This window comes from Escherichia sp. B1147 (assembly GCF_001660175.1).
GTDB classification, from domain to species: Bacteria; Pseudomonadota; Gammaproteobacteria; order Enterobacterales; family Enterobacteriaceae; genus Escherichia; species Escherichia whittamii.
In genome coordinates, this window is record NZ_LFHY01000002.1 from 57,672 (window position 1) to 115,342 (window position 57,671).

General features: G+C 50.6%; 52 protein-coding genes and 1 pseudogene (2 of these 53 cut by a window edge). 32 read left to right on the forward strand and 21 right to left on the reverse strand.

Features of this window, described 5'->3' with window-relative positions:
* A protein-coding gene (gene mrcB / locus A9180_RS00500) for a bifunctional glycosyl transferase/transpeptidase (RefSeq protein WP_064525054.1) crosses the window boundary here: on the reverse strand, nt 1-107 show its 5' portion. It extends 2,416 nt beyond the left edge of the window; only the first 107 of its 2,523 coding nucleotides appear in the window; its start codon is at nt 105-107; its stop codon lies beyond the left edge, outside the window.
* Between the two features lie 93 nt (nt 108-200).
* Complete coding sequence (gene hrpB, locus A9180_RS00505) at nt 201-2,630, reverse strand: ATP-dependent helicase HrpB (RefSeq protein WP_074399389.1); 2,430 nt, start codon at nt 2,628-2,630, stop codon at nt 201-203.
* A gap of 73 nt (nt 2,631-2,703) precedes the next feature.
* Here hrpB and thpR point away from each other — a divergent pair, with 73 nt between their 5' ends.
* From thpR to panC, 15 genes are all read left to right on the forward strand, one after another.
* Nucleotides 2,704-3,234 (forward strand): RNA 2',3'-cyclic phosphodiesterase, encoded by a 531-nt coding sequence (gene thpR, locus A9180_RS00510; protein ID WP_064525060.1) that lies wholly within the window; start codon nt 2,704-2,706, stop codon nt 3,232-3,234.
* A gap of 14 nt (nt 3,235-3,248) precedes the next feature.
* Entirely contained in the window at nt 3,249-3,953 is a 705-nt protein-coding gene (sfsA, locus tag A9180_RS00515) for a DNA/RNA nuclease SfsA (RefSeq protein WP_064525063.1), read from the forward strand.
* Between the two features lie 177 nt (nt 3,954-4,130).
* Complete coding sequence (gene dksA / locus A9180_RS00520) at nt 4,131-4,586, forward strand: RNA polymerase-binding protein DksA (protein ID WP_001155227.1); 456 nt, start codon at nt 4,131-4,133, stop codon at nt 4,584-4,586.
* A 66-nt stretch (nt 4,587-4,652) separates the two neighbouring features.
* Nucleotides 4,653-5,549 carry a tRNA glutamyl-Q(34) synthetase GluQRS gene (gene gluQRS, locus A9180_RS00525; protein ID WP_064525404.1) on the forward strand — a complete coding sequence of 299 codons (897 nt, stop codon included), beginning with the start codon at nt 4,653-4,655 and terminating at the stop codon, nt 5,547-5,549.
* A gap of 59 nt (nt 5,550-5,608) precedes the next feature.
* The gene (gene pcnB, locus A9180_RS00530; RefSeq protein ID WP_205712856.1) at nt 5,609-7,006 is read left to right on the forward strand and encodes a polynucleotide adenylyltransferase PcnB; all 1,398 of its coding nucleotides are present in this window, start codon (nt 5,609-5,611) and stop codon (nt 7,004-7,006) included.
* Complete coding sequence (gene folK / locus A9180_RS00535; protein ID WP_064525069.1) at nt 7,003-7,482, forward strand: 2-amino-4-hydroxy-6-hydroxymethyldihydropteridine diphosphokinase; 480 nt, start codon at nt 7,003-7,005, stop codon at nt 7,480-7,482. Before pcnB ends, folK begins: the two co-directional genes overlap by 4 nt.
* 606 nt (nt 7,483-8,088) lie before the next feature.
* Nucleotides 8,089-8,667: a fimbrial protein gene (locus A9180_RS00540; protein ID WP_064525072.1), complete on the forward strand. Its 579-nt coding sequence runs from the start codon at nt 8,089-8,091 to the stop codon at nt 8,665-8,667.
* Nucleotides 8,668-8,763: 96 nt separating this feature from the next.
* Complete coding sequence (locus A9180_RS00545; protein ID WP_064525075.1) at nt 8,764-9,492, forward strand: fimbrial chaperone; 729 nt, start codon at nt 8,764-8,766, stop codon at nt 9,490-9,492.
* Nucleotides 9,493-9,534: 42 nt separating this feature from the next.
* A complete protein-coding gene (locus A9180_RS00550) occupies nt 9,535-12,120 on the forward strand; it encodes an outer membrane usher protein (RefSeq protein WP_074399392.1) in 2,586 nt (861 codons plus the stop codon).
* 22 nt (nt 12,121-12,142) lie between these two features.
* Nucleotides 12,143-12,715, forward strand: a complete 573-nt coding sequence (locus A9180_RS00555) for a fimbrial protein (RefSeq protein ID WP_064525078.1) — start codon at nt 12,143-12,145, stop codon at nt 12,713-12,715.
* 12 nt (nt 12,716-12,727) lie between these two features.
* Entirely contained in the window at nt 12,728-13,339 is a 612-nt protein-coding gene (locus A9180_RS00560; protein ID WP_064525081.1) for a hypothetical protein, read from the forward strand.
* A 32-nt stretch (nt 13,340-13,371) separates the two neighbouring features.
* The gene (locus tag A9180_RS00565; protein ID WP_064525084.1) at nt 13,372-13,950 is read left to right on the forward strand and encodes a fimbrial-like protein; all 579 of its coding nucleotides are present in this window, start codon (nt 13,372-13,374) and stop codon (nt 13,948-13,950) included.
* Between the two features lie 41 nt (nt 13,951-13,991).
* Nucleotides 13,992-15,203, forward strand: a complete 1,212-nt coding sequence (locus A9180_RS00570) for a hypothetical protein (RefSeq protein ID WP_149025964.1) — start codon at nt 13,992-13,994, stop codon at nt 15,201-15,203.
* A gap of 167 nt (nt 15,204-15,370) precedes the next feature.
* Nucleotides 15,371-16,165 (forward strand): 3-methyl-2-oxobutanoate hydroxymethyltransferase, encoded by a 795-nt coding sequence (panB, locus tag A9180_RS00575; protein ID WP_064525090.1) that lies wholly within the window; start codon nt 15,371-15,373, stop codon nt 16,163-16,165.
* Between the two features lie 11 nt (nt 16,166-16,176).
* A complete protein-coding gene (panC, locus tag A9180_RS00580) occupies nt 16,177-17,028 on the forward strand; it encodes a pantoate--beta-alanine ligase (protein WP_064525093.1) in 852 nt (283 codons plus the stop codon).
* A gap of 94 nt (nt 17,029-17,122) precedes the next feature.
* Here panC and A9180_RS00585 read toward each other — a convergent pair whose 3' ends face one another.
* Nucleotides 17,123-18,055, reverse strand: coding sequence for an Rpn family recombination-promoting nuclease/putative transposase (locus tag A9180_RS00585; protein WP_064525096.1), 933 nt, complete (start codon nt 18,053-18,055; stop codon nt 17,123-17,125).
* Nucleotides 18,056-18,328: 273 nt separating this feature from the next.
* Between A9180_RS00585 and panD the strand changes: the two genes are divergently transcribed.
* The gene (gene panD, locus A9180_RS00590) at nt 18,329-18,709 is read left to right on the forward strand and encodes an aspartate 1-decarboxylase (RefSeq protein ID WP_000621508.1); all 381 of its coding nucleotides are present in this window, start codon (nt 18,329-18,331) and stop codon (nt 18,707-18,709) included.
* Nucleotides 18,710-18,712: 3 nt separating this feature from the next.
* Here the strand turns inward: panD and A9180_RS00595 are convergent, their stop codons facing one another.
* The 4 genes from A9180_RS00595 to A9180_RS00610 form a co-directional block, all read right to left on the reverse strand.
* Nucleotides 18,713-19,939: a polysaccharide deacetylase family protein gene (locus A9180_RS00595; protein WP_064525099.1), complete on the reverse strand. Its 1,227-nt coding sequence runs from the start codon at nt 19,937-19,939 to the stop codon at nt 18,713-18,715.
* Nucleotides 19,940-19,995: 56 nt separating this feature from the next.
* Complete coding sequence (locus A9180_RS00600) at nt 19,996-20,436, reverse strand: PTS sugar transporter subunit IIA (protein WP_064525101.1); 441 nt, start codon at nt 20,434-20,436, stop codon at nt 19,996-19,998.
* A gap of 104 nt (nt 20,437-20,540) precedes the next feature.
* Nucleotides 20,541-21,311 (reverse strand): ABC transporter permease, encoded by a 771-nt coding sequence (locus tag A9180_RS00605; protein WP_064525104.1) that lies wholly within the window; start codon nt 21,309-21,311, stop codon nt 20,541-20,543.
* Entirely contained in the window at nt 21,308-22,234 is a 927-nt protein-coding gene (locus tag A9180_RS00610) for an ABC transporter ATP-binding protein (protein ID WP_000150637.1), read from the reverse strand. Before A9180_RS00610 ends, A9180_RS00605 begins: the two co-directional genes overlap by 4 nt.
* A gap of 108 nt (nt 22,235-22,342) precedes the next feature.
* Here A9180_RS00610 and can point away from each other — a divergent pair, with 108 nt between their 5' ends.
* The gene (can, locus tag A9180_RS00615; RefSeq protein ID WP_000651596.1) at nt 22,343-23,005 is read left to right on the forward strand and encodes a carbonate dehydratase; all 663 of its coding nucleotides are present in this window, start codon (nt 22,343-22,345) and stop codon (nt 23,003-23,005) included.
* 40 nt (nt 23,006-23,045) lie between these two features.
* On the opposite strand, the gene hpt is transcribed toward can, so the two are convergent.
* Nucleotides 23,046-23,582 carry a hypoxanthine phosphoribosyltransferase gene (hpt, locus tag A9180_RS00620; protein WP_000683336.1) on the reverse strand — a complete coding sequence of 179 codons (537 nt, stop codon included), beginning with the start codon at nt 23,580-23,582 and terminating at the stop codon, nt 23,046-23,048.
* Nucleotides 23,583-23,787: 205 nt separating this feature from the next.
* On the opposite strand from hpt, the gene gcd reads away from it, so the two are divergent.
* Nucleotides 23,788-26,178, forward strand: a complete 2,391-nt coding sequence (gene gcd, locus A9180_RS00625; RefSeq protein WP_064525107.1) for a quinoprotein glucose dehydrogenase — start codon at nt 23,788-23,790, stop codon at nt 26,176-26,178.
* 49 nt (nt 26,179-26,227) lie between these two features.
* On the opposite strand, the pseudogene A9180_RS00630 reads toward gcd, so the two are convergent.
* The 3 genes and pseudogenes from A9180_RS00630 to cueO form a co-directional block, all read right to left on the reverse strand.
* Nucleotides 26,228-26,776 (reverse strand): annotated as a pseudogene (locus A9180_RS00630) (RNA-guided endonuclease InsQ/TnpB family protein); the annotation flags it as partial.
* 253 nt (nt 26,777-27,029) lie between these two features.
* Complete coding sequence (locus A9180_RS00635) at nt 27,030-27,548, reverse strand: hypothetical protein (protein WP_064525110.1); 519 nt, start codon at nt 27,546-27,548, stop codon at nt 27,030-27,032.
* Nucleotides 27,549-27,725: 177 nt separating this feature from the next.
* Complete coding sequence (gene cueO / locus A9180_RS00640) at nt 27,726-29,279, reverse strand: multicopper oxidase CueO (RefSeq protein WP_064525113.1); 1,554 nt, start codon at nt 29,277-29,279, stop codon at nt 27,726-27,728.
* 164 nt (nt 29,280-29,443) lie between these two features.
* On the opposite strand from cueO, the gene A9180_RS00645 reads away from it, so the two are divergent.
* The 3 genes from A9180_RS00645 to speD all read left to right on the forward strand — a co-directional run bounded on the left by A9180_RS00645 (nt 29,444) and on the right by speD (nt 31,572).
* Nucleotides 29,444-29,791, forward strand: coding sequence for a YacC family pilotin-like protein (locus tag A9180_RS00645; RefSeq protein WP_064525116.1), 348 nt, complete (start codon nt 29,444-29,446; stop codon nt 29,789-29,791).
* Between the two features lie 104 nt (nt 29,792-29,895).
* Nucleotides 29,896-30,762: a polyamine aminopropyltransferase gene (gene speE / locus A9180_RS00650; protein WP_064525119.1), complete on the forward strand. Its 867-nt coding sequence runs from the start codon at nt 29,896-29,898 to the stop codon at nt 30,760-30,762.
* A 15-nt stretch (nt 30,763-30,777) separates the two neighbouring features.
* Nucleotides 30,778-31,572 (forward strand): adenosylmethionine decarboxylase, encoded by a 795-nt coding sequence (speD, locus tag A9180_RS00655; protein ID WP_064525121.1) that lies wholly within the window; start codon nt 30,778-30,780, stop codon nt 31,570-31,572.
* Between the two features lie 37 nt (nt 31,573-31,609).
* On the opposite strand, the gene yacL is transcribed toward speD, so the two are convergent.
* Nucleotides 31,610-31,972, reverse strand: a complete 363-nt coding sequence (gene yacL, locus A9180_RS00660) for a protein YacL (protein ID WP_010350025.1) — start codon at nt 31,970-31,972, stop codon at nt 31,610-31,612.
* A 175-nt stretch (nt 31,973-32,147) separates the two neighbouring features.
* Nucleotides 32,148-34,745, reverse strand: a complete 2,598-nt coding sequence (gene acnB, locus A9180_RS00665; protein WP_064525124.1) for a bifunctional aconitate hydratase 2/2-methylisocitrate dehydratase — start codon at nt 34,743-34,745, stop codon at nt 32,148-32,150.
* A gap of 354 nt (nt 34,746-35,099) precedes the next feature.
* Here acnB and A9180_RS00670 point away from each other — a divergent pair, with 354 nt between their 5' ends.
* Nucleotides 35,100-36,950 (forward strand): DUF3300 domain-containing protein, encoded by a 1,851-nt coding sequence (locus A9180_RS00670; protein WP_064525127.1) that lies wholly within the window; start codon nt 35,100-35,102, stop codon nt 36,948-36,950.
* Between the two features lie 242 nt (nt 36,951-37,192).
* Here the strand turns inward: A9180_RS00670 and lpdA are convergent, their stop codons facing one another.
* The 4 genes from lpdA to pdhR form a co-directional block, all read right to left on the reverse strand.
* Complete coding sequence (gene lpdA, locus A9180_RS00675) at nt 37,193-38,617, reverse strand: dihydrolipoyl dehydrogenase (RefSeq protein WP_000102484.1); 1,425 nt, start codon at nt 38,615-38,617, stop codon at nt 37,193-37,195.
* Nucleotides 38,618-38,941: 324 nt separating this feature from the next.
* Nucleotides 38,942-40,834 carry a pyruvate dehydrogenase complex dihydrolipoyllysine-residue acetyltransferase gene (gene aceF, locus A9180_RS00680; protein ID WP_000963518.1) on the reverse strand — a complete coding sequence of 631 codons (1,893 nt, stop codon included), beginning with the start codon at nt 40,832-40,834 and terminating at the stop codon, nt 38,942-38,944.
* Between the two features lie 14 nt (nt 40,835-40,848).
* Nucleotides 40,849-43,512 carry a pyruvate dehydrogenase (acetyl-transferring), homodimeric type gene (gene aceE / locus A9180_RS00685; protein WP_000003834.1) on the reverse strand — a complete coding sequence of 888 codons (2,664 nt, stop codon included), beginning with the start codon at nt 43,510-43,512 and terminating at the stop codon, nt 40,849-40,851.
* Between the two features lie 161 nt (nt 43,513-43,673).
* On the reverse strand, nt 43,674-44,438 hold the full coding sequence (gene pdhR / locus A9180_RS00690; RefSeq protein ID WP_000331776.1) for a pyruvate dehydrogenase complex transcriptional repressor PdhR: 765 nt from the start codon (nt 44,436-44,438) through the stop codon (nt 43,674-43,676).
* Nucleotides 44,439-44,978: 540 nt separating this feature from the next.
* Here pdhR and aroP point away from each other — a divergent pair.
* The 3 genes from aroP (at nt 44,979) to A9180_RS00705 (ending at nt 48,867) form a co-directional block, all read left to right on the forward strand.
* A complete protein-coding gene (aroP, locus tag A9180_RS00695; RefSeq protein WP_074399394.1) occupies nt 44,979-46,352 on the forward strand; it encodes an aromatic amino acid transporter AroP in 1,374 nt (457 codons plus the stop codon).
* Between the two features lie 158 nt (nt 46,353-46,510).
* Nucleotides 46,511-47,917: a glycoside-pentoside-hexuronide (GPH):cation symporter gene (locus A9180_RS00700; RefSeq protein WP_064525135.1), complete on the forward strand. Its 1,407-nt coding sequence runs from the start codon at nt 46,511-46,513 to the stop codon at nt 47,915-47,917.
* Nucleotides 47,917-48,867 (forward strand): family 43 glycosylhydrolase, encoded by a 951-nt coding sequence (locus A9180_RS00705; protein WP_064525138.1) that lies wholly within the window; start codon nt 47,917-47,919, stop codon nt 48,865-48,867. Before A9180_RS00700 ends, A9180_RS00705 begins: the two co-directional genes overlap by 1 nt.
* 29 nt (nt 48,868-48,896) lie before the next feature.
* On the opposite strand, the gene ampE is transcribed toward A9180_RS00705, so the two are convergent.
* Together ampE and ampD are read right to left on the reverse strand one after the other, a co-directional pair.
* The gene (gene ampE, locus A9180_RS00710) at nt 48,897-49,751 is read right to left on the reverse strand and encodes a beta-lactamase regulator AmpE (protein WP_064525141.1); all 855 of its coding nucleotides are present in this window, start codon (nt 49,749-49,751) and stop codon (nt 48,897-48,899) included.
* Nucleotides 49,748-50,299 (reverse strand): 1,6-anhydro-N-acetylmuramyl-L-alanine amidase AmpD, encoded by a 552-nt coding sequence (gene ampD / locus A9180_RS00715; protein ID WP_064525143.1) that lies wholly within the window; start codon nt 50,297-50,299, stop codon nt 49,748-49,750. Before ampD ends, ampE begins: the two co-directional genes overlap by 4 nt.
* Before the next feature lie 87 nt (nt 50,300-50,386).
* Here ampD and nadC point away from each other — a divergent pair, with 87 nt between their 5' ends.
* The 4 genes from nadC to hofC all read left to right on the forward strand — a co-directional run bounded on the left by nadC (nt 50,387) and on the right by hofC (nt 54,510).
* Nucleotides 50,387-51,280 (forward strand): carboxylating nicotinate-nucleotide diphosphorylase, encoded by an 894-nt coding sequence (gene nadC, locus A9180_RS00720; RefSeq protein WP_064525146.1) that lies wholly within the window; start codon nt 50,387-50,389, stop codon nt 51,278-51,280.
* Nucleotides 51,281-51,482: 202 nt separating this feature from the next.
* Entirely contained in the window at nt 51,483-51,923 is a 441-nt protein-coding gene (gene ppdD / locus A9180_RS00730; protein WP_064525149.1) for a prepilin peptidase-dependent pilin, read from the forward strand.
* 9 nt (nt 51,924-51,932) lie between these two features.
* Nucleotides 51,933-53,318 carry a type II secretion system protein GspE gene (gene gspE, locus A9180_RS00735; protein ID WP_064525152.1) on the forward strand — a complete coding sequence of 462 codons (1,386 nt, stop codon included), beginning with the start codon at nt 51,933-51,935 and terminating at the stop codon, nt 53,316-53,318.
* Complete coding sequence (gene hofC / locus A9180_RS00740; RefSeq protein WP_064525155.1) at nt 53,308-54,510, forward strand: protein transport protein HofC; 1,203 nt, start codon at nt 53,308-53,310, stop codon at nt 54,508-54,510. Before gspE ends, hofC begins: the two co-directional genes overlap by 11 nt.
* Before the next feature lie 34 nt (nt 54,511-54,544).
* On the opposite strand, the gene guaC is transcribed toward hofC, so the two are convergent.
* Complete coding sequence (guaC, locus tag A9180_RS00745) at nt 54,545-55,588, reverse strand: GMP reductase (RefSeq protein WP_001217354.1); 1,044 nt, start codon at nt 55,586-55,588, stop codon at nt 54,545-54,547.
* A gap of 224 nt (nt 55,589-55,812) precedes the next feature.
* Between guaC and coaE the strand changes: the two genes are divergently transcribed.
* The 3 genes from coaE to yacG are packed head-to-tail and all read left to right on the forward strand — an operon-like array spanning nt 55,813 to nt 57,383.
* On the forward strand, nt 55,813-56,433 hold the full coding sequence (coaE, locus tag A9180_RS00750) for a dephospho-CoA kinase (RefSeq protein WP_064525158.1): 621 nt from the start codon (nt 55,813-55,815) through the stop codon (nt 56,431-56,433).
* A complete protein-coding gene (gene zapD / locus A9180_RS00755) occupies nt 56,433-57,176 on the forward strand; it encodes a cell division protein ZapD (protein WP_064525161.1) in 744 nt (247 codons plus the stop codon). Before coaE ends, zapD begins: the two co-directional genes overlap by 1 nt.
* A 9-nt stretch (nt 57,177-57,185) precedes the next feature.
* A complete protein-coding gene (gene yacG, locus A9180_RS00760; protein ID WP_064525164.1) occupies nt 57,186-57,383 on the forward strand; it encodes a DNA gyrase inhibitor YacG in 198 nt (65 codons plus the stop codon).
* Between the two features lie 183 nt (nt 57,384-57,566).
* Here the strand turns inward: yacG and mutT are convergent, their stop codons facing one another.
* On the reverse strand, nt 57,567-57,671 hold the final stretch of the coding sequence (gene mutT / locus A9180_RS00765; protein ID WP_064525167.1) for an 8-oxo-dGTP diphosphatase MutT. It continues 285 nt past the right edge of the window; only the last 105 of its 390 coding nucleotides appear in the window; its start codon lies beyond the right edge, outside the window; the stop codon is at nt 57,567-57,569.

Below are 57,671 nucleotides of genomic sequence, written 5' to 3' on the forward strand. Positions count from 1 at the left end.
TCGTCGTAATCATCGTCGTCTTCGTAACGACGACGGCTTACCTTTTGTTTGACTGGACGCGTCGGTTTCCCTTTGCGTCCAATTGGCTCGCGGTCATTCCCGGCCATGCTTTTTCTCCGCAATATTCAGGCGCAAAAGCCCGATTTTCTGTTCTTCTGTTGCAATACAGAAGAAGATATCTCTCAAATTTGCTTTGGTCTTCACGAATACTTTTTCGTCCGTCGCGTTGGTGCGGTATTCGCCGGATCGTCCGGCCAGACGTGTTTGGGATAACGCCCTTTCATCTCTTTTTGCACCTCACGATACGCCCCTTTCCAGAAGGCCCCCAAATCACGCGTGATTTGCAGCGGCCTTTGGGCGGGTGAAAGTAACTCCAGCACCAATGGCACACGCCCCTGGGCGATTGTCGGATTGGTGGCTTCGCCAAACATCTCCTGCATTCTTACTGCCAGCGCAGGTGGGTTATCTTCATGATAACGAATGGCGATCCGACTTCCCGTCGGCACAGTGTAATGCGCAGGCAATTCACTATCCAGACGTTGCTGCATTCCCCAATCAAGTAATCCGCGTAGCGCCTGATAAACATCAAGAGATTTCAGGCCACGTAGCGAATGTACACCGCTCATATGCGGCAATAGCCACGTTTCCAGCGATGCCAGCAAGCTCGCTTCATCCATTGCTGGCCAGTCATATTCCGGCAACCACTTTGTGGCACACAGCAAACGCAAGCGTAGTTGTTCCGCTTCCGGCGTCCAGTTAAGTACGCTTAGACCTTTATCGCGAATACCATTAAGCATTGCATGATGTAATTCATCTTCCGACGGTTTCGCCAGCGGCTGTACTTTTACTGTGAGCTGACCAATCTGCAACCGACGCCAGGCCTTCAGCGTGCCTTGCGCATCATCCCATTCTACGGTGTCAGACTGCCGTAATAGCTGCGGGCAGCGTTGTACTAACTCATCAATATCGACCGGTAGCGCCAGTAAAATTCTCGCATCCGGCGAGGCGCTGCCCTGCAATAATAACGGTGCTACCAGCCATTCATGGCGGTTTAACGCGTCGTCAACATCCAGCATCGCCCCCATGCCGTTCGCCAGTTGATAGCGACCATCCTGACCACGGCGACGGGCAATACGATCGGCAAATGCCTGAGCAAGCAACGGCGCGATAAGCGAACTGTCAGCCTCACCGCCGCGGACGTTTAAGCGTTTCAACAGTTGCTGACTACGTTGCTGCCAGGCTGGTTGATTGCGCGAAAACGCCACTCCAAGATCGCAATTACCCATCCGTGGCGGTTCTTCGAGAATGGCGGCAATTTTTGCGGCGGTAGCCGCTTCATCGTCACTCTTCGCGTTCACCAGCATTGCAGCTAAACGCGGATCGTTACCCAGCACAGCCATTTTTTGCCCTTGCGCACTAAGCCGTTCACCGTCCAGCGCCCCCAGCATTTGTAACAGACGTTTCGCCGCCTGTAGATTCACCGCTGTCGGGTGATCCAGCCAGTTCATCTGTGCCGGATCGCTACATCCCCATTGCAATAATTCCATCAACAAACCAGAGAGATCGCTTTGTAAGATCTCCGGTTCACTTTGTGCTGCGGCGCGTTCCGCCTGCTCTTTAGCGATTAAATGCAGGCAAATACCTGGCTCCAGACGCCCGGCGCGCCCGGCACGTTGCGTCATCGACGCCTGGCTAACACGCTGAGTGATCAACCGCGTAAGACCGGTACGCGGATCAAAGCGCGCCACCCGTTCCTGGGCGCAATCCACCACCAGACGGATACCTTCGATAGTTAGACTGGTTTCAGCGATGTTGGTCGCCAGCACCACCTTGCGCATTCCTTGCGGCGCAGGGAGGATAGCTTTTCGCTGATCGTTCAGCGACAACGCCCCATACAGTGGGCAGAGCAACACATCACTGCCAATGCGTGACGCCAGTTGTTCCTGCACGCGCTGAATTTCTCCGACGCCTGGTAAAAATAAAAGTAATGATCCGCTTTCCTGGCGCAGCAATTCGGCGGTAGCGGCCGCAACCGCTTCATCAAAGCGTTGATGTGCAGGCAACGACAAATAGCGGCGTTCCACCGGATACGAACGCCCTTCGGAAACAATAACGGGCGCTTCTGGCAGCATTTGTTGCAAACGATCGTTATCCAGCGTGGCCGACATAATCAGCAGCTTTAAGTCATCGCGCAGCCCTTGTTGCACATCGAGTAACAACGCCAGCGCCAAATCCGCCTGCAAACTGCGTTCATGAAACTCATCGAGGATCACCAGCCCCACGTCGTTCAGTTCCGGGTCGCGCTGGATCATGCGCGTCAACACGCCTTCGGTGACCACTTCCAGGCGTGTATTCGGCCCGACGCAGTTTTGCGCACGCATCCGGTAGCCAACGGTGTCGCCAGGCTTTTCATTCAGCAGCTCCGCCAGGCGTTGCGCAACGTTACGCGCCGCCAGTCGACGTGGCTCCAGCAGGATGATTTTCCCGTGAATACCTGAATGCGCCAGCAGTTGCAGCGGTAACCAGGTCGATTTTCCGGCTCCGGTCGGCGCACTTAATAACACCTGCGGCGCATAATCGAGGGCGGCAAGTAATTCAGGTAAGACGGCGGCAACGGGTAACGACGACACAAAACGCTCCAGAGGGTTAACATTCTTCGCGCCACATTGTAGCATCGCGGTAATTCATAACCGAGTGCCTGACATGTCTGAACCGCAACGGCTGTTCTTTGCCATTGACCTACCTGCTGAAATCCGTGAACAGATTATTCACTGGCGCGCCGCACAGTTTCCACCTGAAGCGGGTCGCCCGGTCGCCGCTGAGAATTTGCATCTGACGTTAGCGTTTTTAGGCGAAGTCAGCGCAGACAAAGAGAAGGCGCTCTCACTTCTGGCCGGGCGGATTCGTCAACCAGGTTTTACACTCACGCTTGATGATGCCGGTCAGTGGCTGCGTTCACGCGTAGTATGGCTGGGGATGCGCCAGCCGCCGCGCGGCTTAATCCAACTGGCGAATATGCTCCGTTCGCAGGCAGCACGTAGTGGTTGTTTTCAAAGCAATCGACCGTTTCATCCGCATATCACCTTATTGCGCGACGCCAGCGAGGCGGTAACAATCCCACCGCCTGGTTTTCACTGGTCGTATGAGGTGACGGAGTTCACTCTTTATGCTTCCTCGTTTACCCGTGGGCGCACACGCTACACGCCGCTCAAACGCTGGACGCTGACGCAATAACAAGGGTTGTCACAATGGAATTTTCTCCTCCTCTACAGCGCGCTACGCTGGTTCAGCGTTATAAACGCTTTTTAGCTGATGTAATCACCCCCGATGGTCGCGAATTAACGCTACACTGCCCTAATACAGGTGCGATGACCGGTTGTGCAACGCCTGGCGATACCGTCTGGTATTCGACTTCCGACAACACAAAACGGAGATATCCGCACACCTGGGAACTGACCCAAAGCCAAAGTGGCGCATTTATTTGCGTCAATACACTTTGGGCTAACAGGTTGACGAAAGAGGCTATCCTCAATGGGGATATTTCGGAGCTGTCAGGCTATAGCTCGCTGAAAAGCGAAGTAAAATACGGCGCCGAGCGCAGTCGTATTGACTTCATGTTACAGGCGAGGTTTCGACCTGACTGCTATATTGAAGTGAAATCGGTTACGTTAGCGGAAAATGAACAGGGATACTTTCCCGATGCAGTCACTGAACGAGGTCAGAAACATCTTCGGGAGTTGATGAGCGTAGCAGCTGAGGGCCAACGTGCGGTGATTTTTTTCGCCGTGCTGCATTCAGCCATTACACGGTTTTCACCCGCGCGCCACATCGATGAGAAATACGCGCAACTATTGTCAGAAGCACAACAGAGGGGAGTAGAAATTCTGGCTTATAAAGCGGAACTTTCTGCTGAAGGTATGGCTCTTAAAAAATCACTGCCTGTTACATTGTAGTAGTGTAAGTAACTGGTTAATTTACATTCTGGTCGCGTGCGCAAATACGCTTTTCCTCACACAGTTGTCAAGTGTTACGTTTAGATAATTGCTATCCGGAAAAGCATCTGCTATTTATAGCGGCCTCATTTTTCCCCCGAACATGGGGATCGATAGTGCGTGTTAAGGAGAAGCAACATGCAAGAAGGGCAAAACCGTAAAACATCGTCCCTGAGTATTCTCGCCATCGCTGGGGTGGAGCCATATCAGGAGAAGCCGGGCGAAGAGTATATGAACGAAGCCCAGCTGGCGCACTTCCGTCGTATTCTGGAAGCATGGCGTAATCAACTCAGGGATGAAGTCGATCGCACCGTTACACATATGCAGGATGAAGCAGCCAACTTCCCGGACCCGGTAGACCGTGCAGCCCAGGAAGAAGAGTTCAGCCTCGAACTGCGTAACCGCGATCGCGAGCGTAAGCTGATCAAAAAGATCGAGAAGACGCTGAAAAAAGTGGAAGACGAAGATTTCGGCTACTGCGAATCCTGCGGTGTTGAAATTGGTATTCGTCGCCTGGAAGCGCGCCCGACAGCCGATCTGTGCATCGACTGCAAAACGCTGGCTGAAATTCGCGAAAAACAGATGGCTGGCTAATTACAGCCGTTCCATCACGTTTACCACAGGCGGGAAATGCTCCCGCCTTATTTTTTGTTCAAAGAGATGACAGACACACAGTATATTGGTCGCTTCGCCCCCTCTCCTTCCGGCGAACTTCATTTTGGCTCTCTGATCGCCGCGCTTGGCAGCTACTTGCAGGCTCGCGCCCGGCAAGGTCGCTGGCTGGTACGCATTGAAGATATCGACCCGCCTCGTGAAGTTCCCGGTGCCGCAGAAACTATCCTGCGCCAGCTGGAACATTACGGCCTGCACTGGGACGGCGATGTTCTTTGGCAATCCCAACGTCACGATGCCTATCGCGAAGCACTCGCATGGTTACGTGAGCAAGGGCTAAGTTATTACTGCACCTGCACGCGTGCGCGTATCCAAAGCATTGGCGGTATTTACGACGGTCATTGCCGAACATTGCATCATGGACCAGACAACGCGGCTGTGCGCATTCGGCAGTTGCATCCGGTCACGCAGTTTACTGATCAACTGCGCGGAATTATTCACGCCGACGAAAAACTGGCGCGAGAAGATTTTATTATTCATCGTCGTGATGGTTTGTTTGCCTATAACCTGGCGGTGGTGGTCGATGATCACTTCCAGGGCGTCACAGAAATTGTCCGTGGCGCAGATTTGATCGAACCGACAGTGCGGCAAATCTCGCTGTACCAGCTTTTTGGCTGGCAAGTGCCAGATTACATTCATTTGCCACTGGCGCTTAACGCACAAGGCGCTAAACTTTCCAAGCAGAATCATGCGCCTGCGTTGCCGAAAGGCGATCCGCGCCCGGTGTTAATCGCGGCACTTCAATTTCTGGGTCAGCAGGCAGAAGCGCACTGGCAGGATTACAGCGTAGAGCAAATCCTTCAGTCAGCCGTCAAAAACTGGATGCTGACTGCCGTGCCTGAGTCGGCAATTGTAAATTCAACATTCTCAAACGCGTCATGCTGAGCTATGATTAGCCGCTATTTTTTTGTCCTGAATGATGTTTGACACTACCGAGGTGTATTATTTTTACCCGAGTCGCTAATTTTTGCCGCAAGGTGTTGAGCCGCGAGGAGAGCGAAGCTGAACAGGCAGTCGCCCGTCCACAAGTGACGGTGATCCCGCGTGAGCAGCATGCTATTTCCCGCAAAGATATCAGTGAAAATGCCCTGAAGGTAATGTACAGGCTCAATAAAGCGGGATACGAAGCCTGGCTGGTTGGCGGCGGCGTGCGCGACCTGTTACTTGGCAAAAAGCCGAAAGATTTTGACGTAACCACCAACGCTACGCCTGAGCAGGTGCGCAAACTGTTCCGTAACTGCCGCCTGGTAGGTCGCCGTTTCCGTCTGGCTCACGTAATGTTTGGCCCGGAGATTATCGAAGTCGCCACCTTCCGTGGTCACCACGAAGGCAATGTCAGCGACCGCACGACCTCCCAACGCGGGCAAAACGGCATGTTGCTGCGCGACAACATTTTTGGTTCCATCGAAGAAGACGCCCAGCGCCGCGATTTCACTATCAATAGCCTGTATTACAGCGTCGCGGATTTTACCGTCCGTGATTACGTTGGTGGCATGCAGGATCTGAAAGACGGCGTTATCCGCCTGATTGGTAACCCGGAAACGCGCTACCGTGAAGATCCGGTACGTATGCTGCGCGCAGTACGTTTTGCCGCCAAGTTGGGGATGCGTATCAGCCCGGAAACCGCAGAACCGATCCCACGCCTTGCTACTCTGCTAAACGATATTCCGCCAGCGCGCCTGTTTGAAGAGTCTCTTAAACTGTTGCAAGCGGGCTACGGTTACGAAACCTATAAACTGCTGTGTGAATATAATCTGTTCCAGCCGCTGTTCCCGACCATTACCCGTTACTTCACGGAAAATGGCGACAGCCCGATGGAGCGCATTATTGAGCAGGTACTGAAAAATACTGATACGCGTATTCACAACGATATGCGCGTTAACCCAGCGTTTTTGTTTGCCGCCATGTTCTGGTATCCACTGCTGGAAACAGCACAGAAAATTGCTCAGGAAAGCGGCCTGACCTATCACGACGCTTTCGCGCTGGCGATGAACGATGTGCTGGACGAAGCCTGCCGTTCACTGGCGATCCCGAAACGTCTGACTACGCTAACTCGCGATATCTGGCAGCTGCAGCTGCGTATGTCCCGTCGTCAGGGCAAACGTGCATGGAAACTGCTGGAGCATCCGAAATTCCGCGCCGCCTACGATCTGCTGGCCCTGCGAGCTGAAGTGGAACGTAACGCCGAGCTGCAGCGTCTGGCGAAATGGTGGGGTGAGTTCCAGGTTTCTGCGCCACCAGACCAAAAAGGGATGCTCAACGAGCTGGATGAAGATCCAACACCGCGCCGTCGCACTCGCCGTCCGCGCAAACGCGCCCCGCGTCGCGAGGGTACCGCATGACGGTGGCGTATATTGCCATAGGCAGCAATCTGGCCTCTCCGCTGGAGCAGGTCAATGCTGCCATAAAGGCACTGGCTGATATTCCCGAAAGCAGCATCCTCGCTATCTCCTCGTTTTACCGTACTCCCCCGCTTGGTCCGCAGGATCAACCCGATTATCTCAATGCCGCCGTAGCGCTGGAAACAACGCTCGCGCCTGAAGAATTGCTCAATCACACGCAGCGTATTGAATTGCAGCAAGGTCGCGTCCGTAAAGCTGAACGCTGGGGACCACGCACGTTGGATCTCGATATTATGCTGTTTGGTAATGAAACCATTAATACCGAACGCCTGACCGTTCCACATTATGATATGAAAAATCGTGGATTTATGCTTTGGCCGCTGTTTGAAATTGCGCCGGAGCTGGTATTTCCTGATGGGGAGACATTGCAGATTTTATTGGCGCGCAATGGTTTTGAATCTCTTTCGCACTGGTAACAACTGGCCAAACAGTTAGCCAAAAAACGCATTTAGTCCACACATCATAGAAAACATGCTCTTTGCATAAGATGCTATATCTCGAATAAAAATTATAAACCATGTAGAAAACGCATTATTTGTATAACAAATACAGCAGTAATAAACTTAAATCAAATCTAACATAATTCCATCATTTTAATTTTTCTAACATAATTTTTTAGAATTTCTAATGTCAAAAAACAATACATACTGCAAATGAATTAATTATAGAATTATATACCTTTCTAAACCCATCCCCCCCTATCCAATTCACCCCCAAAAGAAAACAGTAGCAATCTCAATGGTGTTTTCAAGAAACACTTCATAACTCACAACTTTTTTCATATTATTACATCTGCGACAGATAATTACTTTTCGATACAAATATTCACTCAATGAATCCTAATTCATTAGATGTATATATTTACAAACTTTAATTCACCGCATCAATTTTACAACATCCACAGAGATCACTATCCTCTGCCGCAGTTATTTAGCCTCGAATAACAGTCACATCTAAGGTGACTAGCTCACTATTTAACTCATTATTTTATATAGCAATGAAGAATTAATGGAGAATTATTAATGAACAAGAAGTTTTTAGCTGCCGCTCTGGCTACCTCTTTTGTGCTCGCTGGTTCTGCAACTGCAGGTACTGAAGGTGGCCAGATTAATATCGGCGGACTGGTAACCACAGGTACTTGTGCAATGGTTATCAACAACCAGAAAGGCTATGACTATAACGTTATGCTGAAAACGGTTACTGTAGCTGATGTTCAAGCCGTTGAGCGTTCCGCTATTAACGGCGAAAACAAGCAGATCGATATGAAACTGGATTGCTCCGGCACATCAGTTGAAGTGGCCAGTGCCACCATGACCTTTGACTCTATGTTCAATAATACCAGCCAGGGTACATTGAGTAATATTGAAACCGCGCAAGCGGCTAAAAACGTAGATATCGCCCTGCATAATATTGCAGATAACGGCACCGCCGAATTGGTTAAGATCGGTGACAGCTCCAGCGTTTTTGCGGGTAAAACAAGTGCAGATAAAAAATCTGTAACCTGGACGTATAAAGCCTCTTATGTGACCAATGGAACAACTGATGCAGTAACTGCAGGTCATGTTAAAGCGAATACCTCTTACATTATCACCTACCAGTAATACACTTCTCATCCGTTGTTAGCTACATGATGAGTTGTTCATGGGATGCCTTAACGGCATCCCTTTTAGGGACTAAACATTTTCAGGGAATAAACAATGTTAATTGGTCATAAATTTAATATCGCTGCATTAACCGCAATTTTCTCCATATTTAGCCCATTAACACAGGCTGACATTGTTATTAACGGAACACGTATTATCTATGCTGAAAAAGATAAAAACGTGAATACACGCCTGGAAAATAAAGGCACTCGACCTTTATTAGTCCAGACCTGGTTAGATACTGGTAATGATAATGCCGACCCGTCCAGTATTAAGGTGCCTTTTAACGCGACGCCCCCGGTTTCACGTATTGAACCTAAACACGGACAAACAATCACTATCACCTACACGGGTAGCCAGCAGCTTCCTAAAGATCGCGAAAGTGTATTCTGGTTTAACGTGCTGGAAATCCCCCCAAAAGCCAGCGATGCAGAAGTTGCAGATAAAAATCTATTACAACTGGCTTTCCGCACGCGTATTAAATTGTTCTATCGTCCAACAGGGTTAACGGGCGAATCATTTGATGCTCCGGCAGCAATTAAATGGCGTTGGAACGGCAATAAAATTAGTGTTACCAACCCAACTCAATATCACGTTTCTTACGCTTCTGCCACATTGAAGGCAAATGGTAAAGAATATGCAGTAAAAACCACAATGGTTCCACCAAAAGGTGATGCCGTATTTAGTGTAGATGGACTTAATTCTGCAGTTAGCGGCGCAAAAATAACTTATTCCGCCATTAATGATTTTGGCAGTTCAGTGACTGGCCACGCGTCACTTTAATTTTCGTTCCACTTCAGAATGCCATGAGATGAGCCCAAGAGAATGATGACTCGTTGTAAATTGAAATATCTTGCTATTTGTTGTGCCAGTGCATTCAGTAGTTACGCTAGTGCGGTGGAAACAATTGAATACGACGCCAATTTTCTGATGGGTTCCTCTGCTGCAGGCATCGATCTCTCTCGCTATTCTGAAGGTAACCCTGTATCACCTGGAAAATACAACGCACGCGTATTTTTAAACGGTCAGCCTGCCAATAGTATGGAGATCGAGTTTATCGATACAGGGCATAAAATGGCTGTCGCCTGTATTTCCCGTAAGACACTGGCACGCTTGCATATTAAACAGCCAGAGCTGAAAGATGGCGAAGGTGTACTACAAAAACGTGAAAATCGTGAAGATGATTGTCTGGATCTCAATATTGCGATCCCGCAATCCTATGAGTCATTTAATACCGGTGATTTACAGTTTGATCTCACCGTCCCGCAAGTCTGGTTAATGAGTAACTATCAGGGTTATGTCGACCCATCTTTATGGGAAGATGGGGTAAACGCTGCGATTTTCTCCTATCGGTTAAATGGCTGGGAAAACTCATCCCAGGGCGATGAAAACCAGTCTTTTTATGCTGCCATGAACGCAGGGATCAATCTCGGTAGCTGGCGTCTTCGTACCAACGGTAACTATAGCTGGACAAATGATGGTGAGAGTCGTTTTGATTTTCAGAATCGCTATTTACAGCGTGACTTACCATTTATCCGTTCGCAATTAGTTCTTGGCGAAACCTACACAACAGGTGAAACATTCGACTCTGTAGCGATTAAAGGCATCCGCCTGTATAGCGATGATCGGATGTTACCACCTTCGTTGAACGGCTTTTCCCCTGTAATTCGTGGTGTTGCCAATAGTAACGCCAAGATCACCATCACCCAGGGCAATTACAAAATTTATGAGAACACCGTTCCGCCTGGTGCATTTGTGATTGATGACCTGTCTCCTGCGGGTTATGGGAACGATCTGATCGTTACCATTGAAGAAGCTGATGGTTCAAAGCGAACCTTCACGCAACCCTTCTCGTCAGTTGCGCAAATGTTGCGCCCTGGCGTAGGTCGCTGGGATATTAGCGGCGGGCAGGTTGACCTTGATTCGCTCCGTGATGATTACAATGTTATTCAGGGAAGTTTCTATTATGGTCTGAATAACTATTTCACCGGTTACACTGGTGTACAAATAACCGATAGCGATTACCTGGCAATATTGTTAGGCGTAGGTGTGAACACCAATATTGGCGCATTCTCCTTCGATGCCACTCAGTCAAAAACCACCATTGAAAATGATGATACTTATACCGGACAGAGCTATCGCGTATCATGGAATAAGCTATTTACCCCAACAAATACGTCGTTAAACCTGGCTGCATACCGTTATTCGACTAAAGAATATCTGGGACTAAACGATGCGCTTATCCTGCAAGATGGTGCAAAAAACCCCGATGCTGATCACTCCTCTACGGTGTCAAGTTACTCTCGTCTGCGTAACCAGTTCACTATCAGCCTTAACCAGCCATTAAATTTTAATGACAAAGACTACGGCTCTTTCTATATGAACGGAAGCTGGATGGACTACTGGGGCGGAAATGGCAGCCGCAGTAACTATGGAATGGGCTATAGCAAAGGCTTTCGCTGGGGATCGTGGAGCGTCAGCCTGCAACGAACCTGGGATGAAAACAATAAAAAAGACGATAGCGTCTATCTCAGTGTCACTCTACCAATTGAAACCCTTTTTGGCGGTAAACGTCAGGAATCAGGTTTCCGCTATATTGATAGCCGCGTCAGCAGTGATTTCAACGGTAATCACACGATGAACATCAGTAGTAACGGTAGCACTGAAGAATACAGTTACAACATTAATACCGGTTACAACATCAATAAAGAAGGCTCAGATCTGACCAACATAGGCGGCTATCTCAGCTATGAATCACCGTGGGGAACAATATCCACATCGGCCTCAGCCACCAGCGATAATGCACGCCAAATTTCACTGAGCACAGACGGTGGTTTTGTGTTGCACAGTGGTGGGCTGACTTTCTCTAATGACAGCTTCAGCAACAGCGATACGTTAGTGTTAGTTAAAGCCCCCGGAGCGAAAGGTGCCCGTATCAACGGAGGCCAAAACACGATCGACCGTTGGGGCTACGGCGTCACCTCTTCGACATCAGCATATCGCGAAAACGAAGTTTCTCTGGATATCAAAGATCTGGAACACGACGTTGAGCTGAAAAGCACCAGTATGAAAACTGTTCCTCGCAGTGGTGCAGTGATTCTGAGTAGTTTTGAAACTGATCAGGGCCGTTCCGCCATTATACATATGCGACGTAGCGATGGTAATCCATTGCCTTTTGCCGCCGATGTTATTGACGAGAACGGCAATAACATCGGAAGCGTCGGCCAGGGAAACCAGGTTTTTGTTCGCGGTATAGCAGAACAAGGGGAACTCAACATCCGCTGGGCAGATGCCAAAACGCAACAGCCACAATCATGTAAAGCATCTTACCGGGCACCGCTCGTTGAGGATGACAACAAGGGAACGCTCGTACTGGACAACGTACTGTGTACAGTGTCGGTTGTTCATTAATATTGACCAATATGGAAATCCTATGAAACGGACAAACCTGTATTTAGCATTAGCCACGATAGCGTTTTCCACGCCATCCTGGGCTGCAGATTTAGATCTGGAATTTGTTGCCACTATTAACGAACCCACGTGCGATATGGAAATTTCCAGCGCTACCGGGGGAACGCTTTCCGGCAGTGTGGCCGGAGGATATACGTTGGTGATCCCCGATATTGAATTAAATAAAATTCAGACTGCCGATGGCGCTGCAGAAGCGAAGTTTCGCCTTATGCCAAAAAACTGCCAGAGTATAACCGGCATCAGCACCACGATTACGACAACCGAAACGGTTCATGCCGCCTCAAATTTAATTGTACCGTCTGATACCAGTACAGGGAAAACCAAGAATATTGGTATGGGATTCAAACGTACAAGCACAACTGGTGACACTTATATTAAACCCAATGACTCAACCAGCAAGTTGGTGTGGGATACCACTGAAAGGACGGGGGGAATCCCGATGACAGTTGCACTAAGAGCAACAACCGCCACGACAGGTGATCTTCGTGTAGGTGCTTTTAGCGCGAAAGCAACTTTTAACTTTAGCTATGAATAACAGGATGACACCATGAAAATTAAAGCATTACCGCTATGTTTATTCAGCGTGCTGACTTGTGGTGGATTACTGTCAACTTCAGCACAAGCAACAACAAATTTACTGGACTTAACGGTTACCACTAATGTTAAAACCGGAACCTGTAATGCCGCCATGCAAAATACGGGCGGTTCCTCAATAACTCAGGTCGTTTTCACAGGTCCGATATACACTAATGATGTCAAAAACGGCAACAAGTCCGAACTTTTCCAGATAGCACTGACTGGTTGCGCGGGGATCCCCCTACATTCAGCGTACATTTCGGTACAACCCGCAGCGGGTGCCAGCTGTGATAACAACGGGGCAGGCCCCTATTTTGCCAATAAGAATACCGTTGCAAGCGGTGGGGCAAACGCCGTCGCGGTCAAAGTAGGTCTTACTCACACTCCGTCAACAGGACTGATGCTAGGCTGTAACCCTAAAACAGAAGGGTATGCAGACCTCAATCAGAATTGGGTTGAAGCTAAGAAAGGTCGGGTAATTCATCTCTATGCCACATTACTCAGGGATACTGGCAAAGCAGATGCCGATCTCACTGCAGGTACGTTTAGTGCACCAACTGTATTCGATATTCGATACGAATAAATAATCTGGACTGACTGTTCAAAAGGGACGTTATGAATAAATACCGCCTGGCTGCGGCCCTGATACTGGTAGCTCTTACCTCCAGCACCAGCCTTCGCGCCGAGTTGCCGATTGAAATGGTAGCAACAATTAACAGCGCAACCTGTGAGCTGGAAATCAGCAATGGCGGTAACGTCAACTTACGCACGGTAAAGCTGGATTATTTCGCCAGTGGAATCACTCCTGAACACAATATCGATGGTGGAGAAAACTTCACCATCCAGGTAAAAGGGTGTACCACTACCGGCGAAAATGCACTGCCACAGTTGCATCTGCGGTTTCAGCCGAAAGATGGCGCTTTTGCACAAGGTTCGCAGCAGATTTTCCCTAACGAGGAAATCGGCGGCGCACAGAATGTTGGCATCGTGATTTTCTCGGCGGTTGATCGGGGAAATATGTTTAACGTCTGGTCACCTGCGGGAATGTCGCGATCCAATTATGAAGTCACCGCCGCCGCGCTGATAAATAGTACCTGGACATTTTACACTCGCATGCAACAAATTGATGCCCTACAACCTGTATCACCCGGCAAGGTTTCTACCAGTGTTCTGGTTGATGCCAGTTACAACTAAAATTATTCAATGGAATGAGAAATATGATAAGAGCATCAATAATGATTATTGTACGTGCGGCAATGATTCTTCTGTTCCTGGCCAATACGATTGTTACAGCTCCAGCTACGGCAGCAGAATTAACTTATGGTAAGCAAAACAATGAGGGTGACCCGGGTTTTTTTCAGGGATTATTAAGGCCGTTTAACCGTACCGGAGCGGTAATAGCGCCCACCACATCGACTACACCAATATATACGGGTCTTGAACGCAGTGGGGGAACGTACAACTCAGGAGGCGGTGTATATTGTTACTTCGCAAAACCGTCTAACAGGACGAACGTGATTCACAATCTCGTCCCAGCAACTGGGAAAGTGTTTGACGGGGCTCAGTTATTTAAAACTTCACGTCAGGGGTTATATTTCTCTGTAAAAGTCATTAATTTGTCCGTCCCGGAAGCGGTGTATAGCCCTGCTGATTTTTATTTGATTGATGGCATATTAAAGATCAATGCCAATGGCGAGAACTGTCTCCAGGACAGAAACACCAGGAACCTTCAGCTGGATATTAGCGTCAGATATTATATTGACAATACTTTTAGCCCGACCCCTGATAACAATGGCGAATACATGTCCGATTTTGAAGTTTCATGGTTACTCCAGCCGATTGGCTATGATCGAACAAGCAATGGGCCTGCAATTGTATTTGAGTCCAGTACCGGACTGGGGGTCTATCTTGCACTCCAGCTATCGACGACGAGTTTTTATGTATCTGGCCCCACCTGTTACAGTACGGTTCTTGTACAGAATGAATATACGGATTTGAACAACAATGTCTGGCTTGGTACTTATACCACTACCGAAGTGAAGAATAATACGACCCGGCAAGTACCTTTTCAGGTTCAATTAAATAACTGCCTGAGTGTTAAAAACATAAAAGTTAAATTAAAAAGTAGCGATGTTTCACTCAACGACGTTACCTTGCTCGGAAATAGTTACGGTTCGGCAAGTGGTGCTGCTCAAGGTGCCGCTGTTGCTGTCTATGCCAAAAGCCCCAGCAATACTATTATAAAATTGAATGCCAATAGCTCTAATACTTATATAGAGAGTGAAACAGACGTTTGGTCGTCCGATTTTATTAATCTTGATGACATTACCAGCGGTACCTCACAAACGATGAACTTCCTGGCGCAGGTTGTTCGTGATGGTCAAGGGGCAACGGTAACAGGGGGGCAGCTCCTCTCTAAAGGGACACTGGTATTTACCTACGAATAGTACTTCTGTAGATAAGGTTATCATTAGCTCCTGTTTATTCATTCTTCTCAAAAATCTTCACCGACCAAAGGACTGGCGGTGAAGATTTAATACCACTAAAACCATTGCCCCCCCTTCACTGCCTGATAGAATGCCAACAGATCTGACATTAGCCATCAGGACACGTTATGAAACCGACGACCATTTCCCTGCTGCAGAAATACAAACAAGAAAAAAAACGCTTCGCCACCATTACTGCTTACGATTACAGCTTCGCTAAACTGTTTGCCGATGAAGGGCTTAACGTGATGCTGGTGGGTGATTCGCTGGGCATGACCGTTCAGGGGCATGACTCCACACTCCCCGTCACCGTTGAAGATATCGCCTACCACACTGCCGCTGTGCGTCGCGGCGCGCCAAACAGCCTGATTCTGGCTGATCTACCGTTTATGGCATATGCCACCCCGGAACAGGCCTTTGAAAACGCCGCAACGGTTATGCGTGCCGGTGCCAATATGGTCAAAATCGAAGGTGGTGCATGGCTGGTGGAAACCGTACAAATGCTGACTGAACGCGCAGTTCCGGTGTGTGGACATTTGGGCTTAACGCCGCAGTCGGTGAATATTTTCGGCGGTTATAAAGTTCAGGGACGCGGCGATGAAGCGGCCGATCAGCTGCTCAGTGATGCATTAGCGTTAGAAGCCGCAGGCGCACAACTGCTGGTGCTGGAATGCGTGCCGGTTGAACTGGCAAAACGTATTACCGAGGCGTTGGCGATCCCGGTTATCGGTATTGGCGCGGGGAATGTTACTGACGGGCAAATCCTCGTGATGCACGACGCGTTCGGCATTACCGGCGGCCATATCCCTAAATTCGCTAAAAATTTCCTCGCTGAAACGGGCGACATCCGCGCGGCTGTGCGGCAGTATATGGCTGAAGTGGAGTCCGGTGTTTACCCGGGCGAAGAACACAGTTTCCATTAAGGAGTGACGTTGTGTTAATTATCGAAACCCTGCCGCTGCTGCGTCAGCAAATTCGCCGCCTGCGTATGGAAGGCAAGCGCGTGGCGCTGGTGCCTACCATGGGTAACCTGCATGATGGCCATATGAAGCTGGTCGAGGAAGCCAAAGCCCGCGCCGATGTGGTCGTCGTCAGTATTTTCGTTAACCCGATGCAGTTTGACCGCCCGGAAGACCTGGTACGCTATCCACGTACCTTGCAGGAAGACTGCGAGAAGCTAAACAAACGTAAAGTGGATCTGGTTTTCGCTCCATCGGTAAAAGAGATCTACCCGAACGGTACAGAAACCCACACCTATGTTGACGTTCCTGGCCTTTCGACCATGCTGGAAGGTGCCAGCCGTCCGGGACATTTCCGTGGCGTTTCGACCATCGTCAGCAAGCTGTTTAACCTTGTCCAGCCAGACATCGCCTGCTTCGGTGAAAAAGATTTTCAGCAACTGGCGCTGATCCGCAAAATGGTTGCCGATATGGGCTTTGATATTGAGATTGTTGGTGTGCCGATTATGCGCGCGAAAGACGGTCTGGCGCTCAGTTCCCGTAACGGTTATCTGACGGCAGAACAACGCAAAATTGCGCCTGGTCTGTACAAGGTTTTAAGTTCGATTGCCGACAAATTGCAGGCTGGAGAGCGGGATCTCGATGAAATTATTGCCATTGCGGGTCAAGAACTGAATGAAAAAGGCTTCCGCGCCGATGATATTCAGATTCGCGATGCCGACACATTGCTGGAAGTCTCTGAAAACAGCAAACGGGCAGTGATTCTGGTAGCCGCCTGGCTTGGCGATGCTCGCCTGATCGACAACAAAATCGTCGAACTGGCGTAATACTTAACTGGCGCTACGGCTGATGGCGCCAGTTATTAATTTGCCCACGTCATGGCGATGACGTCTGTAAGCGATTATTCATATCGCAGATAACTTAGTTAATCAGCTTATCAACCTCTGTAAGAGGTAAATCTGCTATCTCTGCAACGTCTTCCCGAGACATCCCTTTACTCAGAAGACGCTGGGCGAACTCCTGTCTTACTTCCTGTCTTACTTCCTGTCTTACTTCCTCTCTTACTTCCTGTCTTCCCTGCTGAATCCCCTTTTCAATCCCCTTCTCTTCAAACCATTGCGCCAGCGTCATCATAGACTCCCCTCCCGATTCCCTGTCTCTCACCACACCGTAAAACAAATCCGCTTGTTCAGTATGACCGCGTTGCAGCATATAGTTTTGCATGGCAACTAACTGACTTCCGCTAGTGTACCCTTCGTCAATCAGCGTGACCAGTTGCTCCAGCAATAACATTAAGTCCCGTTGGCGAATATGCTTTTGCAGCAGTTCGAGAATTGCAATCCGCCGATGTTGCATAATTTCGTCATCCGGCGTGATGGTAATATCCACCAACGGAAAAGGGCTGTTATAGACACGTCGCGCCAGTTCCGGTGAGTAAAACATATCAAACCAGCACATAGAGAGCGGATAAGGTGTGGCCTCGCCCTGATAAAACAGAATCGGCACCACCAGCGGCAGTTGGTCGTGATCTGCTTCCAGATGTCGGTGCATGGCGGCAATGGAATATCGCATCATGCGAAAGGCCATTTTCTTATCCGGCTTGCTTTGATGCTCAATCACAACATGCAGATAACCGGGATTGCCCTGCATTTGCACGGAATAGAGCACGTCCGTGCTGTGTCCTTTCAAGCTCTCTTCGATGAAACTCCCCGACTCTAAATGAAGCGTGTCGAGGTCACACAGTTCACGTAATTCCACTGGCAAATGTATCTCCAGGAAGTCGCGAGCCGTCTCCGCATGCATTAAAAATTGTTTAAATACCGCGTCATGCGGCGTAGTACTTGGTGCATCCATCTTCCCTGTCTTCCGTGTGGCCCTGTGTGAAGGCAGTATCAAGTCAATGTACGCCGTAGTCAGCCGCCTCTTTGTTGTTTACCGAGCAGCGTTCAGAGAAATTTCAATTGGTTACAGGCGTTGCATGGCGGGCTTCGGCACGGCACGCAAACTGCTGATGTAAATGCCGTCAGATGAGTAGACACTAAACAAAAATCGGGCAATACTGCGTGAGAATTTTCTCAAAGCAGGCACCGCCTGCTTCGCTAATGACAGGGTAGAAAGGTAGAAGTTATGATTCGCACGATGCTGCAGGGCAAACTCCACCGCGTGAAAGTGACTCATGCGGACCTGCACTATGAAGGTTCTTGCGCCATTGACCAGGATTTTCTTGACGCAGCCGGTATTCTCGAAAACGAAGCCATTGATATCTGGAATGTCACCAACGGCAAGCGTTTCTCCACCTATGCCATCGCGGCAGAACGCGGTTCGAGAATTATTTCTGTCAACGGTGCGGCGGCCCACTGCGCCAGCGTCGGCGATATTGTCATCATCGCCAGCTTCGTCACTATGCCAGATGCAGAAGCCCGCACCTGGCGGCCCAACGTCGCCTATTTTGAAGGCGACAACGAAATGAAACGTACCGCGAAAGCGATTCCGGTACAGGTTGCCTGATTGTTATCCCTGCGGCTGGTTACTCACCAGCCGCGACATCGTCTCCAGCGAATCTGTTCTTAAAATATACAGCCGCTTTAATAAATACGGATTATCCCCCGGTTTTACTTTACCTTTCATGGTCGTCACCGCCAGATGAAATCCGGCATCATTTGCCGCCTTTACCGCTTTGTCATTAAATCCGCCAAATGGATATGAAAGATACAAGACATGAGGATTAAATTGGTTTAGCGCCCGACGAGAGCGTTCGAAATCAAACAGAATATTATGCTCACTGCGGCTGAGTAATATGGGTCGGCGATAACCATCAACCCGATGTAAAAAGTGGGTATGTGACTGGAAATCAAAAACATCGCTGACATCACGCAGTTCAGAAACACTCATAAACTGTAATGACTGCGGATTCCATTTCTGTGGATGACGTTTGATGCGAGAGGTAATAATAAATGCCGTCGCCTTCATACCATATTGTTTCAGAATGGGGTACGCATAGCGACTCACCGACTTCAAACCATCATCAAACGTCAGCACCACCGCGCGAGCCGGAAGATTCATCGAATTACGCAGATACCCTTCCAGTTGATACATGGTTAACGTGGTATATCCCCTGTCGCGCAACCAGGTCATCTGGTTATTGAAAGCACGCACCGACGTCGTGGTCGAAGTATGACGAAAGCGGGTGTTCTCTTCATCACGTAGAATATGATGGTAGGTCAATACAGGAATACCGTTATCCTGCTGCGCATCCAGTGCGCTGATATAGGCCAGACGGTCACCGATACGAATTTGATACCAGGTTTGATTCAGGCGATCTTTTAATTTATTAATTATGGGGTAACGCAAATTATCGGCCAGCACGCCAAATGGCGCACTACCTGCATCAGGCGCGTTGTATATCGGAGTATCTTTCCATGTAATAAGATTTTGGTTACTCAGTGGCTTATTGAGATCCCCCAGTCCATCTTCAACTTTTTGCCGCCCTTGTACAGGTTCCAGATGCCCTTTATCGATATATCCCGTAGCAAAACCAAAATTGAATTTATAATAATCGGCTGCGGTTGGGATGACCGAAATAATCTGCCCGGCACGAATGTTGCCTACGGTTACCGTTTTGTCGCCAATTTTTCCCCAGATAGCCGCGTCCTGAGTGGTTTGCATATAACGCGCGGGAAGCGCTGCGCCGACGCCAGATGAAATCAGCAGCAGTAAAAAAATTATCTTTTTAATCATTAGAAAACGACCAGGCGAGAAACAGCGCCGTTAGTGTAGCAAAATCGGGATGCGATTTAATACTCGAACCAATTATGCTTGAGGACAAAGGGTGGATTTTTTTGTTGCTGGTGCCAGAGGCTACTGACATCAGGCCCACCCAGTTCGACAATTCGCTCGCGAAACTCCGCGCTGGATAACGTTTCACGGTATGCCAGCATCTGTTCAATTAACGGTAACGTGACGCCAGAAATCACTTCGCAACGGGAATGTTTGTGGCTTAATAACGACGCAACGCGATAAGGCGCTGCCCCTGCAATATCGGTTAAAAAGATAACTCCATCACCAGAATCTGTCTCATGCAGAGCATCGCACATCATGCGACTTAGCATATTGGAACTTAATCCTCGCCAGAAATTCACCGCCCGGCACTGAAGAAGCGAACCGTATTTTTTCTCCAGCGCATCAAGCATCTCGAGCGCGCGCTCGTCGTGACAGGTAATTACCCAACCTAACATCGCCTTCCTCCTTAGCCGAAAATTAGTCTACCCTGACCATTGTTGATAAAGGGTGATAGTCATCAAAACTCCTCTCCCCCAAATCCAGAGGAGAGGAAATAGCCTTAGCTGCGCAGACCGCGTCCGCGCTGGATCAGCGACCAACAGATCAGATAAAACGCAATAATAAAAATAACCAGTACGCCAAAAGTAGTGACCAGCGGCACATCATTAATGCCAAGGAAGCCGTAGCGGAAACCACTGATCATATAGACTATTGGGTTGAGGTGCGACAGCCCCTGCCAGAACGGTGGCAGCAAGGTCAGTGAGTAAAATACCCCCCCAAGATAGGTCAGCGGCGTCAGTACAAAGGTTGGCACCAGGCTGATGTCATCAAACGTTTTGGCAAACACACCATTAAGCAATCCGGCAAGAGAGAACAACACCGCCGTGAGCACCAGCGTTAAAGCGACAAATACCCACGAATGCACCTGAAACGGCACAAAGAATAGCGAAATTGCTGTCACCAGCATGCCAACAAGCAGTCCGCGCGCCACGCCACCACCAACATATCCAGCAATAATCACGTGAGTCGGTACGGGTGCTACCAGCAGTTCTTCAATATTACGCTGGAACTTAGCGCCAAAAAATGATGAAGCGACGTTGGCGTAGGCATTGGTGATCACCGACATCATGATCAGCCCCGGAACAATGAATTGCATATAGCTGAAGCCATGCATATCGCCAATGCGCGAACCAATCAGGTTACCGAAGATAATAAAATAAAGGGTCATGGTGATGACCGGAGGCACCAGCGTCTGTATCCAGATACGCATAAAGCGATGGATCTCTTTCGCCCAGATGCTTTTTAACGCCACCCAGTAAAGATGCATCATGCGCGATCTCCTTGTTTTTCATTAACCAGTGACACAAACAGCTCTTCCAGACGGTTAGCTTTGTTGCGCATACTTAACACCTGAATGCCCTGCTCACTTAACTGTGTGAATACGCTGTTGATCCCCTGCTCACGCAGCACTTCAACTTCAAGCGTAGCGGTATCCACTAGCCGATACTGGTAACCATCGAGCTTCGGCAACGGGCTTTTCGGCGCAAGGTCGAGAATAAAGGTTTCTGACTTCAGCTTTGCCAACAGTGCCTTCATCGAGGTATTTTCCACCAGCTCACCGTGTTGAATAATGCCGATATTGCGACACAGCATTTCTGCTTCTTCCAGGTAATGCGTGGTGAGAATGATGGTGGTGCCTTTGTCGTTTAAATCCTTCAAAAAGCCCCACATTGAGCGGCGAAGTTCGATATCCACGCCTGCTGTTGGTTCATCCAGAATAAGCAGTTTAGGTTCGTGCATCAGCGCGCGGGCAATCATTAAACGGCGCTTCATCCCGCCCGATAACATACGCGCACGTTCGTTACGCTTTCCCCATAGATCGAGCTGTTTAAGATACTTTTCGCTGCGGATGTACGCTTCTTTGCGCTCTACACCGTAGTACCCCGCCTGATTCACCACAATTTGCTGTACGGTTTCAAACGGGTTGAAGTTAAATTCCTGCGGCACCAGTCCCAACTGACGTTTAGCGTTAACGACATCTTTCTCAAGATCGTAACCAAATACGCTGACCCGCCCGGAGGTTTTATTTACCAGAGAGCTGATAATACCGATAGTGGTCGATTTCCCGGCCCCGTTCGGCCCGAGAAGCGCATAAAAATCACCCGCTTCGACCTGCAAATCTATTCCACGAAGCGCCTGAACGCCGCCTGGATAGGTTTTTTTAAGCTGTTGAAGTTCCAGTGCAATGGTCATAAATTTTTACTTACCTTACGTTCTTACACTTTATCTGTGGTTTAAATCGTCCCGGAGTTGCCCTATATTAGCCAAACGTAATTATTTGGTTACAGGTCGTTAACCTCCATGAAAGACATAGATACACTCATCAGCAATAATGCACTATGGTCAAAAATGCTGGTGGAAGAGGATCCCGGGTTTTTTGAGAAACTGGCACAAGCGCAAAAACCGCGCTTTCTATGGATTGGATGTTCCGACAGTCGCGTTCCTGCTGAACGTTTAACAGGTCTTGAGCCCGGCGAACTTTTTGTTCACCGTAATGTTGCTAACCTGGTCATTCACACCGATCTGAACTGCCTCTCCGTGGTTCAGTATGCAGTGGATGTTCTCGAAGTTGAACACATTATTATCTGTGGCCACTATGGTTGCGGCGGCGTGCAAGCGGCGGTTGAAAACCCGGAACTGGGGCTAATCAACAACTGGCTGCTGCACATCCGCGATATCTGGTTCAAACATAGCTCATTGCTCGGCGAAATGCCGCCGGAACGTCGTCTGGATACCCTGTGCGAACTGAACGTTATGGAACAGGTATATAACCTGGGTCACTCCACCATTATGCAATCAGCGTGGAAACGCGGGCAGAAAGTCACCATTCACGGCTGGGCCTACGGCATTCACGACGGCTTACTGCGTGACCTGGATGTCACAGCCACCAACCGCGAAACCCTTGAGCAACGTTACCGTCACGGGATTTCCAACCTCAAGCTGAAGCACATCAATCACAAATAAATTCGCCATGCCGGATGCAACACATCCGGCAAATCCGCACTTACTCGTCCAGCAGCACCACTTTGCCGATATACGGCAGATGACGGTAACGCTGTGCGTAATCAATACCGTAACCCACCACAAATTCATCCGGGATCGAGAAACCGATAAATTCTACCGGGACGTTCACTTCACGACGGGACGGTTTATCCAGCAGCGTACAAATCGCCAGCGACTTCGGTTCGCGCAGGCTTAAGATTTCACGCACTTTCGACAGTGTATTACCCGAGTCGATGATATCTTCAACAATCAGCACGTCCTTGCCACGGATATCTTCATCCAGATCTTTGAGGATTTTCACATCACGGGTGGTGGACATGCCGCTACCGTAGCTGGAGGCGGTCATAAAGTCGACTTCATGAGATACCTGAACTTCACGGCACAGGTCCGCCATAAACATAAATGAGCCTCGCAGCAGACCTACCAGCACCATATCGCTGCCGCTGTCTTTGTAACGCTCAGTAATCTGACGACCCAGTTCGGCGATACGCGCTTTAATCTCCGCTTCGGGGATCATTACTTCTACAGTATGTTTCATATCTCTAACCATATGATTTAAAAACAAATCACTTCGCACGGGCGGGATTCAGCACCGCAACAAAGCGCAAGACACGCAGTATACCAGCAAAACGATTCATTGGCGGAATCTGTTAATAAAGCTCAAATTGTGATGACGATCACACATGTTAAAACCTATAATTAATTGCTACTAAAATATTAATGAATTGAAATGGTGTCTCTTTATGGCAATTAACAATACCGGCTCGCGACAATTACTCGTGACGCTAACAGCCCTTTTTGCAGCGCTTTGCGGGCTGTATCTTCTCATTGGCGGAGGCTGGCTGGTCGCGATTGGCGGCTCCTGGTACTACCCTATCGCTGGCCTTGTGATGCTTGGCATCGCCTGGATGCTGTGGCGCAGTAAACGCGCCGCGCTTTGGCTGTATGCGGCTCTGCTGCTCGGCACCATGATTTGGGGTGTCTGGGAGGTCGGTTTTGATTTCTGGGCGTTGACTCCGCGCAGCGATATTCTGGTCTTCTTCGGCATCTGGCTGATCCTGCCGTTTGTCTGGCGTCGCCTGGTCATTCCTGCCAGCGGCGCAGTTGCCGCACTGCTAGTCGCACTGTTGATTAGCGGCGGTATCCTCACTTGGGCAGGATTTAACGATCCGCAAGAAATCAACGGCACCTTAAGCGCCGATGCCACGCCAGCAGAAGCCATCTCCCCCGTTGCCGATCAGGACTGGCCTGCCTATGGCCGCAATCAGGAAGGCCAACGCTTTTCGCCGCTGAAGCAAATTAACGCCGATAACGTCCACAACCTGAAAGAAGCATGGGTGTTCCGCACGGGCGATGTCAAACAGCCGAATGATCCGGGCGAAATCACCAATGAAGTGACGCCAATTAAAGTGGGCGACACGCTTTACCTGTGTACCGCTCACCAGCGTCTGTTTGCACTCGATGCTGCCAGCGGAAAAGAAAAATGGCATTACGATCCTGAGCTGAAAACCAACGAGTCATTCCAGCACGTAACCTGTCGCGGCGTCTCTTATCATGAAGCCAAAGCTGAAACTGCCTCGCCGGAAGTGATGGCGGATTGCCCGCGTCGTATCATTCTTCCGGTCAATGATGGTCGCCTGATTGCGATTAACGCTGAAAACGGCAAGCTGTGCGAAACCTTCGCCAATAAAGGCGTGCTCAATCTGCAAAGCAATATGCCGGACACCAAACCGGGCCTGTATGAGCCGACTTCGCCGCCGATTATCACCGATAAAACCATCGTGATGGCTGGTTCAGTCACCGATAACTTCTCAACCCGCGAAACGTCTGGCGTGATTCGTGGTTTTGATGTCAACACCGGAGAGCTGCTGTGGGCCTTTGATCCGGGCGCGAAAGATCCGAACGCGATCCCGTCTGACGAGCACACCTTTACCTTTAACTCGCCAAACTCCTGGGCTCCAGCGGCCTATGACGCGAAGCTGGATCTGGTTTATCTGCCAATGGGCGTGACCACGCCAGATATCTGGGGCGGTAACCGCACAGCGGAACAAGAACGTTTTGCCAGCTCGATTCTGGCGCTGAATGCCACCACCGGGAAACTGGCGTGGAGTTACCAGACCGTTCACCACGACCTGTGGGATATGGATCTTCCGGCACAACCGACGCTTGCAGATATCACCGTTAACGGTCAGAAGGTGCCGGTCATTTACGCTCCGGCGAAAACTGGCAACATTTTTGTGCTCGATCGTCGTAATGGCGAACTGGTGGTTCCGGCCCCGGAAAAACCAGTTCCACAAGGCGCAGCGAAAGGCGATTACGTCACCCCTACCCAACCGTTCTCTGAACTGAGTTTCCGTCCGACGAAAGATTTAAGCGGTGCGGATATGTGGGGCGCCACCATGTTTGACCAGCTGGTGTGCCGCGTGATGTTCCACCAAATGCGCTATGAAGGTATTTTTACCCCGCCATCTGAACAGGGTACGCTGGTATTCCCGGGTAATCTGGGGATGTTCGAATGGGGCGGGATTTCCGTTGATCCGAATCGTGAAGTGGCAATTGCCAACCCAATGGCGCTGCCGTTTGTTTCAAAACTGATCCCACGCGGTCCTGGCAACCCGATGGAACAGCCAAAAGATGCTAAAGGCACGGGTACGGAATCCGGTATTCAGCCACAGTACGGCGTGCCGTATGGCGTCACGCTTAACCCGTTCCTTTCGCCGTTTGGTCTGCCGTGTAAACAGCCAGCATGGGGCTACATCTCGGCGCTGGATCTGAAAACCAACGAAGTGGTGTGGAAGAAACGCATTGGTACGCCGCAGGACAGCATGCCGTTCCCGATGCCCGTTCCGGTGCCGTTCAATATGGGTATGCCAATGCTTGGCGGGCCAATCTCCACGGCAGGTAACGTGTTGTTTATTGCCGCTACGGCAGATAACTACCTGCGCGCTTACAACATGAGCAACGGTGAAAAACTGTGGCAGGGCCGTTTACCAGCGGGCGGTCAGGCAACGCCAATGACCTATGAAGTGAATGGTAAGCAGTATGTGGTGATCTCCGCAGGCGGTCACGGTTCATTTGGCACGAAGATGGGCGACTATATTGTGGCTTATGCGCTGCCGGATGATGTGAATTGACGTACTCCCCGCCCTAAAGCGCGAGGATTCTTGTTTCGCGGAGCCGAACCTAAGCCGCGTTAAGCGGCTTAGGATTTACAGGCTCTCCACAAGCTAACACGGCGAGTCCCGCCGCTTTTATATTACGGGCCGCATTGATATCACGGTCATGATCTGCGCCGCATTCAGGGCAGTGCCATTTCCGCACATCAAGAGGCATTTTTTGCATGGTGAAGCCACAACAGCTACAGCGTTTTGAGGGCGGGAAACACTGGTCGATTGCGACTACTGTCCGCCCGGCCCATTCGCCTTTGTACTGGAGCTGGCGCACCAGTTAGCGCCAGCTCGCGTCTGCTATCGCTTTGGATAGCGACTGGTTGCGGATCATGTTTTTCACCTTAAGAGATTCGACGCAAACAACTTGGTTTTCGTTAATCAGTTTGCGGGTTGCCTTGTGCAAGGCATCCTGTCGGCAATCGGCAATTTTCGAGTGGTGTCGGGCCACCTTTAAGCGGGCTTTGGCGCGGTTTTTCGAGCCTTTGGCCTTTTTGCTTAACTGGCGCTGTAGCAGCGCCAGGCGTGCCGCGTATTTAGCGGTATGGCGGGGATTGCTTTGTTTCATGGGTTTACAAAATACGCTAAAAAATGTAAGCCATTACGTAGTTACCGCGCTTATATCCCCACCCGATTGGGCGAGGCTTTACGCGCAACATCGGTAAGACCGACTCACATTGCTGTCAAAGCGCGCTTTGTTCATGCCGGATGTGACATGAACACCTTATCCAGCCCACAAAAACGTGCAAATTCAATAGATTGCAGAGCTCGCCCAAGACTGATAAGTGTAGCGCATCAGGCAGTTTTGTGCTTTTCATTTACTCATTCGAAAATTTCAGCGACAGGAGTGCATTTTTCATTACTGTCTGATACTGCGTAACGGCATTTTCAGGCATAGAAACCTCCCCGGTGAGCAGCTTACCGTCCCGTGATGTAATCAACCTTAAATTATTGACTTTCCCTGGTATCAAACTATATGAAAGCAACCATACTTTATGCCCATCCACCACCACTTTTTCGGCCTGGGGGGCATAATTTTTCAGGGAGTTAAGCGTTATTTCCTTGAATCTATCCAGGTGTCCGGCAGGCAAAGACTGGTGCCATTGCGTAATATTAAGATGTACCCGTTTTACTTCATCATAATAATTTGCCTGTGGTTCCTGAGACAGTTGTAGTGTCGCTGTCATATCCTCTGACATAACATGAAGATTTTTGGGGAGCGCGATACTCAATTTAAGGTTCGGGATAGACTGGCTTTCCAGCTTTATATCGGCGTTAGCACTCGCAACCATAAACGAAAGCAGAAACGTCAGAATCAGATTTCGAAATGTAATCATAAATTTCCTTTTTTAATTATTGGGGTTGTGCCTGCAAGGTATTACGACACAAAACACGTAATCAGGTGCTCCTGCACTCCATTGTGTTCGCCCAATTTATACCTTTCTGACTTATAACCACTGACCAGAGACTATTTTTAAGAATTTCGCCCGTATTAAAAATACGTGCAGTATGAATTACGCGGAGGTAAACCCTAACATCATCCCCGTATCTTCATGCTCCAGCAAATGGCAGTGCGCCATATAAGCATGTTCTTTCGGTGCGTCGTGATTAAACTTCACCAGCACTTCGCTGACATTACCTTCTACCTTAACAGTATCTTTCCAGCCTGCGCGATGCGCCGCTGGCGGTTTGCCATTTTCCGACAGGATACGGAACTGGGTGCCGTGAATATGGAACGGATGCAGCATCATGTCGCCAACGCCAGAGATAACCCAACGTTCGTACTGCCCTTTCGTCGCCGCAAACATCGGCTTATTCATATCAAAGGCCTGACCGTTGATTTTATTAGCATGATGGAAATCGAACTTCCCGCCGTGGTTCATATGATTCATATTGCCGTGGCCCATATGGCCCATCATCTGGCCGTGATCCATCCCGGCCATAGCCTGATCGCCATATTTCTCCATTAACATCTGCATCCCCATCATGTCGAGCATCGGGTCCATAGAGAGTTGCAGTTTGCGTGTCGTTAATCCGTCCAGCGAAGGTAACGCAGGCAGGCTACTTAATGTGTCTGGCAAAGCACCGGAGGCACTGATGGCAATCGGCTGAATACGCATTACCGGATGCGGCTTATCAAACGGCGCAATTGCCATTCCCATCTGGCTGACAGGCAGCGTGACCAAATCAAACGGTTTGTTGTCGTTAACCTCCACCAGCACTTCAAAACGCTCACCCATCAGCACCGGAAGCTCACTCACCTTCACCGGTTCAGGCAGCAGACCACCATCGCTGGCAATCACATACAACGGGCGATTGTCGCTGGTGGCGAAATTGAGCGAGCGGGCGTTACAGCCATTGAGCAAACGCAGGCGCAGCCAGCCACGTGGTGCAGCGTGTTGCGGGTAGATAGCGCCATTGGTCAGTAGCGTATCGCCAAACCAGCCAACCGCAGCGGTCATCACATCCAGTTGATAATCAATTTGTCCGTCGGCGCTAAACTTTTTATCCTGAACGATCACCGGAACATCATCGATACCCCACTGTTTTGGCAGCATTAATTTCAGGATATCGTCATCTTCAATCACCACCAGACCAGCCAACCCCATCGCCACCTGACGCCCGGTTTTGCCGTGCTGATGTGGATGGAACCAGCAGGTAGCGGCAGGTTGATCGACGTTCAGCGTCACCGTACGTTGACCGCCAGGCGGAATAATCCCCTGCGGGCCGCCGTCCACTTCTCCCGGCACTTCAAGCCCGTGCCAATGCAACGTCGTCTCTTCCGCCAGTTGGTTATAGATATCAACCGTCACGGCTTTACCGCGCTGTAATTTCACCGCCGGCCCTAACAGATTACCGTTATAGCCCCAGGTAGTCGCCGTTTTTCCGGCAAAGGTGGACTGACCTGGCATGATCGATAATCTTATGCGACCACGAACATCAGAAGTGAGGAGATCGGGGATCGGCAGTGTAGGACGTTCAGCGGCAAAAACAGACCGACTCCACAATGGCAAAGCCGAAGCCACGCCCAGCGCGACGGAATATTTTAAGAAATCACGGCGTTGCATAGTTATTTCCTTATTCTCAAGCAGGCGAAACAAAATCAAACGTTGAGCATAGTCCTTACCCTTACGGGAAGGTCAAGCCGCAGACACAATTTAATCGACAATAATGGTCGTCGCCTCGCTCACAGTGTGCTAACGTTTATCTTCTTTAAGCCCTGGTAGAAGCAATGAAGACGTTTTTCAGAACAGTGTTATTCGGCAGCCTGATGGCCGTTTGCGCAAACAGTTACGCGCTCAGCGAGTCTGAAGCCGAAGATATGGCCGATTTAACGGCAGTTTTTGTTTTTCTGAAGAACGATTGTGGTTACCAGAACTTACCTAACGGGCAAATTCGTCGCGCACTGGTCTTTTTCGCCCAGCAAAACCAGTGGGATCTCAGTAACTACGACACCTTCGACATGAAATCCCTCGGTGAAGACAGCTACCGCGATCTAAGCGGTATCGGCATTCCCGTCGCTAACAAGTGCAAAGCCCTGGCCCGCGATTCCTTAAGCCTGCTTGCCTACGTTAAATAATCACTGCTCCTTTTTGTAGAAATATTGACCGTGCAACTACGGTCAATGTTAGCTATTATGTTGCGCTCTTTTTTTACGAGTGTTAACAAAGGAGGTATCAACCCATGGCCGAAAATAAACTGTGGCATGAAACGCTACACGACCAGTTTGGGCAGTACTTTGCTGTAGATAACGTTCTGTATCATGAAAAGACCGATCACCAGGATCTGATCATTTTTGAGAACGCTGCATTTGGTCGCGTAATGGCGCTGGATGGCGTAGTACAAACTACCGAGCGTGACGAGTTTATCTATCATGAGATGATGACCCACGTTCCGCTGCTGGCCCACGGTCACGCGAAACATGTGCTGATCATCGGCGGCGGCGACGGTGCCATGCTGCGTGAAGTGACCCGACATAAAAACGTTGAGTCAATCACGATGGTGGAAATCGACGCGGGCGTGGTGTCATTCTGTCGTCAGTATTTGCCCAACCATAACGCAGGTAGCTACGACGATCCCCGTTTTAAACTGGTGATCGACGATGGCGTCAATTTCGTGAATCAAACCAGCCAGACCTTTGATGTGATCATCTCCGACTGCACCGATCCCATCGGTCCCGGCGAAAGTCTGTTCACGTCTGCATTTTATGAAGGTTGCAAGCGCTGCCTGAATCCTGGCGGCATTTTCGTTGCGCAGAACGGCGTCTGCTTTTTACAGCAGGAAGAGGCCATCGACAGCCATCGCAAACTCAGCCATTACTTCAGTGATGTTGGCTTTTATCAGGCGGCGATCCCAACCTATTACGGCGGCATCATGACCTTTGCATGGGCGACAGATAACGACGCCTTACGTCATCTCTCTACCGAAATTATTCAGGCGCGTTTTCTCGCCTCTGGCCTGAAATGCCGTTATTACAACCCGGCAGTCCATACGGCAGCTTTTGCCTTACCTCAGTATCTGCAAGACGCACTGGCTTCACAGCCGTCCTAAGGAGAAGATAAGAAATTGAAAAAACTGAAACTGCATGGCTTTAATAATCTGACCAAAAGTCTGAGTTTTTGTATTTACGATATCTGCTATGCCAAAACTGCCGAAGAGCGCGATGGTTATATTGCTTATATCGATGAACTCTATAATGCCAACCGTCTGACCGAAATCCTGTCAGAAACCTGTTCCATTATCGGGGCCAATATTCTTAACATCGCCCGCCAGGATTACGAACCACAGGGTGCCAGCGTCACTATTCTGATGAGCGAAGAACCGGTCGACCCGAAACTTATCGACAAAACAGAACACCCCGGCCCGCTGCCTGAAGCCGTGGTTGCCCATCTCGATAAAAGTCATATTTGCGTACATACCTACCCGGAAAGCCATCCTGAAGGCGGTTTATGTACCTTCCGCGCCGATATTGAAGTCTCTACCTGCGGCGTGATTTCCCCGCTGAAGGCGCTGAATTACCTGATCCACCAACTTGAGTCCGATATCGTGACCATTGATTATCGCGTGCGCGGTTTTACCCGCGACATTAACGGTATGAAACACTTTATCGACCATGAGATTAATTCGATTCAGAACTTTATGTCCGAAGATATAAAGGCGCTGTATGACATGGTGGATGTGAACGTCTATCAGGAAAATATCTTCCATACCAAAATGTTGCTTAAAGAGTTCGACCTTAAGCACTACATGTTCCACACCAAACCGGAAGATCTAACCGACTGCGAGCGCAAAGAAATTACCGCTGCGCTGTGGAAGGAAATGCGCGAGATTTATTACGGGCGCAATATGCCAGCTGTTTAACGGCTCTGGCGGAGCACGTAGGCTCCGCCAGATTTATTTACTTCTGCTGCACGAAATTACGGTAAGCCGCCACCACTTGCAGAAAATCCTCAACGCCGCACAGCGACAGACTTTCTTCGTCGTAGTAGTTCATCCCTTCTTCCATTTCGTCACCCGCAAATTCCAGTTGATTGGCGCGGATCATTACCTCCTCGCCATCCATCCATAGGGTATATTCATGCCCTGCTCGCTGCCAGGAACGTTCGCTACCTTTTAGCGTGCGCGCGGCGTCTTCCACTTCATCAAGCAAGGCCAGGTTTTCTTTCACCTCTTCATTAAACCAGTGCCCGACCACTTCATGCCCCATGGACATGCGCACCTTTACCACTCCGGTAATATCGCGCAGAAATTCGTAATCCATAGTGTGTTCCTCTGCTCCCGGCAATGCGCCGAAATCGCATTGCGCCATTGATGTAATTATCGCAGCCTTACCGGAGAAAAACAGCGGAACGACGATGGTTTAGGAATAAAAAAATGCCCGGGAAGCACATTCACCGGGCATTGTCTCGTTTATGCGCAGCAAGTGCGCTGACTTATTAAACCGCAGTCTGGAAAATCACCCCATCGGCTTTTTCGGTGTACTGAGAAAGCTGGTTGAAGTTCAGGTAACGGTAAGTATCAACGGCAGTTTTATCCACCTGCGCAACGTAGGTCTGGTACTCTTCCGGCGTTGGCAGTTTGCCAAGAAGTGCCGCGACAGCGGCCAGTTCCGCAGAAGCCAGGAAGACATTCGCGCCAGTACCCAGACGGTTCGGGAAGTTACGGGTAGAGGTGGAAACCACCGTCGCACCGTCTGCCACACGCGCCTGGTTGCCCATACACAGGGAACAGCCTGGGATCTCGATACGCGCACCACTCTTACCGAAGACGCTGTAGTAGCCTTCTTCGGTCAGCTGTGCGGCGTCCATACGGGTTGGCGGTGCCACCCACAGGCGGGTCGGCAACTGGCCTTTGTGCGCATCCAGCAGTTTACCTGCGGCACGGAAGTGACCGATGTTGGTCATGCAGGAACCGATAAACACTTCGTCGATCTTCTCGCCCTGTACCGCAGACAGCGGACGTGCGTCATCCGGATCATTCGGCGCACAAAGGATTGGCTCTTTGATATCAGCCAGATCGATGTCGATCACTGCCGCATATTCCGCATCCGCATCGGCTTCCAGCAGCTCAGGATTCGCCAGCCATTTTTCCATGCCCTGAATACGACGTTCCAGAGTACGACGATCGCCGTAACCTTCCGCGATCATCCACTTCAGCAGGACAATGTTGGAGTTCAGGTACTCGATGATCGGCTCTTTATTCAGCTTGATGGTACAACCGGCAGCGGAACGTTCAGCGGACGCATCGGTCAGCTCAAATGCCTGCTCAACTTTCAGATCCGGCAGACCTTCAATTTCCAGGATGCGACCAGAGAAGATGTTTTTCTTGCCTTTCTTCTCAACGGTCAGCAGACCTTGTTTGATCGCATACAGCGGAATGGCATGTACCAGATCGCGCAGGGTGATGCCCGGCTGCATCTTGCCTTTGAAGCGCACCAGAACAGATTCCGGCATATCCAGTGGCATTACACCTGTTGCGGCAGCAAACGCCACCAGACCAGAACCCGCCGGGAAGGAGATACCGATCGGGAAACGGGTATGGGAGTCACCGCCAGTACCGACGGTATCCGGCAGCAGCATACGATTCAGCCAGGAGTGGATCACGCCGTCACCCGGACGCAGCGACACTCCGCCACGGTTCATAATGAAGTCCGGCAGCGTGTGGTGTGTGTTAACGTCAACCGGCTTCGGATAAGCCGCAGTGTGACAGAAAGACTGCATCACCAGGTCAGCCGAGAAGCCCAGGCACGCCAGGTCTTTCAGTTCATCACGGGTCATTGGACCAGTAGTGTCCTGAGAACCGACAGAAGTCATTTTCGGTTCGCAGTAAGCGCCCGGACGAATGCCTTTCACGCCACAGGCACGGCCAACCATTTTCTGCGCCAGCGAGTAGCCACGGTCGCTTTCCGCCACGTCTTTCGCCTGACGGAAAACATCGCTCTGCGGCAGGCCAAGTGCTTCACGCGCTTTGGTGGTCAGGCCACGGCCGATAATCAATGGAATACGACCGCCCGCACGCACTTCATCAATCAGTACGTCGGTTTTCAGTTCAAAGGTCGCCAGCAGCTCGTTGGTTTCGTGATTACGCACTTCGCCTTTGTAAGGGTAAACGTCAATCACGTCACCCATATTCAGGTTAGAAACATCCACTTCAATTGGCAGCGCACCGGCATCTTCCATCGTGTTAAAGAAGATTGGCGCAATTTTGCCGCCGAGGCACAGACCGCCGCCGCGTTTGTTTGGCACATGCGGAATATCATCGCCCATAAACCACAGTACGGAGTTAGTGGCGGATTTACGCGATGAACCAGTACCCACAACATCACCGACGTAAGCCAGCGGGAAACCTTTCTGTTGCAGGGCTTCGATTTGCTTGATCGGGCCAACAACACCCGGCTGATCTGGCTCGATGCCTTCACGGGCGTTCTTCAGCATTGCCAGGGCGTGCAGTGGGATATCCGGACGTGACCACGCATCCGGTGCCGGAGAGAGGTCATCGGTGTTGGTTTCGCCGGTCACTTTGAAGACGGTAACGGTCAGTTTTTCAGCCAGCGCCGGGCGATTCAGGAACCATTCGGCATCCGCCCAGGACTGCATAACCTGCTTCGCGTATTTGTTGCCTGCTTTGGCTTTCTCTTCTACGTCATAGAAGTTATCGAACATCAGCAGCGTATGAGACAGTGCTTTAGCAGCAATCGGTGCCAGTTTGTCATCGTCCAGTGCGTCGATCAGCGGATGAATGTTGTAACCACCCTGCATAGTACCCAGCAGTTCAATGGCTTTTTCTGGAGTCAGCAGTGGGGATTTGGCTTCGCCTTTCGCGACAGCAGCCAGGAAACCAGCTTTTACATAGGCGGCTTCATCGACGCCTGGGGGAACTCGGTTGGTTAACAGATCTAACAGGAATTCTTCTTCGCCCGCGGGCGGGTTTTTCAGCAGCTCTACAAGCGCAGCCATTTGAGTGGCATCCAGGGGTTTGGGCGCAATCCCCTCTGCGGCACGTTCAGCTACGTGCTTACGGTATTCTTCTAGCACGACGGTTCTCCTCGCTCTCATTGTCATAGTGCGGCAGGCGATTCTCTTCACGCTCCTGTGAGACAGCAGTTTGTAGGGTAAATGCCCAGTACCGCAACGGGCAGAATAGCAGGATTTTGACGATGTGTTAATCTGTTTACAAAAAAGCAACATAAAAAAGTGGCTGAATCGTTAAGGATGGTCTAGAGATTGTTTCCCTCCGTAAAAACCTTGTTAATTCGCATGGTGATAATCACCTTTCTCAACGAATCCCAACATTAGTCAAAATTTAAACTACCGCCTCTTTATACTCAGATTCACAGCGCCTGCGGGTGGCAGTTCGCCAACCATTGCGATTTCCTTGAGATCCGAATTATGAAAATGACTTTGCCGTTTAAACCCCATGTGCTGGCGCTGATTTGCAGTGCCGGGCTATGTGCAGCTTCCGGTACGCTGTATGTGAAAAGCCGCACTGTGGAAACGCCCGTACAAACACAACCGGCACAACAGGCTGCGCCTGATATCACCGCAGTTACGCTTCCTGCAACGGTTTCCGCGCCTCCCGTAACGCCTGCCGTCGTCAAATCCGCATTCAGCACTGCACAAATCGATCAATGGGTCGCGCCCGTCGCGCTATATCCCGACGCCCTGCTTTCGCAGGTGCTGATGGCATCGACCTATCCGGCAAATGTCGCCCAGGCCGTGCAGTGGTCGCACGATAACCCACTTAAACAAGGTGATGCCGCTATTGAAGCAGTGTCCGGCCAGCCGTGGGATGCCAGCGTCAAATCGCTGGTGGCTTTTCCGCAATTGATGGCGTTGATGGGTGAAAACCCGCAATGGGTGCAAAATCTTGGCGACGCGTTTCTGGCACAACCGCAGGATGTGATGGACTCGGTACAGCGTTTGCGCCAACTGGCGCAACAAACCGGATCGCTGAAATCATCAACCGAACAGAAAGTTATTACGACAACGAAGAAAACTGTACCGGTAAAACAGGCTGTCACGGCTCCCGTCACACAATCAAATACCGTTTCTACGTCCAGCCCCGTCGTCGCAGAACCTGCACCAACCGTAATAACTATCGAACCAACCAATCCGGATGTGGTTTATATTCCCAACTACAACCCGACCGTGGTTTACGGGAACTGGGCCAATTCCGCGTATCCGCCGGTTTACCTGCCGCCGCCAGCCGGAGAACCATTTGTTGACAGTTTTGTGCGCGGTTTCGGCTACAGCATGGGCGTTGCTACCACGTACGCACTTTTCAGCAGCATCGACTGGGATGACGACGATCATGACCATCATCATGACGATGATGATTATCATCACCACGATGGCGGTCATCGTGACGGTAATGGCTGGCAACACAACGGCGACAACATCAATATCGACGTCAACAATTTCAACCGCATTACTGGTGAACATCTTACTGACAAGAATATGGCATGGCGGCACAATCCAAATTACCGCGATGGTGTGCCTTATCATGATCAGGATATGGCAAAGCGGTTTCATCAAACCAATGTCAGTGGCGGCATGAGCGCCACGCAATTACCTGCGCTATCGCGCGACAGCCAGCGCCAGGCGGCAGCAAGTCAGTTTCAGCAACGAACACACGCCGCACCAGTCACTACGCGCGATCCCCAGCGTCAGGCTGCGGCACAGCGGTTTAATGAAGCTGAACACTATGGAAGCTATGACGACTTCCGCGAATTCAGCCGTCGCCAACCACTGACCCCGCAACAAAAGGACGCCGCTCGTCAGCGTTATCAGTCTGCCTCACCTGAACAGCGCCAGGCGTTCCGCGAGAAAATGCAGACTAACCCGCAAAACCAACAGCAAAGAGAGGCGGCACGTCAGCGTATTCAGTCTGCCTCGCCCGAACAGCGCCAGGCAGCCCGCGAAAAAATGCAGACTAACCCACAGAATCAACAGCAAAGAGAGGCGGCGCGTCAGCGTATTCAATCCGCATCACCAGAGCTGCGTCAGGTATTTAAGGAAAAAGTACAGCAGCGCCCACTGAACCAACAACAACGTGATAATGCCCGCCAGCGTGTTCAATCAGCATCTCCTGAACAACGTCAGGTTTTTCGAGAGAAAGTTCAGGAGAGCCGCCCACAACGTCTAAACGACAGTAACCATACTGCCCGACTGAATAACGAGCAGCGTTCAGCGGTACGCGAACGGTTGTCTGAGCGTGGAGCAAGAAGACTCGAAAGGTAAATTGCAGGCGTAAAAAAAGCGGCGTTGTTAGCCGCTTAAGACTGATGGCAAACATCGAATTGCCTGATGCACAAGCTTATCGGGCCTACACGAGTCATGCAATATATTGAATTTGCATGACTTTGTAGGTCGGATAAGGCGTTTACGCCGCATCCGACATCAACAACGAGCACTTTGTCAACAATCTGAAGCGGCCAGGATAGCCGCTTCTTAATTTACCGGATGTTCCGGCACACAAAGAATTACTTCTTCTTCGCTTTCGGGTTAGGCAGGTCGGTGATGCTACCTTCGAATATTTCTGCCGCCAGGCCCACAGACTCGTGCAGAGTCGGGTGCGCGTGGATGGTCAGTGCGATATCTTCTGCGTCACAACCCATTTCGATTGCCAGACCGATTTCACCCAGCAGCTCGCCGCCGTTAGTACCGACAATCGCACCACCGATCACACGGTGAGATTCTTTGTCGAAAATCAGCTTGGTCATACCGTCTGCGCAGTCAGAAGCGATAGCACGACCAGAAGCAGCCCACGGGAAGGTGGCGGTTTCGTAGCTGATGCCTTTCTCTTTCGCTTCTTTCTCAGTCAGACCCACCCATGCAACTTCTGGTTCGGTATAGGCGATAGACGGGATAACTTTCGGATCGAAGTAGTGTTTCTTACCAGCGATAACTTCAGCGGCAACGTGACCTTCGTGAACACCTTTGTGCGCCAGCATCGGCTGACCGACGATATCGCCGATAGCAAAGATGTGCGGTACGTTGGTCCGCAGCTGTTTGTCAACGCGGATGAAACCACGGTCGTCCACTTCCACGCCCGCTTTGCCTGCGTCGAGGTTTTTACCGTTCGGCACACGACCAATCGCTACCAGAACGGCGTCGTAACGCTGCGGTTCAGCCGGTGCTTTTTTACCTTCCATCGTCACATAAATACCGTCTTCTTTTGCTTCAACGGCGGTGACTTTGGTTTCCAGCATCAGGTTGAATTTCTTACTGATACGCTTGGTGAAGACTTTAACGATGTCTTTGTCAGCTGCCGGGATAACCTGGTCGAACATTTCAACCACGTCAATCTGTGAACCCAGCGCGTGGTATACCGTCCCCATTTCCAGACCGATGATACCGCCACCCATTACCAGCAGGCGTTCTGGTACTTCTTTCAGTTCCAGCGCGTCAGTGGAGTCCCAGATACGCGGATCTTCATGCGGAATAAACGGCAGTTGGATCGGGCGAGAACCCGCTGCGATGATCGCGTTGTCGAAGTTGATCACAGTTTTACCGTTCTCGCCTTCAACTTCCAGGGTGTTAGCCCCGGTGAATTTACCCAGACCGTTGACCACTTTGACTTTGCGGCCTTTCGCCATACCAGCCAGACCGCCGGTCAGCTGATTGATAACTTTCTCTTTCCAGGTACGAATCTTGTCGATATCGGTTTTCGGTTCGCCGAAGACGATACCGTGTTCAGCCAAAGCTTTGGCTTCTTCGATAACTTTTGCTACGTGCAACAGTGCTTTAGAAGGGATACAGCCGACGTTCAGGCAAACACCGCCGAGGGTGTTGTAGCGTTCTACGATTACGGTTTCCAGACCTAAATCAGCGCAACGGAAGGCAGCAGAGTAACCTGCGGGGCCTGCCCCAAGTACCACGACCTGAGTTTTGATTTCAGTACTCATCATGACCTCTATTTATTTATCTCCGGCGGTCATACCCGTCGTCTTTCAGGCCGCAGTGGCGTTAGCTTCACGCCCTCACCCCAGTCACTTACTTATGTAAGCTCCTGAGGATTCTGGCGCTTGCTACCTTGCTGCACCCAGAAATCCATAGGGTATGTGAAGTAATACCCTAACCACCACCGGGTCGTTCTATCCGTCGGTATTTTACAAAATTGTTAACAATTTTTAAACAACAAACGGCAACCGATTTGTCTATTCGCTAATAATCTCAATACATTCATGAGATTACCAGAAAAAAGCCGGCCGTTGGGCCGGCTCTTTTATTTACATCACCAGACGGCGAATGTCAGATAGCGTGTTGTTAATGATGGTAATGAAACGCGCACCATCAGCACCGTCGATCACGCGGTGGTCGAAGGAGAGAGAAATCGGCAGCATCAGACGCGGCACGAACTCTTTACCATTCCACACAGGTTCCATCGCGGACTTGGAAACACCGAGGATAGCCACTTCCGGCGCGTTCACAATCGGCGCGAAGTGGGTAGTACCCAGGCCACCGATGCTGGAGATGGTGAAGCAACCGCCCTGCATTTCGCCCGCAGTCAGCTTACCGTCACGCGCTTTCTTAGAAATAGTCATCAGCTCGCGAGACAGTTCGATGATGCCTTTCTTGTTGACGTCTTTGAATACCGGAACAACCAGACCGTTCGGAGTATCCACCGCCACACCAATGTTGATGTATTTCTTCAGGGTCAGACGCTGACCGTCTTCCGACAGCGAACTGTTGAAGCGAGGCATCTGCTCAAGTGCCGCAGCAACGGCTTTCATGATGAAGACAACTGGGGTTATCTTCACATCCAGCTTACGTTTCGCTGCTTCTTCGTTCTGCTGTTTACGGAACGCTTCCAGCTCGGTGATATCCGTTTTGTCGAAGTGAGTAACATGCGGGATCATCACCCAGTTACGGCTCAGGTTAGCACCAGAGATTTTCTGGATACGGCCCAGTTCCACTTCTTCGATTTCACCAAACTTACTGAAGTCCACCTTCGGCCATGGCAGCATGCCAGGGATACCGCCGCCAGTCGCCGCCGGAGCCGCTTCTGCACGTTTGATAGCTTCTTTCACGTAAGCCTGAACGTCTTCGCGCAGGATACGGCCTTTACGGCCAGTGCCTTTCACTTTCGCCAGGTTAACACCAAACTCACGTGCCAGACGGCGGATCAGCGGAGTCGCGTGAACGTAAGCGTCGTTTTCAGCGAATTCAGATTTGCCTTCGGCTTTCGCAGCCGGTGCTGCTGCCGGGGCTTCAGCTTTTGCTGCCGGAGCCGGAGCTGCCGCTTCCTGTTTCGCTGGAGCTGCCGCAGGCGCTGCACCTTCAACTTCGAAGATCATAATCAGCGAGCCAGTTTTCACTTTATCGCCAACGTTGACTTTCAGTTCCTTCACGACGCCAGCAAAAGGAGCCGGAACTTCCATAGAAGCTTTGTCGCCTTCAACGGTAATCAGTGACTGTTCAGCGGCAACTTTATCGCCCACTTTCACCATCACTTCGGTCACTTCAACTTCGTCACCGCCGATATCCGGAACGTTAACTTCTTTCACACCAGCCGCTGGTGCAGGTGCTGCTGCCGGAGCCGCTTCCTGTTTAGCCGCCGGAGCTGCCGCGCCTGCTTCACCTGCTACTTCGAAGACCATAATCAGCGAGCCGGTAGACACTTTGTCACCCACGTTCACTTTGATCTCTTTCACGGTGCCAGCAAACGGTGCAGGAACTTCCATAGAAGCCTTGTCGCCTTCTACGGTGATCAGCGACTGTTCAGCTTCAACTTTGTCGCCCACTTTCACCAGGATTTCGGTCACTTCGACTTCATCGCTGCCGATATCCGGAACGTTTACGTCTTTTGCCGCCGCAGCCGCTGGTGCTGCTGCCGGAGCTGCTTCTTTCTTCTCTTCTGCCTGAGCAGGTGCAGCGTCAGCTGCACCGTCGGCGGAATCGAAAATCATAATAAGTGCACCGGTCTGGGTTTTATCGCCAACAGAGACTTTGATCTCTTTAACGATACCCGCCTGTGGAGACGGAACTTCCATAGAGGCTTTGTCGCCTTCTACGGTGATCAGCGACTGTTCGGCTTCAACTTTGTCGCCCACTTTGACCAGGATCTCGGTGATTTCAACTTCATCAGCCCCGATGTCCGGTACTTTGATTTCGATAGCCATTATTCTTTTACCTCTTACGCCAGACGCGGGTTAACTTTTTCTGCATCGATGTTGAATTTGGCGATTGCGTCAGCAACCACTTTCTTATCGATTTCGCCACGTTTAGCCAGTTCGCCCAGCGCCGCAACCACGACATAGGAAGCATCAACTTCGAAGTGGTGACGCAGGTTCTCACGGCTGTCGGAACGACCGAAGCCATCAGTACCCAGTACGCGGTAGTCGTCGGCCGGTACGTAAGTACGGACCTGTTCAGCGAACAGTTTCATATAGTCGGTAGATGCTACTGCCGGAGCGTCGTTCATCACCTGAGCGATGTACGGAACGCGCGGAGTTTCCAGCGGGTGCAGCATGTTCCAGCGTTCACAATCCTGACCATCACGCGCCAGTTCGGTGAAGGAGGTCACGCTATAAACGTCAGAACCTACGCCGTAGTCTTTCGCCAGGATCTCTGCTGCTTCACGGACGTGACGCAGGATAGAACCGGAGCCCAGCAGCTGAACTTTACCTTTGCTACCTTCAATGGTTTCGAGTTTGTAGATACCTTTACGGATACCTTCCTCAGCACCTTCCGGCATTGCCGGCATGTGGTAGTTTTCGTTCAGCGTGGTGATGTAATAGTAAACGTTCTCTTGTTTTTCACCGTACATACGCTCCAGACCGTCATGCATAATGACAGCAACTTCGTAAGCGTAAGCCGGGTCGTAAGAGATACAGTTCGGGATAGTCAGCGACTGAATGTGGCTGTGACCATCTTCGTGCTGCAGACCTTCGCCGTTCAGGGTGGTACGACCGGAAGTACCGCCGATCAGGAAGCCACGCGCTTGCTGGTCGCCAGCCGCCCAGCACAGATCACCGATACGCTGGAAGCCGAACATCGAGTAATAGATGTAGAACGGGATCATCGGCAGATTGTTGGTGCTGTAAGAGGTCGCCGCTGCCAGCCAGGAACAACCTGCGCCCAGCTCGTTGATCCCTTCCTGCAGAATCTGACCTTTCTCGTCTTCTTTATAGTAAGCAACCTGCTCGCGGTCCTGCGGGGTGTACTGCTGACCGTTCGGGCTGTAAATACCAATCTGACGGAACAAACCTTCCATACCGAAAGTACGCGCTTCGTCGGCGATGATCGGCACCAGGCGGTCTTTGATCGACTTGTTCTTCAGCATCACGTTCAGGGCGCGAACGAAAGCGATAGTGGTAGAGATCTCTTTGCTCTGCTCTTCCAGCAGCGCGCCGAAGTCTTGCAGGCTCGGCAGCTCCAGCTTCTCGGTGAAGTTCGGCTGGCGGCTTGGCAGATAACCGTGCAGTTTCTGACGCTGTGCGTGCAGATAGGTATGCTCTTCAGAACCTTCCGGGAAGGTGATGTACGGCAGTTTTTCGATATCAGCGTCAGACACCGGCACATTGAAACGGTCGCGGATATGACGCACGCCGTCCATGTTCATTTTCTTAACCTGGTGCGCGATGTTTTTACCTTCAGCCGCGTCGCCCATGCCGTAACCTTTAATGGTATGAGCAAGGATTACTGTCGCTTTGCCTTTGGTTTCCTGCGCTTTCTTGAATGCAGCGTAGATTTTCTTCGGATCGTGACCACCGCGGTTCAGAGCCCAGATCTGCTCATCAGTCCAGTCTGCAACCAGTGCTGCGGTTTCCGGATATTTACCGAAGAAGTGTTCACGAACGTACGCACCATCTTTCGATTTGAAGGTCTGGTAGTCGCCGTCAACGGTTTCGTTCATCAGCTGGATCAGTTTACCGCTGGTATCTTTACGCAGCAGTTCATCCCAACGGCTACCCCACATCACTTTGATCACGTTCCAGCCAGCACCTTCGAAGATGCCTTCCAGTTCGTTGATGATCTTGCCGTTACCGGTTACCGGGCCGTCAAGACGCTGCAGGTTACAGTTGATAACGAAGACCAGGTTATCCAGTTTTTCACGGGTAGCGATGGTGATCGCACCTTTGGATTCAGGTTCGTCCATCTCGCCGTCGCCGAGGAAAGCGTAAACGGTCTGTTTAGAGGTATCTTTCAGGCCACGGTGTTCCAGATATTTCAGGAACTTAGCCTGGTAAATAGCACCAATCGGACCCAGCCCCATAGATACGGTCGGGAACTGCCAGAATTCCGGCATCAGTTTCGGGTGCGGGTAGGAAGAGAGGCCATTGCCGTGAACTTCCTGACGGAAGTTATCCAGCTGCTCTTGAGTCAGACGACCTTCCAGGAAAGCACGTGCGTAAACGCCCGGGGAGATGTGGCCCTGGAAGTAAACCAGGTCGCCGCCATCCTGCTCGTTGCGTGCACGGAAGAAGTGGTTAAAGCACACATCATAAATGGTTGCGGAAGACTGGAAGGACGCCATGTGGCCGCCCAGTTCGAGGTCTTTTTTCGACGCACGCAAAACCGTCATGATGGCGTTCCAGCGGATAGCTGAACGAATACGGCGTTCCAGTTCCAGATTACCCGGATACTCCGGTTGTTCTTCAACGGGGATGGTGTTGATGTAGTTGCTGACGCCGGTGCCTGCGGCTACGTTGACTCCGCCTTTGCGGGCTTCAGCAAGCAGTTGGTCGATCAGATACTGAGCACGCTCAACACCTTCTTCACGGATGACCGATTCGATCGCCTGGAGCCAGTCGCGAGTTTCGATCGGATCCACGTCATTTGGGAAACGTTCTGACATGGGTTATTCCTTATCTATCTAATAACGTTGAGTTTTCTGGAACCTGTCCCATTGAACTCTCGCCGGAAAGCCCAATAAGACAGGTTCTACGTTTAGTTGCCGCGCTTTATATTTGCGCTTGATTTACAACATCTTCTGGTTAATTTTCACCAGAAAAATCACTAATTCTTTCGTTGCTCCAGACGGCGCAGAGAACGCTCACGGCGACTCTCTTCACGGCTTCTGTCGAGCAAAATTTCTTCGATAAAGGCCAGATGGCGATGCGATGCTTCGCGCGCTTCTTCCGGCTTACCGGCCATAATCGCTTCGAATATGCGGGTGCGGTGACTACTCACCAGCGGCAGCATCTCGCGACGCGAATAGAGCAATTCGAAGTTCTGACGGACATTCTGGGCCAACATCGGCTCCATACACCTTAGCAGATGAAGCAAAACCACATTGTGGGCCGCTTCGGTGACGGCAATCTGATACTGGAGTACGGCGTTTGATTCCGCGTCCAGATCGCCAGACTGCTGCGCCAGCTCTATGGCGTGATGGAGTTCACGGATGCGTTCCTTGTCTTCATCGGTACTACGCAGCGCGGCGTAATAAGCGGCGATACCTTCCAGGGCGTGTCGTGTTTCGAGCAAGTCATACTGTGATTCAGGATGGTCGGAGAGCAGCTCCACCAGCGGATCGCTGAAGCTTTGCCAGAGGCTGCTCTGAACAAACGTGCCGCCACCCTGGCGACGAAGCAACAAGCCCTTCGCTTCGAGGCGTTGAATCGCCTCACGCAAGGAGGGACGGGATACGTCGAACTGTTTCGCCAGTTCGCGTTCCGGTGGGAGTTTTTCGCCCGGGCGGAGAGTGCCTTCGAGGATCAAAAACTCCAGTTGCTGCTCAATCACATCGGAGAGTTTTGGTTGGCGGATTTTGCTGTAGGCCATGAGTTCCTGTCTTAAGCCACTTGCCGAAGTCAATTGGTCTTACCAATTTCATGTCTGTGACGCTAAAGTAACAAAGTATTCACCTTATGTCCATACAGGTTTTGATTGAAATCATGAAACTGTGCACATTTTAACAACTTGACATATATAACGTTTCAAAGTTGTAACTATGCACAAATGTAGGCTTTACGTGCGAAAGGAATTTTTTAACGATTATTAAACTATAAAAATCCAAATTGAACCGATTCACTTACCAATTTTTTGATTTCTAATTCAGTTTAAGTGAATTTATATTCACGCATTGTGATGAAGATAATTTGGTCGGGACTTTACAAACGGTGTCTTTTTAAGCAACCCATCTTCAACCATGCATAAAGCGGGTGCATTCGTTGGCTCATACCATTATTCTTGATCTGACGGAAGTCTTTCTGTAACAATTCAAGCTTCTTTGATGTAAATAAATTAATACAACAAACGGAATTGCAAACTTACACACGCATCATTGCGTAGATCAAAAAAACAACCACCGCACGAGGTTTCATGATGGAAGGTCAACAGCACGGCGAGCAGCTAAAGCGCGGCCTTAAAAACCGCCATATTCAGCTTATCGCGCTGGGTGGCGCGATAGGGACCGGGCTATTCCTGGGAAGCGCCTCCGTAATACAGTCCGCAGGGCCAGGGATTATTCTGGGTTATGCCATTGCAGGTTTTATCGCTTTTCTGATCATGCGTCAGCTAGGTGAAATGGTGGTCGAAGAACCTGTCGCAGGCTCCTTCAGCCACTTTGCTTATAAATACTGGGGCAGCTTTGCCGGATTCGCTTCTGGCTGGAACTATTGGGTACTGTACGTTTTAGTTGCCATGGCAGAACTTACGGCTGTCGGCAAATACATTCAGTTCTGGTATCCGGAAATCCCAACCTGGGCTTCTGCCGCCGTGTTCTTTGTGGTGATCAACGCCATCAACCTGACCAACGTTAAAGTGTTTGGTGAGATGGAGTTCTGGTTTGCCATTATCAAAGTTATTGCGGTAGTGGCGATGATCATCTTCGGCGGCTGGCTGTTGTTCAGCGGCAACGGTGGCCCTCAGGCGAGCGTTCGCAACCTTTGGGAACAGGGCGGCTTCCTGCCGCACGGCTTTACCGGGCTGGTGATGATGATGGCGATTATCATGTTCTCGTTCGGTGGTCTGGAACTGGTAGGGATCACCGCAGCAGAAGCTGATAACCCAGAGCAAAGTATTCCCAAAGCGACTAACCAGGTTATCTACCGCATCCTGATTTTCTACATTGGTTCGTTAGCCGTTCTGCTCTCGCTGATGCCGTGGACACGCGTTACCGCCGATACCAGCCCATTTGTACTGATCTTCCACGAGTTAGGCGATACTTTTGTCGCAAACGCCCTGAACATTGTGGTACTGACGGCGGCACTTTCGGTTTACAACAGTTGCGTCTACTGCAACAGCCGTATGCTGTTTGGTCTGGCTCAACAAGGCAATGCGCCAAAAGCGCTGGCGTCTGTCGATAAACGCGGCGTGCCGGTAAATACCATCCTGGTATCTGCGCTGGTTACAGCATTGTGTGTACTGATTAACTACCTTGCTCCAGAATCTGCGTTCGGCCTGTTAATGGCGTTGGTAGTTTCTGCACTGGTTATTAACTGGGCGATGATAAGTCTTGCGCACATGAAATTCCGTCGCGCCAAACAAGCACAAGGCGTGGCTACCCGCTTCCCTGCTCTGCTCTATCCGCTGGGTAACTGGATCTGCCTGCTGTTTATGGCGGCGGTACTGGTGATTATGCTGATGACGCCAGGAATGGCGATTTCGGTATACCTGATCCCGGTATGGCTGGTGGTGTTAGGCATCGGCTATCTGTTCAAAGAGAAAGCCGCAAAAACCGTAAAAGCGCATTAATTTCTCTACGCCCTCACCCGTTCTGGGTGAGGGTTGTTACCTGCCTCACACTTTTCCCTGTATAGCTATATCCTCCATATCAGTGGCGCTATCCTGCAACGCAATTTCCCCATATCAAGCGAATAATTATCTTCATCACTTGATGGGGAGTCTTCTCTATGAACAGCAGTAAATTATCAGTAAGAGAAAAGATCGGCTATGGGATGGGCGATGCAGGATGCAACATCATCTTTGGTGCTATCATGCTGTTTGTTAACTATTTTTATACGGATATTTTTGGTCTTGCCCCCGCATTGGTTGGCGTATTATTACTTTCGGTACGCGTCATTGATGCCGTAACTGACCCGATTATGGGCGCCATTGCAGACCGGACTCAAAGCAAATATGGTCGTTTTCGCCCCTGGTTGCTGTGGATTGCTTTCCCCTACGCACTGTTTAGCATCCTGATGTTCACCACGCCAGAGTGGAACTACAGCAGCAAAGTTATCTATGCCTTTGCCACTTATTTCCTGCTCTCCCTGACTTACACCGCCATCAACATTCCTTACTGTTCGTTAGGCGGTGTAATCACTAACGATCCACAAGAACGTGTGGCCTGTCAGTCGTACCGTTTTGTAATGGTAGGGATCGCCACACTTCTGCTCTCGCTGACGCTACTGCCGATGGTGGATCTATTTGGCGGCGATAACAAAGCGAAGGGATATCAACTGGCGATGACCGTACTGGCGATAATCGGCATGTGCATGTTTCTATTTTGTTTTGCCACTGTTCGCGAGCGCATTCGTCCGGCGGTACCCACACATGACGACATGAAGAATGATTTTAAAGATGTCTGGAAAAACGATCAGTGGGTGCGCATTTTGCTGCTCACCTTATGTAACGTCTGCCCAGGATTCATCCGCATGGCAGCAACCATGTACTATGTGACCTGGGTAATGGGAGATAGTACACAGTTTGCCACACTCTTTATTAGCCTCGGCGTTGTCGGAATGATGATTGGTAGTATGCTGGCGAAAGTGTTAACCGACCGCTGGTGCAAACTGAAAGTCTTCTTCTGGACCAACATCGCGCTGGCCATTTTTTCCTGCACATTTTACCTCTTCGATCCGCACGCCACGGTGATGATTGTGGTGCTTTACTTCCTCCTCAACATTCTGCATCAGATCCCTTCCCCGCTGCACTGGTCACTGATGGCAGACGTCGACGACTACGGCGAATGGAAGACCGGTAAACGTATCACCGGCATCAGCTTCTCCGGTAACCTTTTCTTCCTGAAACTGGGCCTGGCCATTGCCGGGGCGATGGTGGGCTTTCTGCTCTCATGGTACGGCTACGATGCTGGTGCGAAAGCCCAAAGCGCCACGGCGATTAACGGTATTGTGCTGCTCTTTACCGTCATTCCCGGAGTGGGTTATCTGATTACCGCGGGAGTGGTCCGTTTACTAAAAGTAGACCGCGAACTGATGAAACGCATTCAAAGCGATCTGGAAAAACGTCGTACCAATTACCGCGAACTTAATGATTATCAGGAAATAAACGCTGTAGAAACAGTAAGGAAAGCCTAATGCAAGACTGGCCGAATCCGTTTATCGAGCAACGCGCCGATCCCTTTATCCTGCGCGATGGCAACAACTATTACTTTATCGCCTCGGTGCCGGAGTATGACCGGCTGGAAATTCGCCGGGCAAATTCACTCATCGGACTGCGAAGCGCCACTCCTGTCGTGGTGTGGCGTAAACCGCAAAGCGGTCCCATGAGCGAGCTTATCTGGGCACCGGAGCTGCATCATATTGAAGACCGGTGGTATATCTATTTTGCAGCTACCCACACTCAAGCGCTCGACAAACTGGGAATGTTTCAGCACCGGATGTTTGTCCTCGAATGCCGTGATGCCAATCCGCTCACCGGAACGTGGGTTGAAAAAGGGCAAGTTAAAACACCATTTGATACGTTTGCCCTTGATGCCACCACCTTTCACCATCAGGGAAAACAGTGGTATCTATGGGCGCAAAAAGCGCCGGATATCGCAGGGAACTCAAATATTTATCTGGCAGAAATGGAAAACCCATGGACGATTAAAGGCGAGCCGGTGATGTTGAGCAAACCAGAGTATGACTGGGAATGTCGCGGATTCTGGGTCAATGAAGGTCCGGCTGTTGTGACGCATGGTAACCGACTATTTATTAGTTACTCTGCCAGTGCCACCGATGAGAACTACTGCATGGGGTTATTGTGGATAGACATTGACGCTGACCCGAAAGTGCCAGAGAACTGGCATAAATCGACCCACCCGGTCTTTTCGACCAGCTATGCAAACCAACAGTATGGCCCTGGCCATAATAGCTTTACCCAAACCCCAGACGGTGATGATGTATTGGTCTACCACGCACGTAATTACACCGAAATTGAAGGCGATCCACTTTACGATCCCAACCGTCATACTCGCTTAAAATTAATTCGCTGGGACGAAAATGGGATGCCTGACTTTGGCATCCCACCTGCGGAAACTTACTGATTACATTGCCCGGTGTATATCGCCGGGCACTACACCAACGCCCCGTAAATCGTCAGCAGCGCAATCACTACCACAACCACGAACGAAGTTTTCTTCGCCATTGAAACCGCTGCTTTCGGCGTCTCCACCTTATCGACATGCGGTTCACGCGCCAGAGAAAACTGCGCCAGACGCGTTAGTACCTGGTATTGCGATGTATGGAAATCGGTCAGTGAAGCAAACCAGGCAGGCAACGCTTTCTCACCGTGACCAATCAAGGCATAAACTACGCCCGCAAGGCGAACTGGCACCCAATCCAGTACATGAAGCACGGCGTCAACTCCCGACTGTAAACGATGATGCGGCGTCTGGTAACGCGCCAGCCAGTATTGCCATGCACGCAAAAACGCATACCCCGTCAGGGTAACGGGCCCCCAGGTTCCCCCCACAATCAGCCAGAACAGCGGCGCAAGGTAAAAACGAAAGTTAATCCACAACAGGGCATTTTGCAGTTCACGCAAAAACTCACGCTCATCGCAGTCTGCGGGGACGCCATGAATCATGGTTAACTCGCCAGCCATCGTGGAACGGGCATGGCTATCGTTACGAGAAGCTGCGGTCAGATAAGCATGATAATGGAGACGAACTTTACCTGCGCCAATACACAGTAAACCAAGCAACAGCCACACCACCAGCGTCGGGACGTTGAACAATAACCCATGCAACGCGCGCAACAGTAAAAAGGTCGCCCCCATCGCAATAATGGTCATTCCTAATGTGCGCCCCAGCGAGAAATGTTTCACCCGCCGAAAGAACGCCTCGAGGCGGTGATCAAGCTGCCAGTGCTCGCCCAGCTTAAACAGGCGCTCGAAAATTAACACCAGTAAGGTTGTGAATAGCGTCATGTTGTCTCCTTGCTGACCAGCGCACGAAACCGTGCCCAATCAAATGCAGGACCAGGATCGGTTTTACGATCCGGCGCAATATCGCAATGCCCCGTCATGTTATTAGCGATATCTGGATAGCGATGAATCAGCGCCCGCGTAACCGCCGCCAGTTGCTGATACTGCGCATCGGTATAAGCCAGCGTATCAGTGCCTTCCAGCTCAATCCCAATAGAAAAATCATTACAGCGCTCGCGACCTTGATACTGAGATACCCCCGCATGCCAGGCGCGTTTATCGAAAGGAACATACTGGACAATTTCACCATCACGGCGAATCAAACAGTGAGCGGAAACGCGTAAATGGGCAATCTCGGCAAAGAAGGGATGTGCCTGCGGATCAATAGTCCCGGTGAATAATGCATCAATCCACGGACCGCCAAACTCGCCTGGCGGCAGGCTAATATTGTGCACCACCAGCAAGGTGGGAGTTTCGTCATCCGGGCGACAATCGTAATGTGGTGAGGGAACGCGGCGCGCGCCGACCAGCCACCCCTGTTCTAACAACATGCAGGATCTCCTTATATGTGGTGCTAATACCCGGTTCAGAGTAGCATGTTTCTACCTTATGATTCGTTAGCTATCTGGAGTTTTAACATGCCGCCTCGCCGCTATAACCCTGACACCCGACGTGACGAGCTGCTGGAACGCATTAATCTCGATATCCCCGGCGCGGTGGCCCAAGCGTTGCGGGAAGATTTAGGCGGAACAGTTGATGCCAACAACGACATTACGGCAAAACTTTTACCGGAAAATTCTCGCTCTCATGCCACGGTGATCACCCGCGAGAATGGCGTATTTTGCGGAAAACGCTGGGTTGAAGAAGTGTTTATTCAACTGGCAGGCGACGATGTCACCATTATCTGGCATGTGGATGACGGTGATGTCATTAACGCCAATCAACTCCTTTTCGAACTCGAAGGCCCATCCCGCGTGTTGTTAACCGGCGAACGTACTGCGCTTAATTTTGTACAAACTCTTTCTGGCGTAGCCAGTAAGGTTCGCCACTATGTTGAATTGCTGGAAGGCACCGACACACAGTTGCTGGATACGCGCAAAACCTTACCAGGCCTGCGTTCTGCATTGAAATATGCGGTACTTTGCGGCGGCGGTGCTAACCACCGTCTGGGGCTTTCTGATGCCTTCCTGATCAAAGAAAACCATATTATTGCCTCCGGCTCAGTGCGCCAGGCGGTCGAAAAAGCGTCCTGGCTGCATCCAGATGCGCCAGTAGAAGTTGAAGTAGAGAATCTGGAAGAACTTGATGAAGCCCTGAAAGCAGGTGCCGATATCATCATGCTGGATAACTTCGACACAGAACAGATGCGCAAAGCAGTTAAACGCACCAACGGCAAGGCGCTGCTGGAAGTGTCTGGCAACGTCACCGACAAAACGCTGCGCGAATTTGCCGAAACGGGCGTGGACTTTATCTCCGTCGGCGCGCTGACCAAGCACGTGCAGGCACTCGACCTTTCAATGCGTTTTCGCTAACTGCTGACAGACTTATCCGCTCTGTAACGGGGCGGATATTCTTCCCTTCCCTCCTTTCTTCGTAACGCCTCGCAAATTTTCTGTCTTTTGCTGCAACGTAATAAAAAACATCTGAAGCCGCCTTCCCGTTTCGTTTTTTGCCCCTCGCCTGTGCTGATGGCGTTTGCCAAAGTAGCGCTAACCAAATCAAGGAGCGAAACAGATGGACAAGCAACGCGGTTTTACACTTATCGAACTGATGGTGGTTATTGGCATCATTGCCATTTTAAGCGCCATTGGCATTCCGGCTTATCAGAACTACCTGCGCAAAGCCGCTCTCACCGACATGCTACAAACCTTTGTGCCTTACCGCACCGCCATAGAGTTATGCGCACTGGAACATGGCGGACTGGACACCTGCGACGGCGGCAGCAATGGCATCCCCTCGCCCACCACTACCCGCTATGTTTCTGCTATGAGCGTGGCAAAGGGAGTAGTGTCGCTGACCGGGCAAGAGAGCCTCAATGGTTTAAGCGTCATCATGACGCCCGGTTGGGATAACGCTAACGGTGTCACCGGCTGGACGCGTAACTGCAATATTCAAAGTGACAGCGCGTTGCAGCAAGCCTGCGAAGACGTCTTCCGCTTTGATGACGCCAACTAAGGAGCGGCAATGAATATTTCACAGCTCACCGCCCTGTGTCTGCGTTACCAGGGGGTCTTACTGGATGCCAGCGAAGAAGTGGTTCATGTTGCGGTGGTCGACGCCCCCTCACATGAGTTGCTGGATGCATTGCATTTCGCTACCACTAAACGTATTGAGATCACCTGCTGGACGCGCCAACAAATGGAAGGTCACGCCAGTCGCTCACAACAGACATTGCCCGTGGCCGTTCACGATAAGCATCAGCCCAAAGCAGAGTTGCTGACTCATACGTTGCAATCTGCACTGGAACAACGTGCATCTGATATTCATATCGAACCAGCGGACAATAGCTATCGCATCCGCTTGCGTATCGACGGCGTGCTGCATCCTTTACCTGATATTTCACTGGATGCCGGGGTCGCTTTAACCGCCAGGTTAAAAGTGCTGGGAAGCCTGGATATTGCAGAACATCGCCTGCCGCAAGACGGGCAATTCACTGTCGAACTGACGGGGAACGCCGTCTCATTTCGCATTGCTACCTTGCCATGTCGCGGCGGTGAAAAGGTAGTATTACGGTTGTTACAGCAGGTGGACCAGGCGCTGGATGTCAACACGCTGGGGATGCAACCGTCACAACTGACGGACTTTACCCACGCCTTGCAGCAACCACAGGGTCTGGTGCTGGTAACAGGCCCAACCGGAAGCGGCAAAACAGTCACGCTGTATAGCGCCCTGCAAACGCTGAATACCGCTGATATTAATATTTGCAGCGTGGAAGATCCGGTTGAGATCCCCATCGCCGGGATAAACCAGACGCAAATCCATCCGCGTGCCGGTCTTACCTTTCAGGGCGTTTTGCGTGCGTTATTGCGCCAGGACCCCGACGTCATCATGATCGGAGAGATCCGCGATGGCGAAACGGCAGAAATCGCCATTAAAGCCGCACAAACGGGTCATCTGGTATTGTCCACGCTACACACCAACTCCACCTGCGAAACACTGGTACGTTTACAGCAAATGGGCGTTGCCCGCTGGATGCTCTCGTCGGCGCTTACGCTGGTAATAGCCCAGCGTCTGGTACGTAAACTTTGCCCGCATTGTCGCCAACGGCAAGAGGAACCGATTCGTCTTCCAGACAATATATGGTCATCTCCGCTGTCCCGCTGGCAGGCACCAGGTTGCGAACATTGCTACCACGGTTTTTATGGTCGTACCGCCCTGTTTGAAGTTCTGCCCATTACGCCAGCCATACGCCAGCTTATTTCCTCTAATGCTGAAGTTGGATCGCTGGAAACACACGCCAGGCGGACAGGTATGCGCACACTTTTTGAAAACGGCTGCCTGGCCGTGGAACAGGGCTTAACCACCTTTGAAGAGTTAATCCGCGTGTTGGGGATGCCGCATGGCGAATAAGCAACTCTGGCGATGGCATGGCATAACTCGTGACGGCAACGCGCAAGATGGGATGCAATGGTCAGAGAGTCGCGCTTTGCTACTTTTGGATCTACAGCAGCAAAGGGTTACCCCACTGCACCTGAAGCGAGTCAATATCAGTTCCGCACAGTGGCGCGGAGATAAAAGCGCGGAAGTCATTCATCAACTGGCGACGCTACTTAAAGCCGGGTTAACGCTTTCTGAAGGGCTGGCACTGCTGGCTGAACAGCATCCAAGTAAGCAATGGCAGGCATTGTTGCAATCGCTGGCTCACGATCTCGAACAGGGCGTGGCCTTTTCCAGTGCCTTATTGCCCTGGTCAGAGGTTTTTCCGCCGCTTTACCAGTCGATGATCCGCACGGGGGAAATGACCGGTAAGCTGGATGAATGCTGCTTTGAACTGGCGCGTCAGCAAAAAGCCCAGCGCCAGTTGGCCGACAAAGTGAAATCAGCGTTGCGTTACCCCATTATCATTTTAACGATGGCGATAATGGTCGTTGTGGCAATGCTGCATTTTGTCCTGCCGGAATTTGCCGCTATCTATAAAACCTTTAACACTCCGCTACCGGCACTAACGCAGGGGATCATGACGCTGGCAGACTTTAGTGGCGAATGGGGCTGGCTGCTGATAGTGCTCGGCTTTCTGTTGGCGATAGCCAACAAGCTGCTGATGCGTCGCCCAACCTGGCTTATTGCGCGGCAGAAATGGTTATTACGCATCCCGATTATGGGAGCCCTGATGCGGGGACAAAGACTCACGCAGATCTTTACGATTCTGGCACTGACACAAAGTGCGGGGATTACTTTTTTGCAGGGGGTTGAGAGCGTCAGAGAGACGATACGCTGCCCGTACTGGGCGCAACTTCTGACACAAATTCAGCATGATATCAGTAACGGTCAGCCCATCTGGCTGGCGCTAAAAAATGCAGGGGAGTTTAGCTCGCTCTGTTTGCAGTTAGTGAGAACAGGAGAGACATCCGGGTCGCTGGATCTCATGCTGGAGAATCTTGCCCATCATCATCGGGATAACACGCTGGCGCTGGCAGATAACCTTGCCGCCTTACTGGAACCAGCGTTGCTGGTCATTACCGGAGGAATTATCGGTACGTTAGTAGTGGCAATGTATCTGCCAATTTTCCATCTGAGCGATGCGATGAGTGGGGTGGGATAATGCTGGCGTGTTGCTCCACGCCAGCATTGGGAGATTACAGGTTATTGAAGATGCGGTTTTCTTGTTCCAGTACGCGGATAAACGTGGTGCGCTTGGTCAACTCTTTCAGGCGTGAAGCCCCAACGTAAGTGCAGGCTGAACGCAGGCCGCCTAAAATATCACGCGCGGTATTTTCAACCGGACCGCGCAGAGGCAGCTTAACGGTTTTACCTTCTGCTGCGCGATATTCCGCAACGCCGCCAACGTGACGTTTCATCGCAGACTCGGAGCTCATACCGTAGAACAGCATAAATTTCTCGCCGTTCTCTTCAACAATACGGCCGCCGCTCTCTTCGTGACCCGCCAGCATTCCGCCCAGCATTACGAAATCGGCACCGCCACCAAAAGCTTTAGCCACATCGCCCGGTGTGGTACAACCGCCATCGCTGACGATCATCCCGCCCAGACCGTGCGCGGCATCGGCACATTCGATCACCGCAGAAAGCTGCGGATAACCGACGCCCGTTTTCACGCGAGTTGTACAAACAGAGCCAGGGCCAATGCCAACTTTAACGATATCGGCACCGGAGAGGATAAGCTCCTCACACATTTCGCCAGTTACCACATTACCTGCACAAATGGTTTTGGTCGGCCACGCTTCACGTGCCTTCGCAACAAACTGCACGAAGTGCTCGGAATATCCATTCGCAACATCAATACAAACGAAGTTTAATGCCGGATTCAGGTCGAGAATTTGTTTAGTTTTTTCGAAATCGGCATCTGACGTGCCAGTAGAAACCATCACATGTTTCAGCACATCAGCGGAAGAATTGTTGATAAACGCTTGCCACTCTTCAACAGAGTAATGTTTATGTACAGCGGTCAGAATATCGAAAGAAGCCAGTGCCGTAGCCATAGTAAAAGTGCCTACGGTGTCCATATTTGCGGCGATAATCGGCACGCCGGACCAGCTTTGACCTGAATGCTTGAAGGTGAATTGACGTTCCAGTTCAACATCGGAACGGCTTTTAAGAGTAGAGCGTTTAGGGCGGATGAGGACGTCTTTAAAACCTAACTTCAGATCTTCTTCGATACGCATGTGCAGATTCCTGGGGTTAATGGCTATAAGGGTAAGAGCGCAACTCCAGTGACGCTATCATACGCACTAATCGATATGGCGCAAGACTGCGAAATTGTCTTTTTTTACGCTACAATCCCATAAATTTACCTGGTAAATAGTGGGCGAACGTTTCATCAATTTCGCTTTCGCGCGCTCTTTATTAACATTTTGATAATCATGATGAATTCCCAGGAATATAGATTATGAGGTATACAGTTGCCTTAACAGGCGGCATTGGCAGTGGCAAGAGTACCGTTGCAAATGCATTTGCTGACCTCGGAATTAATGTCATTGATGCCGATATTATTGCGCGTCAGGTGGTTGAACCAGGTACACCTGCACTGCGTGCCATTGCTGAACACTTTGGCGCTGACATTATTGCTGCTGATGGAACATTGCAACGTCGCACCTTGCGCGAACGGATCTTCGCCCATCCGGAAGAGAAAAACTGGCTTAATGCCCTGCTGCATCCTCTGATTCAGCAGGAGACGCAACGCCAGATCCAGCAATCAACTTCACCTTATGTACTGTGGGTTGTGCCATTGCTGGTAGAAAATTCGCTGCATAAAAAAGCGAATCGTGTACTGGTGGTGGATGTCAGCCCAGAAACTCAGCTTATGCGCACTATGCAACGTGATGATGTCACTCGCGAGCATGTTGAACAAATTCTTGCTGCCCAGGCAACGCGCGAAGCCCGTCTTGCGGTGGCAGATGACGTCATTGATAATAACGGCACACCGAATGCTATTGCATCAGATGTTGCCCGCCTGCACGCACACTATATGCAACTCGCGTCGCCGTTTGTCTCACAGGAAAAACCTTAATGCAGACCCAGGTCCTTTTTGAACATCCGCTAAATGAAAAAATGCGTACATGGCTGCGCATTGAGTTTTTAATTCAACAACTCACCGTAAATTTGCCTATTGCCGACTACGCTGGTGCTCTGCATTTCTTCCGTAATGTTAGTGAATTGCTGGATGTATTCGAGCGTGGAGAAGTTCGTACCGAGCTATTGAAAGAGCTGGAACGTCAACAGCGTAAACTCCAGACCTGGATTGGTGTGCCTGGCGTGGACCAGAGTCGTATTGAAGCATTAATTCAGCAGTTGAAGGCCGCAGGTAGCGTGCTGATTTCCGCGCCGCGTATCGGGCAATTTCTGCGTGAAGACAGGATGATAGCCCTGGTGCGCCAGCGTCTGAGCATTCCCGGCGGTTGTTGCAGCTTTGATTTACCTACGTTGCATATCTGGTTGCATTTACCCCAGTCGCAGCGCGACAGTCAGGTAGAAACCTGGATTGCCAGCCTGAGCCCGCTGACACAGGCACTTACAATGGTGTTGGATTTGATTCGTCAGTCGGCACCGTTCCGCAAACTGACCAGTCTGAACGGTTTTTATCAGGATAATGGCGAAGACGCCGATTTGTTACGCCTAAATCTGGCGCTCGATTCACAGCTTTATCCGCAAATATCCGGTCATAAGAGCCGTTTTGCCATTCGCTTTATGCCGCTGGACAGTGAAAATGGACAAGTACCGGAACGTCTGGATTTCGAACTGGCCTGTTGCTAAGGAGTAAAAATGTCTGAAACTATTACGGTGAGTTGCCCAACCTGCGGGAAAACGGTGGTGTGGGGTGAAGTCAGCCCATTTCGGCCATTTTGTTCCAAACGCTGCCAGTTGATTGACCTCGGAGAATGGGCTGCTGAAGAAAAACGAATCCCCAGCAGTGGCGATCTTTCTGAGAGCGATGACTGGAGCGAAGAGCCAAAGCAGTGACATTTGTCTGATGTCGCATCAGGCATCGTGTGTAAATGTCGGATGCGGCGTAAACGCCTTATCCGACCTACAAAACCCAACTTATCAACAAGTTAGCAAACTACCCAGGCCTTATAAGACGCGCCAGCGTCGCATCAGGCATCGTGTGCAAATGTCGGATGCGGCATAAACGCCTTATCCGACTTAAAGACGTCGAAGCTTCGCAATTACCGGTTCATTGGCTGGCGGAAAATCTTCTGCATTGAGGCTGGCCAGCGCCATCCACTCACCGGGCTGCCCTTCTTTACC

Coding starts and splice junctions, on each gene's coding strand:
- thpR (WP_064525060.1), top strand. CDS start 2,704: ATGTCTGAACCGCAACGGCTGTTCTTTGCCATTGACCTACCTGCTGAA.
- sfsA (WP_064525063.1), top strand. CDS start 3,249: ATGGAATTTTCTCCTCCTCTACAGCGCGCTACGCTGGTTCAGCGTTAT.
- dksA (WP_001155227.1), top strand. CDS start 4,131: ATGCAAGAAGGGCAAAACCGTAAAACATCGTCCCTGAGTATTCTCGCC.
- gluQRS (WP_064525404.1), top strand. CDS start 4,653: ATGACAGACACACAGTATATTGGTCGCTTCGCCCCCTCTCCTTCCGGC.
- folK (WP_064525069.1), top strand. CDS start 7,003: ATGACGGTGGCGTATATTGCCATAGGCAGCAATCTGGCCTCTCCGCTG.
- A9180_RS00540 (WP_064525072.1), top strand. CDS start 8,089: ATGAACAAGAAGTTTTTAGCTGCCGCTCTGGCTACCTCTTTTGTGCTC.
- A9180_RS00545 (WP_064525075.1), top strand. CDS start 8,764: ATGTTAATTGGTCATAAATTTAATATCGCTGCATTAACCGCAATTTTC.
- A9180_RS00550 (WP_074399392.1), top strand. CDS start 9,535: ATGATGACTCGTTGTAAATTGAAATATCTTGCTATTTGTTGTGCCAGT.
- A9180_RS00555 (WP_064525078.1), top strand. CDS start 12,143: ATGAAACGGACAAACCTGTATTTAGCATTAGCCACGATAGCGTTTTCC.
- A9180_RS00560 (WP_064525081.1), top strand. CDS start 12,728: ATGAAAATTAAAGCATTACCGCTATGTTTATTCAGCGTGCTGACTTGT.
- A9180_RS00565 (WP_064525084.1), top strand. CDS start 13,372: ATGAATAAATACCGCCTGGCTGCGGCCCTGATACTGGTAGCTCTTACC.
- A9180_RS00570 (WP_149025964.1), top strand. CDS start 13,992: ATGATTATTGTACGTGCGGCAATGATTCTTCTGTTCCTGGCCAATACG.
- panB (WP_064525090.1), top strand. CDS start 15,371: ATGAAACCGACGACCATTTCCCTGCTGCAGAAATACAAACAAGAAAAA.
- A9180_RS00585 (WP_064525096.1), bottom strand. CDS start 18,055: ATGGATGCACCAAGTACTACGCCGCATGACGCGGTATTTAAACAATTT.
- panD (WP_000621508.1), top strand. CDS start 18,329: ATGATTCGCACGATGCTGCAGGGCAAACTCCACCGCGTGAAAGTGACT.
- A9180_RS00595 (WP_064525099.1), bottom strand. CDS start 19,939: ATGATTAAAAAGATAATTTTTTTACTGCTGCTGATTTCATCTGGCGTC.
- A9180_RS00600 (WP_064525101.1), bottom strand. CDS start 20,436: ATGTTAGGTTGGGTAATTACCTGTCACGACGAGCGCGCGCTCGAGATG.
- A9180_RS00605 (WP_064525104.1), bottom strand. CDS start 21,311: ATGATGCATCTTTACTGGGTGGCGTTAAAAAGCATCTGGGCGAAAGAG.
- A9180_RS00610 (WP_000150637.1), bottom strand. CDS start 22,234: ATGACCATTGCACTGGAACTTCAACAGCTTAAAAAAACCTATCCAGGC.
- can (WP_000651596.1), top strand. CDS start 22,343: ATGAAAGACATAGATACACTCATCAGCAATAATGCACTATGGTCAAAA.
- hpt (WP_000683336.1), bottom strand. CDS start 23,582: ATGAAACATACTGTAGAAGTAATGATCCCCGAAGCGGAGATTAAAGCG.
- gcd (WP_064525107.1), top strand. CDS start 23,788: ATGGCAATTAACAATACCGGCTCGCGACAATTACTCGTGACGCTAACA.
- A9180_RS00635 (WP_064525110.1), bottom strand. CDS start 27,548: ATGATTACATTTCGAAATCTGATTCTGACGTTTCTGCTTTCGTTTATG.
- cueO (WP_064525113.1), bottom strand. CDS start 29,279: ATGCAACGCCGTGATTTCTTAAAATATTCCGTCGCGCTGGGCGTGGCT.
- A9180_RS00645 (WP_064525116.1), top strand. CDS start 29,444: ATGAAGACGTTTTTCAGAACAGTGTTATTCGGCAGCCTGATGGCCGTT.
- speE (WP_064525119.1), top strand. CDS start 29,896: ATGGCCGAAAATAAACTGTGGCATGAAACGCTACACGACCAGTTTGGG.
- yacL (WP_010350025.1), bottom strand. CDS start 31,972: ATGGATTACGAATTTCTGCGCGATATTACCGGAGTGGTAAAGGTGCGC.
- A9180_RS00670 (WP_064525127.1), top strand. CDS start 35,100: ATGAAAATGACTTTGCCGTTTAAACCCCATGTGCTGGCGCTGATTTGC.
- lpdA (WP_000102484.1), bottom strand. CDS start 38,617: ATGAGTACTGAAATCAAAACTCAGGTCGTGGTACTTGGGGCAGGCCCC.
- aceF (WP_000963518.1), bottom strand. CDS start 40,834: ATGGCTATCGAAATCAAAGTACCGGACATCGGGGCTGATGAAGTTGAA.
- aceE (WP_000003834.1), bottom strand. CDS start 43,512: ATGTCAGAACGTTTCCCAAATGACGTGGATCCGATCGAAACTCGCGAC.
- pdhR (WP_000331776.1), bottom strand. CDS start 44,438: ATGGCCTACAGCAAAATCCGCCAACCAAAACTCTCCGATGTGATTGAG.
- aroP (WP_074399394.1), top strand. CDS start 44,979: ATGATGGAAGGTCAACAGCACGGCGAGCAGCTAAAGCGCGGCCTTAAA.
- A9180_RS00700 (WP_064525135.1), top strand. CDS start 46,511: ATGAACAGCAGTAAATTATCAGTAAGAGAAAAGATCGGCTATGGGATG.
- A9180_RS00705 (WP_064525138.1), top strand. CDS start 47,917: ATGCAAGACTGGCCGAATCCGTTTATCGAGCAACGCGCCGATCCCTTT.
- ampE (WP_064525141.1), bottom strand. CDS start 49,751: ATGACGCTATTCACAACCTTACTGGTGTTAATTTTCGAGCGCCTGTTT.
- ampD (WP_064525143.1), bottom strand. CDS start 50,299: ATGTTGTTAGAACAGGGGTGGCTGGTCGGCGCGCGCCGCGTTCCCTCA.
- nadC (WP_064525146.1), top strand. CDS start 50,387: ATGCCGCCTCGCCGCTATAACCCTGACACCCGACGTGACGAGCTGCTG.
- ppdD (WP_064525149.1), top strand. CDS start 51,483: ATGGACAAGCAACGCGGTTTTACACTTATCGAACTGATGGTGGTTATT.
- gspE (WP_064525152.1), top strand. CDS start 51,933: ATGAATATTTCACAGCTCACCGCCCTGTGTCTGCGTTACCAGGGGGTC.
- hofC (WP_064525155.1), top strand. CDS start 53,308: ATGGCGAATAAGCAACTCTGGCGATGGCATGGCATAACTCGTGACGGC.
- guaC (WP_001217354.1), bottom strand. CDS start 55,588: ATGCGTATCGAAGAAGATCTGAAGTTAGGTTTTAAAGACGTCCTCATC.
- coaE (WP_064525158.1), top strand. CDS start 55,813: ATGAGGTATACAGTTGCCTTAACAGGCGGCATTGGCAGTGGCAAGAGT.
- zapD (WP_064525161.1), top strand. CDS start 56,433: ATGCAGACCCAGGTCCTTTTTGAACATCCGCTAAATGAAAAAATGCGT.
- yacG (WP_064525164.1), top strand. CDS start 57,186: ATGTCTGAAACTATTACGGTGAGTTGCCCAACCTGCGGGAAAACGGTG.